The 57671-nt window shown below is 36.0% G+C and carries 48 protein-coding genes and 2 pseudogenes (1 of these 50 running past the window's edge); 10 read left to right on the top strand and 40 right to left on the bottom strand.

Annotated features, from left to right (window positions below):
- Positions 1-917, top strand: the 3' portion of a protein-coding gene (gene trpS, locus ACQV18_RS05565; protein ID WP_428873602.1) for a tryptophan--tRNA ligase. It extends 73 nt beyond the left edge of the window; the window shows 917 of its 990 coding nt (coding positions 74-990); its start codon lies beyond the left edge, outside the window; its stop codon occupies positions 915-917.
- 48 nt (positions 918-965) lie between these two features.
- Here the strand turns inward: trpS and ACQV18_RS05560 are convergent, their stop codons facing one another.
- From ACQV18_RS05560 to ACQV18_RS05520, 9 genes and pseudogenes are all read right to left on the bottom strand, one after another.
- Complete coding sequence (locus tag ACQV18_RS05560) at positions 966-1424, bottom strand: Fur family transcriptional regulator (RefSeq protein ID WP_428873601.1); 459 nt, start codon at positions 1422-1424, stop codon at positions 966-968.
- Between the two features lie 127 nt (positions 1425-1551).
- A pseudogene (gcvPB, locus tag ACQV18_RS05555) lies at positions 1552-3045 on the bottom strand (aminomethyl-transferring glycine dehydrogenase subunit GcvPB).
- Positions 3045-4394, bottom strand: coding sequence for an aminomethyl-transferring glycine dehydrogenase subunit GcvPA (gcvPA, locus tag ACQV18_RS05550; protein WP_428873599.1), 1350 nt, complete (start codon positions 4392-4394; stop codon positions 3045-3047). Before gcvPA ends, gcvPB begins: the two are co-directional and overlap by 1 nt.
- 119 nt (positions 4395-4513) lie before the next feature.
- The gene (gene gcvH, locus ACQV18_RS05545) at positions 4514-4873 is read right to left on the bottom strand and encodes a glycine cleavage system protein GcvH (RefSeq protein ID WP_428873598.1); all 360 of its coding nucleotides are present in this window, start codon (positions 4871-4873) and stop codon (positions 4514-4516) included.
- 83 nt (positions 4874-4956) lie between these two features.
- On the bottom strand, positions 4957-6093 hold the full coding sequence (gene gcvT / locus ACQV18_RS05540) for a glycine cleavage system aminomethyltransferase GcvT (protein ID WP_428873597.1): 1137 nt from the start codon (positions 6091-6093) through the stop codon (positions 4957-4959).
- Between the two features lie 18 nt (positions 6094-6111).
- Positions 6112-6738: a cyclodeaminase/cyclohydrolase family protein gene (locus ACQV18_RS05535; RefSeq protein ID WP_428873596.1), complete on the bottom strand. Its 627-nt coding sequence runs from the start codon at positions 6736-6738 to the stop codon at positions 6112-6114.
- Positions 6739-6747: 9 nt separating this feature from the next.
- A complete protein-coding gene (locus ACQV18_RS05530) occupies positions 6748-7602 on the bottom strand; it encodes a bifunctional 5,10-methylenetetrahydrofolate dehydrogenase/5,10-methenyltetrahydrofolate cyclohydrolase (RefSeq protein WP_428873595.1) in 855 nt (284 codons plus the stop codon).
- 94 nt (positions 7603-7696) lie between these two features.
- Complete coding sequence (locus ACQV18_RS05525; RefSeq protein ID WP_428873594.1) at positions 7697-9367, bottom strand: formate--tetrahydrofolate ligase; 1671 nt, start codon at positions 9365-9367, stop codon at positions 7697-7699.
- A gap of 300 nt (positions 9368-9667) precedes the next feature.
- The gene (locus ACQV18_RS05520) at positions 9668-10783 is read right to left on the bottom strand and encodes an ATP-NAD kinase family protein (protein WP_428873593.1); all 1116 of its coding nucleotides are present in this window, start codon (positions 10781-10783) and stop codon (positions 9668-9670) included.
- A gap of 144 nt (positions 10784-10927) precedes the next feature.
- On the opposite strand from ACQV18_RS05520, the gene ACQV18_RS05515 reads away from it, so the two are divergent.
- The gene (locus tag ACQV18_RS05515; protein WP_428873592.1) at positions 10928-11479 is read left to right on the top strand and encodes a chromate transporter; all 552 of its coding nucleotides are present in this window, start codon (positions 10928-10930) and stop codon (positions 11477-11479) included.
- Between the two features lie 4 nt (positions 11480-11483).
- Positions 11484-12038 (top strand): chromate transporter, encoded by a 555-nt coding sequence (locus ACQV18_RS05510; RefSeq protein ID WP_428873591.1) that lies wholly within the window; start codon positions 11484-11486, stop codon positions 12036-12038.
- A gap of 158 nt (positions 12039-12196) precedes the next feature.
- On the opposite strand, the gene ACQV18_RS05505 is transcribed toward ACQV18_RS05510, so the two are convergent.
- From ACQV18_RS05505 to galE, 9 genes are all read right to left on the bottom strand, one after another.
- Positions 12197-13075: a M15 family metallopeptidase gene (locus tag ACQV18_RS05505; RefSeq protein ID WP_428874865.1), complete on the bottom strand. Its 879-nt coding sequence runs from the start codon at positions 13073-13075 to the stop codon at positions 12197-12199.
- 129 nt (positions 13076-13204) lie between these two features.
- Complete coding sequence (locus ACQV18_RS05500) at positions 13205-14527, bottom strand: nucleotide sugar dehydrogenase (protein ID WP_428873589.1); 1323 nt, start codon at positions 14525-14527, stop codon at positions 13205-13207.
- 48 nt (positions 14528-14575) lie between these two features.
- Complete coding sequence (locus ACQV18_RS05495; RefSeq protein WP_428874867.1) at positions 14576-15337, bottom strand: glycosyltransferase family 2 protein; 762 nt, start codon at positions 15335-15337, stop codon at positions 14576-14578.
- Between the two features lie 13 nt (positions 15338-15350).
- The gene (locus ACQV18_RS05490) at positions 15351-16418 is read right to left on the bottom strand and encodes a hypothetical protein (protein ID WP_428873587.1); all 1068 of its coding nucleotides are present in this window, start codon (positions 16416-16418) and stop codon (positions 15351-15353) included.
- Positions 16415-17716: an O-antigen ligase family protein gene (locus ACQV18_RS05485; protein WP_428892680.1), complete on the bottom strand. Its 1302-nt coding sequence runs from the start codon at positions 17714-17716 to the stop codon at positions 16415-16417. The genes ACQV18_RS05490 and ACQV18_RS05485 overlap by 4 nt, the downstream gene beginning before the upstream one ends.
- Before the next feature lie 35 nt (positions 17717-17751).
- On the bottom strand, positions 17752-19164 hold the full coding sequence (locus tag ACQV18_RS05480; RefSeq protein WP_428873585.1) for a lipopolysaccharide biosynthesis protein: 1413 nt from the start codon (positions 19162-19164) through the stop codon (positions 17752-17754).
- Between the two features lie 3 nt (positions 19165-19167).
- Positions 19168-20343, bottom strand: coding sequence for a glycosyltransferase (locus ACQV18_RS05475; RefSeq protein WP_428892679.1), 1176 nt, complete (start codon positions 20341-20343; stop codon positions 19168-19170).
- Positions 20344-20366: 23 nt separating this feature from the next.
- Positions 20367-21197 carry a hypothetical protein gene (locus ACQV18_RS05470; protein ID WP_428873583.1) on the bottom strand — a complete coding sequence of 277 codons (831 nt, stop codon included), beginning with the start codon at positions 21195-21197 and terminating at the stop codon, positions 20367-20369.
- Positions 21198-21221: 24 nt separating this feature from the next.
- On the bottom strand, positions 21222-22232 hold the full coding sequence (gene galE / locus ACQV18_RS05465; RefSeq protein ID WP_428873582.1) for a UDP-glucose 4-epimerase GalE: 1011 nt from the start codon (positions 22230-22232) through the stop codon (positions 21222-21224).
- A 195-nt stretch (positions 22233-22427) separates the two neighbouring features.
- Between galE and ACQV18_RS05460 the strand changes: the two genes are divergently transcribed.
- Genes ACQV18_RS05460 through ACQV18_RS05445 form a run of 4 tightly spaced genes read left to right on the top strand, consistent with a single transcriptional unit; the run spans position 22428 to position 25549 of the window.
- The gene (locus ACQV18_RS05460) at positions 22428-22877 is read left to right on the top strand and encodes a flavodoxin (RefSeq protein WP_428873581.1); all 450 of its coding nucleotides are present in this window, start codon (positions 22428-22430) and stop codon (positions 22875-22877) included.
- A 15-nt stretch (positions 22878-22892) separates the two neighbouring features.
- The gene (locus tag ACQV18_RS05455; RefSeq protein ID WP_428873580.1) at positions 22893-24134 is read left to right on the top strand and encodes an aminopeptidase; all 1242 of its coding nucleotides are present in this window, start codon (positions 22893-22895) and stop codon (positions 24132-24134) included.
- Positions 24135-24158: 24 nt separating this feature from the next.
- Positions 24159-24431: a hypothetical protein gene (locus ACQV18_RS05450; RefSeq protein WP_428873579.1), complete on the top strand. Its 273-nt coding sequence runs from the start codon at positions 24159-24161 to the stop codon at positions 24429-24431.
- A gap of 5 nt (positions 24432-24436) precedes the next feature.
- Positions 24437-25549, top strand: coding sequence for a glycosyltransferase family 4 protein (locus ACQV18_RS05445; RefSeq protein ID WP_428873578.1), 1113 nt, complete (start codon positions 24437-24439; stop codon positions 25547-25549).
- Positions 25550-26190: 641 nt separating this feature from the next.
- Here the strand turns inward: ACQV18_RS05445 and map are convergent.
- The 7 genes from map to ACQV18_RS05410 all read right to left on the bottom strand — a co-directional run bounded on the left by map (position 26191) and on the right by ACQV18_RS05410 (position 33544).
- The gene (gene map, locus ACQV18_RS05440) at positions 26191-26949 is read right to left on the bottom strand and encodes a type I methionyl aminopeptidase (RefSeq protein ID WP_428873577.1); all 759 of its coding nucleotides are present in this window, start codon (positions 26947-26949) and stop codon (positions 26191-26193) included.
- Between the two features lie 45 nt (positions 26950-26994).
- Positions 26995-27786: an acyl-ACP thioesterase domain-containing protein gene (locus ACQV18_RS05435; protein ID WP_428873576.1), complete on the bottom strand. Its 792-nt coding sequence runs from the start codon at positions 27784-27786 to the stop codon at positions 26995-26997.
- 84 nt (positions 27787-27870) lie between these two features.
- Positions 27871-28116 carry a GlsB/YeaQ/YmgE family stress response membrane protein gene (locus ACQV18_RS05430; protein WP_428873575.1) on the bottom strand — a complete coding sequence of 82 codons (246 nt, stop codon included), beginning with the start codon at positions 28114-28116 and terminating at the stop codon, positions 27871-27873.
- 109 nt (positions 28117-28225) lie between these two features.
- Positions 28226-29377, bottom strand: coding sequence for a glycosyltransferase family 4 protein (locus ACQV18_RS05425; RefSeq protein WP_428873574.1), 1152 nt, complete (start codon positions 29375-29377; stop codon positions 28226-28228).
- 97 nt (positions 29378-29474) lie between these two features.
- Complete coding sequence (locus ACQV18_RS05420) at positions 29475-30743, bottom strand: DEAD/DEAH box helicase (RefSeq protein ID WP_428873573.1); 1269 nt, start codon at positions 30741-30743, stop codon at positions 29475-29477.
- A gap of 61 nt (positions 30744-30804) precedes the next feature.
- Positions 30805-31815 carry a Gfo/Idh/MocA family protein gene (locus ACQV18_RS05415; protein WP_428873572.1) on the bottom strand — a complete coding sequence of 337 codons (1011 nt, stop codon included), beginning with the start codon at positions 31813-31815 and terminating at the stop codon, positions 30805-30807.
- Between the two features lie 25 nt (positions 31816-31840).
- A complete protein-coding gene (locus tag ACQV18_RS05410) occupies positions 31841-33544 on the bottom strand; it encodes a M3 family oligoendopeptidase (RefSeq protein ID WP_428873571.1) in 1704 nt (567 codons plus the stop codon).
- A 129-nt stretch (positions 33545-33673) separates the two neighbouring features.
- Here ACQV18_RS05410 and ACQV18_RS05405 point away from each other — a divergent pair, with 129 nt between their 5' ends.
- The 3 genes and pseudogenes from ACQV18_RS05405 to ACQV18_RS05395 all read left to right on the top strand — a co-directional run.
- Positions 33674-33997, top strand: a complete 324-nt coding sequence (locus tag ACQV18_RS05405) for a hypothetical protein (protein ID WP_428873570.1) — start codon at positions 33674-33676, stop codon at positions 33995-33997.
- A gap of 15 nt (positions 33998-34012) precedes the next feature.
- Complete coding sequence (uvrC, locus tag ACQV18_RS05400) at positions 34013-35824, top strand: excinuclease ABC subunit UvrC (RefSeq protein WP_428873569.1); 1812 nt, start codon at positions 34013-34015, stop codon at positions 35822-35824.
- Positions 35825-36374: 550 nt separating this feature from the next.
- A pseudogene (locus ACQV18_RS05395) lies at positions 36375-36503 on the top strand (IS3 family transposase); the annotation flags it as partial.
- 129 nt (positions 36504-36632) lie between these two features.
- Here the strand turns inward: ACQV18_RS05395 and ACQV18_RS05390 are convergent.
- The 15 genes from ACQV18_RS05390 to ACQV18_RS05320 all read right to left on the bottom strand — a co-directional run bounded on the left by ACQV18_RS05390 (position 36633) and on the right by ACQV18_RS05320 (position 57463).
- Complete coding sequence (locus ACQV18_RS05390; protein ID WP_428873568.1) at positions 36633-37520, bottom strand: YitT family protein; 888 nt, start codon at positions 37518-37520, stop codon at positions 36633-36635.
- A gap of 110 nt (positions 37521-37630) precedes the next feature.
- Positions 37631-39061, bottom strand: a complete 1431-nt coding sequence (gene gatB, locus ACQV18_RS05385; protein WP_428873567.1) for an Asp-tRNA(Asn)/Glu-tRNA(Gln) amidotransferase subunit GatB — start codon at positions 39059-39061, stop codon at positions 37631-37633.
- A 10-nt stretch (positions 39062-39071) separates the two neighbouring features.
- The gene (gatA, locus tag ACQV18_RS05380; RefSeq protein ID WP_428873566.1) at positions 39072-40538 is read right to left on the bottom strand and encodes an Asp-tRNA(Asn)/Glu-tRNA(Gln) amidotransferase subunit GatA; all 1467 of its coding nucleotides are present in this window, start codon (positions 40536-40538) and stop codon (positions 39072-39074) included.
- A 1-nt stretch (position 40539) separates the two neighbouring features.
- The gene (gene gatC, locus ACQV18_RS05375) at positions 40540-40839 is read right to left on the bottom strand and encodes an Asp-tRNA(Asn)/Glu-tRNA(Gln) amidotransferase subunit GatC (RefSeq protein WP_428873565.1); all 300 of its coding nucleotides are present in this window, start codon (positions 40837-40839) and stop codon (positions 40540-40542) included.
- 16 nt (positions 40840-40855) lie between these two features.
- The gene (locus ACQV18_RS05370) at positions 40856-42157 is read right to left on the bottom strand and encodes a CamS family sex pheromone protein (RefSeq protein ID WP_428873564.1); all 1302 of its coding nucleotides are present in this window, start codon (positions 42155-42157) and stop codon (positions 40856-40858) included.
- Positions 42147-44171 (bottom strand): NAD-dependent DNA ligase LigA, encoded by a 2025-nt coding sequence (ligA, locus tag ACQV18_RS05365; protein WP_428873563.1) that lies wholly within the window; start codon positions 44169-44171, stop codon positions 42147-42149. Before ligA ends, ACQV18_RS05370 begins: the two co-directional genes overlap by 11 nt.
- Before the next feature lie 10 nt (positions 44172-44181).
- Positions 44182-46563: a UvrD-helicase domain-containing protein gene (locus ACQV18_RS05360; protein ID WP_428892678.1), complete on the bottom strand. Its 2382-nt coding sequence runs from the start codon at positions 46561-46563 to the stop codon at positions 44182-44184.
- Between the two features lie 140 nt (positions 46564-46703).
- Positions 46704-47840, bottom strand: coding sequence for an ATP-grasp domain-containing protein (locus ACQV18_RS05355; RefSeq protein WP_428873561.1), 1137 nt, complete (start codon positions 47838-47840; stop codon positions 46704-46706).
- A 27-nt stretch (positions 47841-47867) separates the two neighbouring features.
- Entirely contained in the window at positions 47868-48518 is a 651-nt protein-coding gene (locus ACQV18_RS05350; protein WP_428873560.1) for a glycoside hydrolase family 73 protein, read from the bottom strand.
- Between the two features lie 68 nt (positions 48519-48586).
- Positions 48587-49108 (bottom strand): hypothetical protein, encoded by a 522-nt coding sequence (locus ACQV18_RS05345; RefSeq protein ID WP_428873559.1) that lies wholly within the window; start codon positions 49106-49108, stop codon positions 48587-48589.
- 129 nt (positions 49109-49237) lie between these two features.
- Entirely contained in the window at positions 49238-51286 is a 2049-nt protein-coding gene (locus ACQV18_RS05340) for a serine hydrolase (RefSeq protein ID WP_428874875.1), read from the bottom strand.
- Between the two features lie 93 nt (positions 51287-51379).
- On the bottom strand, positions 51380-54292 hold the full coding sequence (locus ACQV18_RS05335; protein WP_428892677.1) for an FtsX-like permease family protein: 2913 nt from the start codon (positions 54290-54292) through the stop codon (positions 51380-51382).
- Positions 54293-54304: 12 nt separating this feature from the next.
- Positions 54305-55006, bottom strand: coding sequence for an ABC transporter ATP-binding protein (locus tag ACQV18_RS05330; RefSeq protein WP_428873556.1), 702 nt, complete (start codon positions 55004-55006; stop codon positions 54305-54307).
- Between the two features lie 18 nt (positions 55007-55024).
- Entirely contained in the window at positions 55025-56218 is a 1194-nt protein-coding gene (locus ACQV18_RS05325; protein WP_428892676.1) for a class I SAM-dependent rRNA methyltransferase, read from the bottom strand.
- 72 nt (positions 56219-56290) lie between these two features.
- Entirely contained in the window at positions 56291-57463 is a 1173-nt protein-coding gene (locus ACQV18_RS05320; protein WP_428876304.1) for a hypothetical protein, read from the bottom strand.
- Positions 57464-57671 lie beyond the last annotated feature (208 nt).

The following is a 57671-nucleotide window of genomic DNA, read 5'->3' as shown; positions in this document are numbered from 1 at the left end:
AATCATTTGTTGATTTACAAGATAAATATCAAGCAACCTATTGTATTGTGAATCAACATGCCATCACAGTCCCACAGGACCCTGAAATATTGGTAAGACAAACTAAGCAACTAGCTGCCCTTTATTTAGCGATTGGTATCGATCCGAACAAATCCACAGTATTCGTACAATCAGAAGTACCTGCTCACTCTCAAATTGCTTGGCTCATTACCTGTCAGATTGGCGTAGGTGAGCTAGAACGAATGACACAATATAAAGACAAGTCTGCTAAACAAGAATCAGTTGGTGCTGGCTTACTTTGTTACCCGGCATTAATGGTTGGTGATATAGTTCTTTATGATGCCAAATATGTTCCAGTAGGTGATGACCAGCGTCAGCATATTGAATTAACAAGAAATTTTGTAGACCGTTTTAACAACCGCTACGGAGAAGACATATTAGTTAAACCAGAACCTATTTATCCAAATGCTGGTAAGCGAGTTATGAGTCTGCAAGACCCAAGTCGAAAAATGTCCAAATCAGATGAAAATGAAAAAAGTAAAATCTCAATGTTGGATGAACCGCGTCAAATCATTAAGAAAATTAAATCAGCTGTTACTGATTCAATTGGAGTCGTTAATTATGACACGGCTAACCAAGCTGGTTTATCCAACTTAATTGAAATTTACGCAAGCTTAAGTGAACAGCCAATTAAAAAGATCGTTAATCAATATCATGACTTAGGTTATGGTCGCTTTAAATCAGACTTAGCTGATTTAGTCGTATCTGTCTTAGAGCCTATTCAAAAGCGTTATAATCATCTAATCGCAGGCGATGAACTTTATGATATTCTTTCTATAGGTGCAACTAAAGCTAATGAAACAGCTTCTCAGACATTGGCTCGTATGGAGAAAGTAATGGGTATACGATATAGATAGTACATAGCAAAAAAACTGCCAACTTATTCAACAAGTTAGCAGTTTTCTTTAATTGTTTTGTGCTTCTTTCTCATAACACTCTTGACAAAACCCATAAAAGGATACTTCCATCGCTCTTACCTTAAATTTATCTAACTCTTTTATTTCGGTGTATATATCATTAAATTGATTTAAAAAAACATCTTCAATTTTTCCACAAGCTTCGCAAATTGTATGTCCGTGGGGGTGCACATTAATGTCATAGTGTTTTGTTTTTTCATCAATGTTTAACTCTTGTAAAATGCCTGCATTCACAAAAGCACGAACATTATTATAAACTGTTGCTAAACTCATTTGTGGATAGTCTTGTTGAACTTGCTGGTAAATCTCTTCAACACTTGGATGCTTGACTTTTGTCAAGATTGTTTTTAAGATGGCTCGTCTTTGAGGAGTTATACGAACTTTACCCTTCTTCATTTTTTCTAAAAGTTGATTAATATCGGATTCAATAGCCTTTTCTGTTTGCATGGACAAACCACCTTCTAATATGTTTATATAGAAATGAATGATAATAAATTGAAGCTGTTACAATTTAACATTTTAAATTATATCCATCAAAAAATCAACTGACCGAGATCAGTTGATTTTGATTTTTTTATTCTACTTCAGCAGATTCTGATTCATGTTTCTCAAAAGTATATTTTAGAACTGGCTTACGAGAAGCTCCTGCTTCATCCAAACGTCTTACGGGTGTATTATGTGGAGCTGTTTGAACAATTTCAGGATTATTAATAGCCTCTTGATTAATCTTAATTAAGATATCTGCTACATAATCTAAGTCTTGCTTAGATTATGTTTCAGTCGGCTCAACCATTAAACATTCATTAACATGCAATGGGAAGTAAGTTGTTGGAGCATGAATACCAAAGTCTAAAAGTCGCTTACCAACATCTTTAGCTGTTACTCCATAATCTTTCTTGTGACGACTTAAGTCCAATACAAAGTCGTTTTTGTTGAAGTTAGGGAATGGTGCATCAAAGTATTCATTAACACGTACTCGTAAATAGTTAGCATTAAGAACAGCATCTTCAGAAGCACGACGTAATCCTTCAGCTCCCATTGAGCGAATGTATGTATAAGCACGAACGTTTACACCAAAGTTTCCAAAGTTTCCTTTGATACGACCATAAGATTTCTCAGGTGTTTCAAGCTCATATTTGTCGCCATTTTTTACCACATTGGGTCCAGGAATAAATGGTGCTAATTTATCCACAACGCCAATTGGTCCTGATCCTGGTCCTCCACCACCATGAGGTCCAGTAAAGGTCTTATGTAAGTTCAAGTGACAAGCGTCAAAGCCCATTGCACCTGGAGAAGTTAATCCCATAATAGCATTTAAGTTTGCACCATCATAATAAGCAAGTCCACCCGCTTCGTGAACAATATCTACAATTTCCTTAGCATCTTTTTCAAACAAACCAGCTGTTGATGGGTTTGTAATCATAATACCGGCAATATTTGGCCCTACAGCAGCACGCACTGCCTCGACATCAATAATCCCTTCTGGAGTGGAAGGAAGCTCAACCGTTTCGAAACCAGCTACCATAGCTGTGGCTGGGTTTGTTCCGTGAGCAGAGTCAGGAATTAGTATTACTCGACGTTGCTCCAATTCTCCAATGGATTCAAAATAAGCTTTAAAAGCTAATATTGCTGCTAACTCACCTTGAGCACCTGCAGCTGGTTGTAAAGTTAATGCTGGAAATTGAGTGATTTCCTTCAAATATTCTTGTAATTCATACATTAATTGTAGTGCACCTTGAATAGTGTCTGGATCTTGTAAAGGATGAATATTCGCAAAGCCATCCATAGCAGCTACATCTTCGTTAATCTTTGGATTATACTTCATTGTACATGATCCTAATGGATAAGGACCTGATTCAACACCAAAGTTACGGTTTGAAAGTGCTGTATAGTGACGTACAATTTGTAGTTCAGAAGCTTCTGGTAAACGCGCAGGTTCTTGACGTGCATATTCTCCTAATTCTGATAATAAGTCATACTCTTCTACTTCAGAAACTGGCAAATCATAAGCTGTGTGCCCTTCTTGCGAAATTTCAAAAATCAATTTATCATAATCTTGTAAGATCATTATTTTGCCACCTCCACTAAAGCAGTTACAAATTTATCCATTTCTTCTTTGGTACGCTTTTCAGTTACACAAAGTAGATAGGCATTATCAACACCAATTGCTTTTGAAGCATCAAAGCCACCAACAAATCCTTTTTCAAATAATTCTTTATTGACTTGACGTACATCTTTATTTAGTTTGATAACAAACTCGTTGAAAAACGGTCTAGTGTTAAGAACTTCAAAACCTGCTGCTTTTAGTTCTTTCGCAAGATAATGTGTATTATTGATATTAGCCTGTGCTAATTCTTGAATACCAACCTTACCGTATGCTGACATAGCAATAGATGATGCTAAAGCGAATAAAGCTTGGTTTGAAGAGTAGTTAGAGGTTGCCTTTTCACGACGGATATGTTGCTCGCGTGTAGAAAGGGTCATAACGAATCCACGTCTACCTTCTTCATCTACTGTTTCCCCGACAATACGCGAAGGAATCTTACGCATTAACTTGTCATTAACGGCAAAGTAACCACAGTGAGGGCCACCTAAAGACATTGGTATACCGAAAGGCTGAACATCTCCAACAGTAATATCTGCTCCAAAAGCACCTGGTTTTTCTAGTTTTCCAAGAGCTAATGGATTAGCAGAAACAATTAACAATGTTTTTGTTCCTTCTAAAGCTGACTTAATTGCTTTTAAATCCTCAACCGATCCAAAGAAGTTTGGATATTGAACAATAACTGCCGCTACTTCAGCATCTAATTTAGCTTTTAAATCTTCAAGACTTGTGACTTCATTTTCAAGTGCTATTTCTTCAACAGCGTAATCTTTACCGAAACCGTAAGTTTTTACAGTTTCAATTGCTTGTGGGTTTAACCCTTTAGAAACTAATACTTTTTTAGACTTCTTAACATGGTTAAACGCAAGGTTTGCTGCTTCGGAAACTGCGTTATATCCATCATACATACCACAGTTTGCCAAATCCATACCTGTCAGTTCAGCAATCATTGTTTGCCATTCAAATAATGCTTGCAATTCTCCTTGAGATACTTCTGGTTGGTAGGGAACATAAGCAGTTAAGAACTCTTGACGCATAATAATATGATTAACAATCGAAGGTACATGGTGGTCATACGTTCCAGCACCTAAGAAAAAAGGCATTTGACTGGACGAAGTGTTTAGAGCCGACATTCTAGTCAGTTCTTTAACAATTTCCAATTCAGAAAGTGGTTCAGGTAAGTTCATTTTGCCTGTACGGCGTACATTTTCTGGCAAGTCAGAGAAGATATCCATAATATCTTTAACGCCAATTGTTTCTAGCATTGCTTGGCGGTCTTGGTCTGTGTTAGGTAAATATCTAAATTTTGCCATGATCTGCTCCTTAGTCTATTTTTTTCTTTAATTCGTACTTTTTAAATTAATAGCAATTTTGACTTAAATATTAGAGTGACATAGAGTCACTCTAATAAACAAACCTTTAAAATTTATGATTATTCAGCTGGCTCTTCAGTTAAGAATTCTGATGTATCGATGTCTTCTTCAGTTTCAATTTCGAAGAACCATCCTTTACCTTGAGCATCTTCGTTAACTGATTCTGGTGCATCTTCTAACTCTTCGTTCACCGCAACTACTTTACCTGCAAAAGGTGCGTATACTTCAGATACAGATTTAACAGATTCTACTGTTGCGATTTCTTCTTCAGCATCAAATTCATCGTCGACTTCTGGTAATTCAACGTGAACGATATCTCCTAATTGCTCTGCAGCAAAAGCAGTGATACCTACACGTGCTTTGTTAGGTGCTAAAATTTCAATAAATTCGTGTTCTTCTGTAAAAAATACTTGTGACATTATAAATGACCCCTTTTCTTAAAATTGTTTATGTGCTCATTTTATCAAACATTTAACAAAAATGAAACCACTTTAGTTTAAATTTACTTACTAGCAGCTAACCAGTCTTTCTTAGTTAATTCTGCTTCAATTTCTTTACCGCGGATATCGATAATTACTTTATCACCAACTTTATAATCAGTGGCAACACGCATGAAACCTAGAGGGTATCCTAATGTAGGTGATTTCGTTCCTGATGTTACTACCCCAATCACTTCACCCTCTTGATTTTTAACTTCCATACCATGACGAGCGATTTGTTTGCCGTCAATCTTAAATCCTCGAGACGCTTCTTTCTTATCGCCGGCGCGATAAGCAGCAATTGCTTCTTTTCCGATGTAATCTGCTTCTTTAGCTTTTGGTGCTGCAAATGCAATACCACCTGCGATTGGGTTGACGCTCTCATCGAAGTCATTGCCATACAGTGGTAAACCAGCTTCAAGGCGTAAAGTATCACGTGCTCCTAGCGCACATTCTTTAACACCTAAATCTTGACCTTCTTCAACTAATTTCTTCCAAATCTCAAGCATATGTTCAGCTGGAATATATAGTTCGAAACCTTCTTCACCGGTATAACCAGTACGTGAGATTTGAACACGATCAAAACCAGCTACTACTTGATCTTGCTTATAAGAATAATATTCAATCTCTTTCAAGTTAGTATCTGTAATGCGAGCCAATAATTCTTCAGCATTTGGTCCTTGAACAGCGATTAATCCCCAGTCATAAGTTTCATCTGTGATCTCAACTTGACCCTCTTGATTATGATCATGCATCCATTGAACAATCTTTTCACGGTTAGAGCCGTTTGGAGTTGCAACAAACTCGTCATCATTGCGGCGGTAATAAATCAAATCATCTAAGATGCCGCCATCTTCTTTACATACAGCGGTATATTGAGCTTTTCCGTTGAAAGTAGCTTTATGCACATCATTAGTGATTAATCCGTTCCACCAGTCATAAGCATTCATCTTAGCCGATTTAACACGAACCTCTCCCATATGTGAAGCGTCAAATAAACCTACTGCATTACGAACTGCCTCGTGCTCCTCAGCAATTTTGGTGATTTGAATTGGTAATCCCCATCCACCAAAATCTGTAATCTTGCATCCTTTTTCGATGTAATAGTCATACATAGGTGTTTTTTTCAATCCATTTTCATCTAATTGAACGTTTGTCATTATACTATCTCCTTCGCCTTACTTGATTAAAATATCTTTGACTTGTGCGTAGTATTCATCTAATTGAGAGGACAATTCAGCGACCTTGTTGTTAGCAAGCTCATAATACTCTTCTTGCTTTTCCTTATCCTTAAGCTGTCCTCCATTAATATATAAGTTTAATGAAGAAGCCTGAACAGCCGAACGTAACATTTGAAGACCTACACCAACATCGGAAACGATGATTTTTTTAATTAAAGGAATAACCTTGTCAAAGCCCTCCACAATTTGGCTGACTTCTGAAATCAAGTCAACTGGAGGTTGAGATGCAATTACTAACCCACTTTGAATTGCTTCATTACGCACTTGTTTTTCTACGTCTGTTGCTCTCGGCATACCATACGCTTTAGAAAGTGGTTCAAACTCAGTTGCATCGCGGTCGATAATGTTCACAAAAATCTCTTTACTTTTTTCAAACTCTTCAATTTTTTTAGCAAGAAAAGTTTGATCCTCTTTAGACAATTTATCACTTTGCGAGAAAATCATAGCCATCAAAATAGCACCAATACCCAATCCAGCTGTAACGCCCGCTGCAGCCCCTCCACCAGGAGTTGGATCATTAGAAGCTAACTTGTCAATAAATTCTGTGACTTTTAATTCTTTCATTACGCGCTCCTATTCTAAGCCATTTAGAAGCTTAGCACCTTTAACAACTTGTGAAGCCAGAACACCTGTTGTTACAGAACCAACACCACCTGGGACAGGAGTGATAGCACTTGCTTTAGGCTCAACTTCATCAAAGCGAACATCTCCAGTTGCCTTACCATCTTTGTAACCAAAGCCAACATCAATTACTGTTGCACCTTCTTTGATGTAGTCAGGGCCAACAAGTCCTAAAGCTCCGGTAGCTGAGACCACAATGTCAGCTAAAGTAGTGTGGATAGTGTTGTCTTTAGTATAGACATGTGTATTTGAAACAGTTGCATTACGGTTTGATAACATAACTGCTAATGGCTTACCAACAACTGGTGATGAACCAATAACACAAACTTCAGCACCCTCTAATTCATAGTCATAGTAATCAAGAATTTCGATACAAGCTTGTGCTGTAGAAGGAGCCATTGCAGTTGGATCATTGTTAATTAGCTTACCTAAGTTAACTGGGTTCAAGGCATCTACGTCTTTATATGGATTTAAGCGCTCAGCAATTTCTGCTCGCTCAATTCCTTCAGGGAATGGTTGCATAATGATAACGCCTGACACAGATTTATCTGCATTTAATTCATCGATAATTTTTAAGACATCTTCGGTGGTCTTAGCATCCAATTCAGTACGAGCTTCTGCTTCGATTCCACATTTTTCCATTACTTTCATAGCATTTTTTTCATAAGCCATGGAAGAAGGGTTTTCATCGACACGTAACACTACTAATTTAGGAACAATCCCTTTTTCTCTTAAAGCTTCTGCTTCTTGTCGAGTACGCTCGCGAATTGCTTTCCCAACTTCTTTACCATCTAAAATCTTACCCATAAGATCCTCCCTTTTCTATTCAATACACTGTAAAAGTCGAACGAGCAAAAATTTACTCGCTCGACTATTAATTTTATCTTAGAATCAATTCTTTTTAGAACAATCCTTCAATGTTACCTTTTTCATCAACATCAATACGGTTAGCAGCTGGTTCTTTTGGTAAGCCAGGCATCTTCATAATGTCACCTGTCATAGCAACTAGGAAGCCTGCACCAGCAGAAACGGTTAAGTCACGGATAGTAACAGTAAATCCTTCTGGAGCTCCTAATAATTTAGGATCATCGGAGAATGAATATTGCGTTTTAGCCATACAAATTGGTAATTTACCATGTCCTTGCTCGGTGAATTGCTTAATTTTCTTCTTAGCTACTGAAGTAAACTCAACTTTTGCACCACCGTAGATTCTAGTTACTAATGTTTCAAGTTTTTCTTCGATAGAAGCTTCTACATCATAAGCAAACTTAAAGTTGCTTTCTTTTTCAGATGCTTCAACTACAGCCTTAGCTAGTTCAGTTGCACCTTCACCTCCATCAGAGAAGTGAGTTGAAAGAACAACTTTAACGCCTTCTTTTTCACATTCTTCACGTAATGCTTCAATTTCGGCATCTGTATCAGTTGGGAACGCATTGATAGCTACTACTGGGTTTAATCCGAACACATTCTTAATATTGTTAATGTGACGCATTAAGTTAGGCATACCTTTACGTAAAGCTTCTACATTTTCAGGTCCTAATTCTTTTTTATCAACTCCACCATGCATCTTCAATGCACGGATTGTTGCAACGATTACAACTGCTGAAGGAGCTATCCCTGCTTGACGACATTTGATGTCTAAGAATTTCTCAGCACCTAAGTCTGCACCGAAACCAGCTTCAGTAATTGTGTAATCTGCATAATTCATTGCTAGTTTCGTTGCAATAATTGAGTTGCATCCATGAGCAATGTTTGCGAATGGTCCACCGTGCACAAAAGCTGGTGTCCCTTCTAAAGTTTGTACAATATTTGGCTTGATTGCATCTTTAAGTAATGCAGTTGCAGCTCCAGCACCATTAATATCTTTAACAGTAACTGGCTTATTATCTTTACGAGTGTAAGCAACGATCATATTACCTAATTTTTCTTTTAATTCTTGTAAATTATTAGATAGACAGAATGCTGCCATTACTTCAGAAGCTACAACGATGTCGTAACCATCTTCACGTGTTACTCCATCAACACGACGGCCTAATCCATTTACAATATTACGTAATTGACGGTCGTTCATATCGACAACACGACGCCATACAATTCGGTTTGTATCAATATCTAATGCGTTACCATGGTGGATGTGGTTATCTAATAAGGCAGCGATTAAGTTAGTTGCTGCTCCAATCGCGTGGAAGTCTCCAGTAAAGTGTAAGTTAATATCTTCCATTGGAACAACTTGTGCGTATCCACCACCAGCTGCTCCACCTTTAATACCAAATACTGGTCCTAATGAAGGCTCACGTAAAGCAACTGCTGTTTTCTTACCAATTTTAGACATTCCGTCTGCCAAGCCGATTGAAGTAGTTGTTTTGCCTTCACCAGCAGGAGTTGGAGTAATCGCTGTAACAAGAATTAATTTTCCTAAGTCCTTGTTATCCATATCTAATTTAGTAAAATCGATTTTAGCTTTTGTTTTACCGTAAGGCTCTAATACATCATTAGAAATACCTAACTTTGCAGCCACATCTTCAATTGGTTGCAATTTAGCTTCCTGTGCGATTTGAATATCTGTCTTCATTAAAATCTTTTCCCCCTTTAGATAAATCACATAGTATCTCTATGCATCTTTCATCATACCATAAAACGTTAGGAAACTCTTACATTTTGCAGACAGTTTTTAAAAAATTGCATTTTTAGCTTGCAATTCGGTTTTTTCACAAACATTTTTATGTAAGCAAGTACTAAATTTGTTTATATTATCAATAAAGAAAGTTAGTTGTGCTTTTCACAACCGCTATTTAATAGATGAAAGTTGTTATTAATATAGTGATAACCACTTGGTCAACTTAATCTTTTTTCACAAAATTTTCGTTATTTCTTAAATTGCACTTACCTTATACATTCTGGAGTTATGGTATCCTAGTAAAATTTTATGATAACCAGCTAATTTTTCATCAATTTCACGATTACCTGTATAAACTAAAAGCGGTTGACCTTTTAAGGTGTTTAATTTTCCTGGTGTTGCAACAATTATAATATCCTCTTTATCTAGCTTGGCAAGAACCTTGTCAGATAATTGATGATTGCCTCGGCCAAAGAGATATCCTTGACCACCCATCGGTGTAACAATCAATTTAGCTGGCTTGTCCCCAATGATATCCAAAATCTCTTGTTCATAGACATCTTTTTTTACAACTTTTTTATTTCGAATGATATCAACACCTAATAATGTTGGTTCCAGACCTAACTCTAACATTACCGGAGCAACTGTTGAACCAGAGCCAATAATGTAGAAGACATCTTCTTCCATTCTATCTATAATATCAAGCGCTATAGAAACTCTTGCTGCCTCATCCGATTGAGGAGTAGGTGATTTCAAATTTTGTAAATGACTTTCATCATAAGGAACACTTAGGTATCCATAGACTTTAGTAATTATTTCATCCCTACGGAATGCATCTTCTTCAATATCAATAACTTCCTCATCTTTTAGAGACAATTCCTTGTCTTTCAAATACCTCAAAGCTAACTTACCGGCATGTTCCGGTGTCACTGCATAAACAGGAGAATGAATCTTAACACCCGCTGGTATCCCAATCGTTGGAATAGCAAGTTGAGTAACTGAAGCAATATCACGTGCCGTTCCGTCGCCTCCTGCAAAAAGTATTAAATCCACCTCTCTCTCTTGAAATTTTTCAACTAAATGAATGGTATCCTTCGCCATACTGTCACCATCGATTTGATGAATCACTTCATAATTCAATTCGGTTTCTTTTACTAAATCTTCTCCCATTTTACCAGAAGCAACATATACAATTAATTCTTCTTTAAGAGGAGCTAATTCTTTGAGCGCTTTCAAGGCTTTTAAAGGGGCCTCAGGATTAGCTCCTCTCTTAATCGCCTCAGTTAATACATCTTTACCATCGGTACCTTTTAAACCAACTCGTCCTCCCATACCAGCAATGGGATTTACTACAATTCCTAATTTTTTCATTAATTCTCTCCTCTCAATAATCTTCTATTCTATTATAGGTCTTATAAATGTTCTTGTCATACCTAAGCTCTAGTTTACAATTTTTACTTTTCTTTCTATAATTTAAATTGTCTGATTTTACAAGTTCCTTGTAGGAGTGATTTTTTGCAAAAAAATTTGAAATTTTATATCAAATTGTTTAGAGTGACTTTTCTATTAAGTGCTTTTACCTTTGGTGGAGGTTATGTAATTGTAAGTCTTATGAAAAAGCAATTTGTTGATGACTATCATTGGTTTGAAGAAAATCAAATGCTCGATTTAATCGCAATCGCTCAATCTTCTCCAGGGGCAATCGCTATTAATGCCGCGGTGATTGTAGGTTATCAATTAGCAGGATGGCTCGGTGTTCTCACCACTGTTTTTGCCACTATCCTTCCTCCTTTTGCAATTATCTCTATCATTGCACATTTTTATCAGGTCTTTATTGAAAATCAATGGGTGGCTTGGATGTTAGAAGGAATGCAAGCGGGAGTAGCAGCGGTAATTGTTTCTGTTGTTTATACCATGATCAAAGATCTTGTTAAACAAAAAGAAAAGTATCTAATTCTCATTTTTATAAGCGCACTCATTTTAGTTAGTTATTTTAACTTCCCGATTTCATGGTTAATTCTTATTTCTTTATGTGGTGGCTTTATTTATTCTTATTTGAAGAGGTGATTACTTGATTTATTGGGAACTATTTCTTACTTTTTTAAATATTGGCTTACTTTCTTTTGGTGGTGGCTATGCTGCTTTGCCTTTGATTGAAGACTTGGTTGTTCACCAAGAGCATTGGCTATCTTTAGAAGAATTTGGTCATCTAATTACAATCTCACAAATGACACCTGGTCCAATTGCTATTAATGCCTCTACTTTTATTGGTACTCAAATCGGTGGTGTCAGTGGTGCAATAGTTGCTACTATCGGCTGTACCTTACCATCGATAATTATCGTGACTTTTTTAGCCTATCTTTATCAGCGTTTTCAAAAACTAAGTTTAATGCAAGATACCCTTTTTATCCTTAGGCCTATAGTGATTGCCTTAATAGCTAGTTCGGGCTTATCAATTTTTGTGAATGCTATTTGGCAAAAAGAGACTGTTGTTTGGATGGACCCTAATTGGTTAATGTTGGTAATTTTTATTATAGCCATGCTATTACTTAATAAGTTTAAAGCTAACCCCATCGTGATTATGATTTCTGCAGGGATTGTTAATTTGATTTATCATGCATTTTAAAAAATTAGTTGTTACTCATTTGTCCTTTTTAGGGTTATATTAAACAGAAGGTAGGCAACTCTTTGTTTATTTAATAAAACTAAAACACCGTCCTTAACGCTGTTTAACAGTGTTAAGGACGGTGTTTTAGCTAACTTCGGTCACAAGCTCTTTGTCATTTAATCAGTTGATGAGTTATAAAACAGTTTATCAATCGTTTTCTTTTGTTCTTCTAACCACCTTTTTGCTTCATCAACCGCTTGATTTTCAGCCGCTTGTTTTACTTTTTCAATTTTTTTACGCCGGTCACGTTCTTCAATAAGGGCTAGGTACTCTTCAAGAGTAAGCCCATGTTCCATCATAAATTGCGCATTTAGTTGACCTACATAGCGATAATGCCAAGGTTCAAAATTAAAAGTAGTCATTTCTGTCTTATTTTGAGGGTATCTTAAAATAAACCCAAAATTGGCTGCATTTTCTACTAACCATTGGGCCGATGCCGTTTCGCTATAATTTTCAGTTAAGCCTCCTCCTATGCTGGTCCAATCTTGACCTAATATATCAATAGCGAGCCCAGTCATATGCTCTGTGGCATTTGCTGGTGCTGTATATAAATTGGTTAAATATCTCGCTTCTGATTCACTATAACCGACCGCCATTAAAGACTGTTTTCTAGAACTTTCTAACCCTGCTTGCTGATTTGTCGAACGGTATCCTGAAATAATTGTAAATAGATAACCATCCTCCAAACCTGCTTGTAACAGCTGACTAAGTTTTTCTTCAATGTTAGCAGCATATGGAATTCCTTCAATTGAAGTAACTAAATCAACTTCAATTTGATTGTTGATTGGGTTGCTTGGATTCACCAAAAGTAAATTGGGATCATTTAAATTTCCCTCAGCAGGAATTGAATCAATTAATTCATCAACACTAGCATTTGATTTTATCGCATCAATCTGACTCAATTCTGGTAAATTGTATTTAGCTAAAGCCACCGCTTTGTCAAAAGGAAAAATAAGTAGAAGTAAAAATATTAAGAAAATTTTCTTAATACTCATTTTTATCACCTCATATTTGTTTTCAAAGGATCAAGTGTTCCAATAATAAACATTCTGATACGCAAACTACTTAAGGAAACTCTCAAACTATTTATCCTGTTCGATAAAGTGCTTGAGAGCCAGCTATTATTATAAGCGCCAAAAAGTATAGCCAGCTTCCTTAAAATAATCAGCATCCAGTATGCTTTTGACATCTATAAGAACTCTTTCTTTAGGTGATAATTTTGCATTAAACAATTTTTCGATGCTTGTATTATTTAGTTCTCGAAATTCCTGATGAGCTACTGCAAAGATAACAGCATCCGCATCCTGAACTTGATCGAACGCTGTTAAATCAACATCATATTCTGCTTTGGCATCACTTGATTCAGCCCAAGGATCTACTACAACAGGCTCAATATCGAAAGTCCTTAAATAATTGATAATATCGGCAACTTTTGAGTTGCGCGTATCTGGTGTATGCTCTTTAAAAGTTAGACCCAAAATAACTACTTTAGAGTCTGTTACTTTTTTACCCGCCTTAACCATGAGCTTAATCAACTTATCACCAATAAAATCTCCCATTTGATCATTTATTTGGCGACCAGAAAGAATAATCTGACTATGATAGCCCAAGTTTTCTGCCTCGTAAACAAAGTAGTAAGGATCTACACCAATACAGTGTCCTCCCACTAGTCCTGGTGTGAAACCTAAAGCATTCCATTTGGTATTCATGGCATCAATAACATCTTGCGAATCAATTTCCATTCGATCAAAAACGAGAGCTAACTCATTCATAAATGCAATGTTAATATCTCTTTGACTATTTTCAACAACTTTAGCGGCTTCAGCAACTTTAATACTTGGTGCACGATGAACACCCGCTTCAATTACTAGTTCATATACTTTAGCCATTGTATCTAAAGCATCAGCAGTTGTAGCAGAAACGATCTTTTTAATTTTTGGTAAAGTATGGACCTTATCTCCTGGATTAATTCTTTCAGGTGAATAACCTACCCAAAAATCAACACCATGCACTAATCCTGAACTTTCTTCAAGTTCTTCAATACACATTTCCTCAGTAACCCCAGGATAAACCGTTGACTCATAAGCAACTAAAGTCCCTTTAGACATGTTTTTACCTACGGTTCTTGTGGCTGAAATAACCGGATCTAAATTAGGTGTCTTATCTTGATTGATAGGCGTTGGAACCGCAACAATAATAAAGTTCGCTTCTTTTAGCCTACTTTGGTCGTAGGTGAAAGCTAAATTTGTATTCTTGACTGCTTCATCTCCAACCTCTAGAGTTGGATCGATACCCTGTAAATATTGCTCCACTTTATGAACATTGTTGTCATAGCCAATTGTTTCAATGTGCTTAGCAAATTCTATGGCAATCGGCATACCCACATACCCTAAACCTACAACTGCTAACTTTGTTTTACCTTCAATTAAATTTTGATATATATTCATTTTTGTCTCCTAACCTTATTTAGCTATCTTATATAATTGCTTGTTAAATTATAACCGCCTTTTAATTGCCTGAAAAACATAATGACTATAATAATATATGCACTGATATAGTGGTAATTTTTCTAAATGGCGATAAGTGTACCATGTTCGCTTAAGAGCTGAAAGCTTGTTGGAGGAAATAGAACCAGAAACTTGACGATAGTGATTAAGCACTTCATTTAAAGCATAAGCTTCAATTTTTCGTTCACGCATTAACATTAGCCAAGTTGCTGTGTCTTGTCCTTTCCGCACTAAAGGCATTCTAAAGTCTCCTATTTTTTCACGATCAATCATTACTGTAGAGCAAGCAATGGCTGTGTTTTTTAGAAGGCCATTATAATCTAAACGTTCTGGTAAATCTACTGTTTCTTTAAGGGTTTCTCCACTTTCATCTATTAAGGAAAAATTTGTATAAGTAAAAGATAGCGCCTTTTCTTGCATAAATGCTAATTGTTTCTCCAACTTACAATATTCCCAAACATCATCACTATCAATAAATGAAATATATCTACCTCTAGCCAATTCAAGCCCCTTGTTTCTTGCCACTGCGGCACCAGAGTTTTTTGATAAATTAACCAATTGAATACGGCTATCTTCTTGTGCAAATTCTTGAATTATTCTCACACTAATATCATTTGAGCAATCATCGACTAACAACCACTCCCAATTCTGATAACTCTGATTAAGCACGCTCTCGATGGTTTTTTTTAAGAATCTTTCTGCGTTATAAACAGGGGTTATTATCGACACCAATCCTGATTTTGAATTCATCTCACAATTCTCCTTAAATAATCTGAATTATCTTGATTCTTGCTTGATAAAGCTCTGCCAATTGGCGTTGGTCATTATACCACTTTTTATCGGTAATATTAGCGTCTAAGACGATAACAATTTCATTTGGTGAAAAGTTTGCATCAAGACTTGCTAAGTTAGTCGCTTGCACTCCGTAGGTGTTTCCTTCAGGAGAGATTAGTTCTTGAACATTCACTTCTTGATGCTTTTGTTGTCTAAGGATTACTCGCTGACTATCACTAGGAGTTCGAATTAATTTTTCTAAGACTTCTCGATTATCTTGACGGTTATAAATAAAATGCAGATCATTAATTCCCCAAGTATAATCAAAAGCATAGCCTATTTTATGTCTTCGATAATGTGCAATCATGCTCCAAGCTATCGATAAAATAGCGCCTAAAAAGAGACCCAATAAGCCATAGATAATACTTCCTTTAGCCTCTTTAGTTTGAAATGGGGTCAAAGTTTCCCTACTAGGAACTTCTTCGATCAAATCAATTGGAATCATTTCTCCAATTTCTGGTGACCGAATGATTGAGACAGTATTTTTCCCGAGGAAAGGTAGCTTTTGTTTTTCTAATAATTCAGCATATGCTTCGGCTATCTTTAAGTTTTCTTCAGCATTATTCCCCACCAAAAATCTTAAAGTAATAACATTTGAAGCGGCATCTCGAATTCCTGCAAGCCCACCTCGAAAAGTGTTGGTCTTATACATTTCAAGTTTTTTTTCTGCTTGAAGCCATTTTCCAAACTCGATACCAGTTTCTGCTTCAATTTGTTTAATAATAGTTGGTGTCGCAAAATAGTCATCAAAGACAGCCGCAGTTGAAAACAGACTGCCATCTTCCATTGTAACAATCACTTGGAATGAAGCTGGGTCTTGTTGATAGGCATGGGCTAGATAATTATATGATTCAATTTTATCACTATTTATTAAGCGGTTGACGACATACCTTCCTCCTACAACTAATAATGAGATAATAACTGATCCAAACATAATTCTTCTAAAATTATTTTTAATAAAGCGGTATAACTCGTGAAAAACTGTAGCTAAGCTCATATTCCTAAACTCCTTTTACTTTTAAAATCCTGCGTTTGTTCTTTTGTATCGATTATTTTTACCCAACTTATAATTAAAGCAAAAAATACCCAGTGCCATTCAATCAACATATTATTTGCACTAGTAATACTTGCTAGAATAAAAATAATTAAAAAACTATAGAATACAAAAGAAATATTGCTTTGTAAAACAGAGGTCTTTCTCCCCACTCTAGCAACAAACTCCAACCGTCTTATCATTCCAATGTATGCCCATAAATAAAGTAACAGTGAAAGAATGCCGTTAGAAACTAAAATTTCAAGCCACCAATTATGCATATTGGTTATTTCATTAGTTGGCCAGATAGGTCTTACTTTAGCCCAATGCTCGATATTCCCCGATCCAACCCCTAAGCCAAAAGTTTGGGTCAAATAAAGTAAACCATTTCGCCAGATATTCATTCGCTTAGTATCACCAGATAAGCCTGCTTGTGGACCACCTAGAAAAATCACTTCAAAAACTTTTTCACGTATAGGTGGAATTAACATCATAAAAATAATAAAGGCGGTCATTATATAAAGTCTTTTCCCTTGGAAAAGATCCAACTTGAAGTTGCGAACTAGTTGTAAGCCGATAAAAAGAATTAAACATATTAAGGACATTCTTGAGCTAGTTTGGTAGATTAAAAATGTTGTTAATGCAAACATTAATAGTAAGAACATCCTTTGCCAATATCTTTGACTGTAATAGTATAGAACCATACAGAGGGTGACATACGCTAAAAGTAAAGTAGCATAGTCATTTTGATTGGCAAAAAAGGTGATTGGAATCCGAGTCCAGGGTTGGGAATCAAAAGTTCCATATTTATCCAATTTGGTCATATCTGCAAATACATAGATATTACCGATAATTTCGATATAGCCCCAAAATACTAAGACAGTCATCATCCCCCACATGGCTTGAGCCAGACGAAACCACTGTCTTTTAGTACCCACCCAAAAATAAATAGCCACAATTGATGCCATGCCAACCGTCATTAAAAATGAAACTTGCAGCCAATCTTTAAAATTTTCAGCCCAAAGACCTGTTGTTAAAGCAATTAACCACCAAGCTAAAAAACAAAAAAGCATACGTGTTGAAGCAGAGGGTAACACCAATAAAAGCTTTCGATCTTTTTGTAAAATTTGCCAAGCAAGAATCAGAACAGAAAAAAGAGCAAGAATTCGGTAAAGGGTAATTTGAGCAATTGGCGTTTCAACGGCTAAAATTTGCGAACCTAAAAAAACACTCGTAACTAAAAGTAAACAATATAGAAACATGGGCCACTCCTTTCTTACTCTTTCTTTTCGAACAATTAATTAAAATCCCATTTCTCAGGATTACGCCAGATTTGATAACCATCTTGGATGGTCGAAAACTGAATAATGAGACAGACCAAAGCTAAGCCAAATGTTACAGACAAACGATAAGCATAATCACTAGTGTTAATGAAGGCAGCAATAAACATTAAACAAATGGACATGAGATGTTTACTTTGTTTGAAATAAAAGCCTGTCCGACTTGAAAAATAAGTTCTAGCTAGATAAAACATGATGTAGGCTCCGGATGACGCGGTGGCTGCTCCTAAAGCTCCCCATCTTGGAGTGAGCCAGAGATTAATAAAAAAACTAGGAATCAAAGCCAATAAAGAAACCAATGTATTAAAATAGGTCTTGCGTGAAAAAACAATTCCCAGTGTCGTTGTTTCAGAAAGTGTATACATAATATGAGGAAAACAGAGCAAGCCAAGAATATACTGAACAGAACGATAGTCCTCGCCTAAAATCATCATAATCAAGGGGCGAAATACAAGAATCCCAAAAAAGATACCCGTTAAAACAAAAAGAACAGCGTCTGAAATAAATTTATAATGCTTCATTGACTTGCCTTCATCATGCCATCGATAGGCAGTAGGAACCCAAAAGGTTGCAAATGCTGTCTTTAAAATACCAATCATATTGACAATCGCGATGCCTGCAGCATAAAACCCTAATTCTTTTTTGGTAGAAAAAGACCGAAGCATTAAGCTATCAATTGTATTGAGCACCGAATTAAGAGACATTGCAATCATAAGCGGAAAACCAAAAGATAATAATTTTTTTATGAGGTCATAGTCAACAACAAAATCATTCCACGATAACAAATCTCTATAACGTAAGAAAAGAAAACTATCCCCTATAAGTTGACCAAAAATCATTCCAAAAACCACTACACGAAAATCGCGAATGCCCAAAGCAATTATAGACAAGGAAACTGCAAAAATTAAACTCTTTAATAAAATGGTAAAGCCAGAATATTCTTTTGCTTTTTCTTGCATACGAATAGAAATGAGTACGAAGCGTTCAATAATCATTGAAATAAGTAAAATTGTACTCCAAATCACAATATAGCCTGCGTTAGGATCACTAAACAACCAATTCGCAATGGTCTGATTAAAAACAAGCATAACAAATGATAGAAGGATTCCCATCCCGATCGGGATAATAATTGCTTGTTGAAAAAGGTGTTTTTTAGATGCAGCTTGATGAAATTCACGAGAAAAAGCCTGATCGAGACCAATATAAAGAAAATTAGGAATGTTTAAGATTAAGTTTCGATACAATCCTGAAACCCCATATTGGTCTGCTACTAACAACTGAGTCAAAATGCGGATTTGAATCAGTGAAATTAATGCACCAATAATCGGTCCTAAGGAAAACCCTGTTAATCTTTTCATAAAATGTTTCATATATTACCTCGAATCTATCCGAAAATGGCTCACTTGATGATCTAACACCTGGCGATACAGCTTGGCTGCAGCTTCATTAGTAAGGGACTTAGCTTGTATACTTCTAAATCGTTCTTCATCAGTGGGAATTTTAGTTGAACTTTGATGATAAAATTCAATCAGCCTCTGATACCATTCTTTAGGTTCACAATTTAAAGATAAAAATTGAATCAACCCCAAGCCCAAGTCTACTTCTTGACTTATTTGATCGCTGGCAAGCACGGGAATGCCTACCGCTTGAGCTTCAATGGCTACCGTGCCAAAACCTTCAGAAAAAGAGGGCATAATTAATAAATCGATACCGGCTAATAAATTAGCAACCGGACTAATTCTGCCAGCAAAGAAAACTTGGGCATCAATTTCTTTTTTTTCTACCTCTTTTTCTAAAAAATCCCGATCTTCCCCCTCACCAGCAATCACTAAACGCAAGGGATGATGCTGCTTTTTACTATAAGCTATGACTTCTAAGGTCAAAGGATGATTTTTAATTGCCGTTAAACGCCCCACTTGTCCAATTATTAGACTTTGTTTGCTTTTCTTAGTGAATTTGCTTAGCCAATATTTACGACTTGTTCGCTTCTTTTCAAAATCGATAAAGAAATCATTGGGCTCTATGCTATTTGGAATAACCACAGAGGATTCTCCAACTTTCAAAGCAAACAATTCTTCTATTGAAAGTTGAGAACATCCAATCGGTAAACGAGACAATCTTCTATTGACTTGCGCATCAAAAACTTGCATCAATTTATTTTTTAAAGCTGGATTTTTGTCATAACGGTAATGCCCATGAATATAGAAATCAAAGGGCGTATCCTTTTGGAATTGATGGGCTAAATAATAATAAATGACTGAACGGTAACCTGCAATATGACTATAAACTACTTGGTAGGCATTCTCTTGAAAAGCTTTAGCAAAACTATTCTTAAAGGATTGCCAAGAAGTTTTTTTGGGGTTATTCAGAAAATAAATCTGACCACCCGTCTCTTCAATCGTCTGTTTAAAATAGTCAGGAACTTGACTGTAGGTAGCTACATCAAAAACCATCTCTTGATTGCTAGCTTCTTTAGCTAAATTGTGAATAAATGTAGAAATGCCTCCTCCAAAAGATGACATTAGATGTAGGATTCTAATTTTTTGCAAAAGCTTCCTCCTTATACGACTTTCTACTGATTAAAATTTAGGGATTCTAGTAATCTTTCTCTTTCACTTCTTGTTTGTGTGCTAGATAGGTCAAATGTTTCAGTTTTTTGACCCTTTTGAAGATTATAGTAGAGAGTAAATTTTAAAAAATGGTTAAAACCAATGTTACTTTTTACCAGGTAATCCGTTTGATTTAATTCTTTGGCTAGTTTTAAAAAGTGATGATAATCCATTAAATTGTCAGCCATAATTTGACTTGTCTTTTGTTCTTGCCGATCATCATTGTTAATATTTTTGAATAATACTCCATTAGAGTTCTTTTTAGCAACTTCTTCTAACCTATCAAGATCTAAGACAATTAAAAAATCAATGGGCAAATTATATGATTGCGTCAATTGTTCAACTAAAGCTAACTCTCCTTGCTTTAAACCATATTCTCTGATTGTTTTTGACATTTTAGTATCTGATATAAATAAATCTAATTGTGGATCGATGTTGACTTGGACTATCTTTTCTTGATTAAAATCCCATAAATAATAAGTTATTTCTTTAATTCTTTTCTCCCCAATTCGGCCTGCTTGACTGTAATCATAGCTCAAAACTAAGAGCTCGATGCCATCTTTTGCTAAGTCTTCAAAAGACCTATCTTTTTTTTCTAGTAATTCTTGTCCAATAGTATAGTATTGCCATTCAGAAGGATTATGGACAAAGGTGCCTTGGAAAGAATTTTTCAAATCATCCAGATAGCCAAAAAAGAGAAAAGTAGAAAAAACTAAAAGAATCATTACAAGAAAAAAGACCAAAAGTCTTTTTGAAAAAAAAGGACGTTTGTCTGATTTCTGTTCTGGAAACATATGCTTCCTCCGTTCAATTTATCATTAAAATCCTTCAGGATTTTTTTTCTGCCAATTCCATGAATCTAAACACATGGCATATAAGTTTTTTTGAGCCTTCCAATTCAACTCTTGATTAGCCCTTTCAGGATTGGCATAGGCAATCGCGATATCCCCTGGACGACGATCCACGATTTGATAAGGTATTTGGACTTGATTGGCTTTTTCAAATGCCCTAATTAAATCTAGGACAGAATAACCTTGACCGGTCCCCAGATTAAATATTGCGACACCTTTATTTTTTAGATTGTGGCTAATCGCTTTTTGATGACCTTGTGCAAGATCTACTACATGAATATAATCACGCACACCTGTTCCATCGTGTGTTGGATAATCATTACCAAACACTTGCAATTCACGGCGCTTACCGATTGCTACTTGAGTAATATATGGCATTAAATTATTAGGAATTCCCTGAGGATCTTCACCAATCAAGCCAGAATGATGTGCTCCAATAGGATTAAAATAACGTAATAAAGTCACCGACCACTCAGAATCAGAATACGATAAGTCTTGCAATATTTTTTCTAAGACTAATTTTGTATAACCATAAGGATTACTAGCCTCACCCGTCGGCATTGATTCATCAAATGGCGCTTTATGTGCCTCACCATAAACAGTTGCTGAAGATGAGAAAATAATATTTTTGACTTGGTTTTCCTGCATGACTTCGAGCAAGGTAATTGTACCACTAAGATTATTATGATAATACTTTAAAGGTTTTTCAACAGATTCACCAACAGCCTTATAGCCAGCAAAATGAATGACTAAATCAACAGGATGATTTTTAAAAATTTGAGCCATTGCCTGTTTATCTTCAATGTTAGTTTGATAAAAAGTAACGTTTTTACCAGTAATTGTATGAATACGATTTAAAACCTCTGGTTTTGAATTTGAAAAATTATCGACAACGATTACTTCTTGATCATTGTTTAATAGTTCAATAACTGTATGACTGCCGATATATCCAGTTCCACCTGTAACTAAGATTGACATATATAGCCTCCATCCTTAGCTTATTTATATTCTGATTAATTATAGCATAACAAATCTAGCTAGATTCATTCTTCATAATTTCTTCCTAAATTTACTCCTACTTCTTAACCTAATAGGAATTGAGGTCCACAATTGCTATGAAGTTTGATATAATAACACAAGGTTTAAAACAACTTAACCTTAAGGGGGAATATAATGGCAGAGGCATTAATCATTTTTGCAAGTCTTACTGGAAATACCGAAGAAATGGCTGATATTATTGCTGAGCGTCTTGAAGCTCACGGTATCACTACTGATGTGGTTGAAGTCATGCAAGCAGATGCAGAAGACTTTTTAGAATATGATGCTGTATTAATCGGTTCTTATACTTACGGAGTCGATGGAGTACTACCAGACGAAATGCTAGATTTTTACGATGATTTGGGTGAATTAGATCTATCAGATAAAGTCTTTGGTGTTTTTGGTTCAGGCGATACTTACTATGAAGTCTTTTGTGGTGCTGTCGATCACTTTGAAAAACAATTTTTAAAAGTAGGCGCTCAAGCTGGTGGCCCATCATGTAAAATTAACTTAAATGCCGAAGGTGAGGATATTGAACGTCTTCAAGCTTTAGCTGATGGTATTGCTGAAAAATTAAATCAATAAGGAAAGAGGTATACTATGACTTTAAAAAATTTTGATCAACTTCTTGAAAAATATGCAAACTTAATCGTCAATAAAGGAATTGCAGTTAGTAAAGAAGATTATATTTTAATTTTCGCTGATCTTGATCAAGCCCCATTAGTTCGCTTAGTGACTGAAGCTGCTTACAAAGCAGGTGCTAAGTTTGTTAAAGTAAATTGGGCAGACGATACATTAACTCGTCTTCATTTTACCCATCAATCTGAAGAAACACTGACCGATATTCCGCAATTTATAATTGATGAAGGCAATTACTTTGTAGAAAAAAGAGCTAAACGTATCTCACTACGTTCAAGTGATCCAAATGTTCTTAAAGGAATTGATCCTGCAAAAATAAACGCAGCAAACCGTGCTTCTTCTCAAGCTATGAAAGATGTACGTATTGCGACACAATCAAATCTTGTTTCATGGTTAGTTGTTGCAGGTGCAGGTAAAGAGTGGGCTGCTCTTGTTTTCCCTGAACTAAAAACTTCTGAAGAACAAGTAGACGCTTTATGGGATCAAATTTTTAAAACAACACGTATTTATGAAGAAGACCCAATTAAAGCCTGGGATGAACATGAAGAACGTCTTAGCGAAAAAGCACGCTTCCTTAATGAACAACAATTCGATCAGTTGCATTATACAGGACCTGGAACTGATTTCACTGTCGGCTTACCTAAAAACCATGTCTGGGAAAGTGCCGGATCACTTAATGAAAAAGGCGAAGTCTTTATTGCTAACATGCCTACAGAAGAAGTCTTTACAGCTCCAGATTCAAGACGTGCAGAGGGCTATATTTCTTCTTCTAAACCATTAGCTTATGGTGGAACTATAATTGATGAAATGAAATTCACTTTCAAAGACGGTAAAGTTACCGAAGTATCAGCCAAAGAAGGTGAAGAAACCTTACGTCAACTGGTAGAAGAAAATGAGGGTTCTGATTCCTTAGGTGAAGTAGCGCTTGTTCCGCATCAATCACCAATTTCTCAATCAGGCATTATCTTCTTCAATACTCTATTTGACGAAAATGCTTCTAACCACATCGCATTAGGACAAGCCTACGCTACTTCTGTAAAAAATGGTGCTAAAATGAGCCAAAAAGAGCTAGAGGAAGTGGGACTTAATCGCTCGAATGTTCACGTGGACTTTATGGTAGGAAATGCGGAAATGAATGTTGATGGAATCTCAGTAGATGGTACTGTTACCCCGATCTTCCGTAAAGGTGAATGGGCATTTTAATCACTTTAGAAGGAGGTGTTAAGGATGGTAACCCCTTCAAACTTTAACACAAATTTTGAAGAAGAAATAACCAAACACATTGAAGAAATAGATCGACGGGTAGACCGAACCGGTTGGCCGCTTCTAATCATCGGCATCATTATTTTCTTCTTACTTGTTTATCTGTCTGTAAAAGCTTTCTCTATTCCAACAACGAAAGAATATGAAGGCAGTCAAGCTGCCATGAATCAAAAAGTTGAAGATTTAGAAAATCGACTTTCTTCATTAGAAGCCCTAATCGAAGAAGGGCAAGAGTAGATAATATGGATATTTTACATATTAATTCCTATTTCTCAACTTCTGGTTTATTTAAACAAGTCTATGATCGTCAAGTAAAGCAGGGACATAAATTAAAAGTTTATGTCCCCATTTCGCATCAATTCCCTCAAGAAAGAGTAGCAGCTAGTGGAGATTACTTAAATCTATCTAGAAATCACGATCAATGGATGCGCTGGTTTTTTCCACTTAAACACCATAAGATTTGGCAAGATTTAAAAGAATCATACAGTTTAGATAGCTTTGATCTTACTCATGCACACTCACTCTTTTCAAATGGTTGGTTAGCTAGACAAGTTTATCTTAAATATCATGTCCCCTATATTGTTGCTGTACGCAATGCGGACCTACATACTTTTTTTGAAAAAATGCCATGGATGCGAAATGTGGGCTTAGATATTCTGCGCGATGCCAAGCAGATTATCTTTATTTCACAAAATACTTACCAACAGGTTTTTAATCGCTTTATACCCACTAAAGAATTGGATAATCTTAAAGGTAAAAGCCAGGTCATTGCTAACGGCATTGATGATTATTGGCATAACAATCGCTTCAATGAAAAGAAATTTATTTGTCATCAGCCACTGCGTATTGTAACCGCTGGTAAAGTATCTTCTGGTAAACGTTTTGTTGAATTAGCTAAAATGATCGAACACTTTTCAAAAAAATACCAAGCAGCGGAGTTACATATTGCTGGTCCCAATTGGGATGCTAAAATTCTCAAGCAATTGCAAGCAATGGATCATATTACCTACCACGGCGCTTTAAACAAAGCTGAAATGGTCAGTTTATATCGTTCAATGGATCTTTTCGCCCTACTATCTTTCCCTGAAACCTTTGGATTAGTCTATCCAGAAGCAATGAGTCAAGGTTTGCCAGTAATCTATACTCAAAACGAAGGATTCGATTCATTTTTTAAAAATTACCATGTAGGCGTTTCTGTAGATCGATTTGATCAAACAGCTTTCGATCAAGCAATTCTTTATATTTTAAACCATTATGAACGTTTGTCTCAAGATGCTTTAGAAGCAATCAACCCCTTCAAATGGGATGAAATAATTAGCCGCTATGAAAAACTCTATCAATCAATTATTTCCTAAAGGCTTCAATCATAAAAACAAGGGGCTGGAACAAAAGGGCTGCTCAGCCTTGCCTCAAAATTTACAGCGAGCCCAGATTGGAAAGTTACTTTCCAATCTGGGCTCGCTACTTTGCGTATTGACGTAGATTATTGGCCATAAATATTCGCTCGACATCGGTCTTAGAAAAGCTATTGCGACCGTTGATGTCGCTTGACAAGTGGTGTGTTTTTCTTTACGAGGAATAAAATCCTAGGCAGTTTTTCGGTGATACTTTTTGAGACGACGGCCTGAAAAATTGCCTTTAGAACAAGCAAATAACAATACTTTAAGTAAGACACGAGGATGATAAACAGGTCGCCCATCGGCAAGTTCAAGTGGGCGAATATTTGCTTCTGGAATCTGTTCGAATTGCTCCTCGTAGAGCTCGCTTAGTATTGGATCTTCTCAAAGGAAAGCAAGTTTAATTCATAATACACTGTTGCTACATAGAAAGCCCCTCCTAAATAGTTTTGTGTTTCCTACTATTATATTAGGAAACGCTTTCTATGTTTATATTGTTAAAGAAAAAGTCCGATTAACGATTGTACCGTTTACCGAACTTTCTTTAATTATTCAGGGCTTTTGTTCCAACCCCTTGTTTTTATTTTTAAACAATTAAATTATATTTCATTTTCCTGTTGAGTCAATAAAATAGGTCCGTCTGGTCCAATAGCTAATGAATGCTCGTACTGGGCACAGTATCCTCCGTCTCGGGTTCTGGCCGTCCAACCGTTGGCATCCATCTTCATTTTCCAATCTCCTGTGGTTACCATTGGTTCAATGGTAATTGTCATACCTTCTTTTAATCGAAGTCCCTTGCCTTTTATACCATAGTGAGGAACAGCTGGTTCTTCATGGATAGTAGGACCAATACCGTGACCAATAAAGTCGCGAACTACACCAAAGCCCTCTTTTTCCACATATGTTTGAATAGCATGTCCAATATCCCCTATACGATTCCCAGGTCTAGCTTGTTCAATCCCGCGATATAATGCTTCCTTGGTAACCTCCATTAATCGCTTATGCTCTGGACTAATTTTACCTACCGCATAACACCAACAAGAATCAGAGATAGCTCCATTAAAATCTACACAGAAGTCTACCTTTATTATATCACCAGCTTTTAAGCTACGATTAGATGGGAAACCGTGACATATCTCGTCATTAACACTGGTGCAAGTAGCAAATTTATAACCTTCGTAGCCGATTTGGGCAGCGACAGCTCCAGCTGCTTCAATTTTATTTTGAACAAATTGATCGATTTGTTTAGTAGTTAGCCCCGCTTTTATAAAATCCCGTAATGCTACATGAATATCAGAAAGGATTTTTCCTGATTCTTTCATGGCTTGAATTTCTCTTTCAGATTTAAGTGTGATCATTAATAGCCTTCTTTCTAATTTCATTATCGAATCTATTATAACGAATTACAGCTCTTTTTCCAGCCATTCGATTTCAATCCGAGCCGCTTCTTGCTGATTAGTAGCATTATAAATAGTTTGATAAGTTATTATTTTTTTAGCATCAGTTTGAGTCTCTAATTTGACATTAGCCTCTGTAAGAATTTTAACTTGATGCTCTCTAAGCAACTCTCGACCATACTTAATCGCTAAGTTTTTTATGTCATAATTATTTTGTAACCAAGAAGGAAGACTACCAATGGACCAATTTATATAAACAAGATTATTGACATGATGATTAAAATCAATATCTTGATTTGTTATAGCTTGGTCTTTTTCTTTCCAAAGAGTTATATCGTCAGGAAAATTAAGCTTTATTTTCTTAACCTCTTGTTGGTGGTCAATAAGTTGTAATTCTTCTAACTTTTTATGAGCAATACGGCCCATTTTCCTAGTTTTTAAATTAATCACCGCGAATTGCATCTGACATTCTAACAAAAGATGATCTTTAGACCTTATCTCGAACCACCGCTCTAATAAAAATCGGTTGGCCTGAATAATCTTAGTCTGAACTTCAATCGTATCACCATATTGAGGCAGTTGATTGATCATGCAGATGTTTTGCGTAATTACCCAACTTTCATCCTGCCCCAAAATAGAGTCAGTTTGATCAAATTGATTAACTTGATCATGCCTTGTGGAAGTTTCCAGAACAGCTTCTAATAGTTTAGTAAAATTATTACTTTTATTTTCTGGATCGATAAACCAATCAGTATTTATTTTAAATGTTTGAGTATAAGACGTCAGTTTTTCCACCATGTCATTTCCTCCCAAATAAGAATATCAGTAAATAAAGAAAAAAGGCAGGTTCAATGAACCCGCCTAAGTGTTAAGCTAATCAACTTATCTTGTTTTCTTTAAGACAAAGGATACTACTGCAATCAGAATAATCGCTCCAATTAATGATGGGAAAATAGCAATGCCAGATACTACAGGGCCAAAATTAGAGAAGAATTGACCACCTATCCATGAACCGATGATACCAGCAATGATATTTCCAATAACTCCCCCAGGAATATCTTTACCTAGAACCATACCTGCTAACCATCCAATGATTCCTCCAACAATTAAAGTCATAATAAGTCCCATAATTATACCTTCTTTCTTTCATTTCTATATAAATTATATAACAAATTACTACATTTTGCGAATCCTTTGTTTTGTCCTTACCCTATTAAGCGTTTGATGAGCTGCTCTTTTATTGATTTACTAATTTACTAAGATGTGAGAGCTTTTGAGAACTAAGATGAATTGTTTCTTCATAATAATTTAACAGCATGCTGGTGGCGTTTTTCCATGAATATTTTTCAGCTTCTCGACGGGCTCTTAACCCCATTTTCTTAAGCTTTAAAGGATTATCTAAAATCTTTAAAGCTTCCATTAATGACTTTATATTCCCTGATTGATAAATCATTCCTGTTTGGTTGGGAGTAATTTGTTCTAGGGTAGGACCATTTTCAGCAGCGATTACCGGAACTCCTGAAGCCATCGATTCTGAAATAACTAAGCCAAAAGTTTCTGAAACAGATGGGAATATAAAGGCGTCTCCTGTTGCATATGCCTTAGACAAGTCTTCTCCAGTTAAAAAGCCAGTGAAGGTCGTTTTTGTGCCTGTAAATAATTCTTCTAAATGTTGGCGCTCTGGACCATCCCCAACAATTGCTAAACAGATATCCTCTCGGTAAGAAAAGATTGGTAATAAATGATCTAAATCTTTTTCAGCAGCAAGTCGTCCAACATAGACTAGTAGTTTTTGATTATCTAATCCAAAAGTCCATTTGTTATATAAATTCTGATCAAAAAACTTAGGATGCCTCTTTTTAAGGTCAATACCACGCGGCATAACTCCTTCAGCAGCTATCCCCTGTTGGATTAATTCTACTTTTAAACTTTCTGAAACAGTAACATTTAAATCAGCGTCATTATGCCAAAAGCGAATATAATCCCATAGAATTGGTTTCAAGAGCGGTAAATTATAGGAATCAAGATAATCAGGCAAGTGTGTATGGTAGGAAGCTAATAAAGGAATTCCCAATTGCTTAGCATATTTAACAGCAGAAGTTACCATGAAAAATGGATTGACTGCATGAATAATATCAGGTTTAAAATTTTGAATAATTGTTTTCATTTTGCGAGAAGGTAAACCCCAAGGACGTGATTTGTATAAAGGAAAGTTAAAAGAATCCATCGGTATCACTTCTACACCCTTATACTCAGTAATTCCTAAATCAGGTGATACGACAATTATTTCATGACCCAAGTCCTTCATAGCAACTGTCATATGAGCAAGGCGTGTACAGATACCATCTGTAGCAGGTACAAATGTTTCTGTTGCTATTAAAATTCTCATTTCACTTCTCCTTTACCTTAATGTCCTATCTTAATAATTATTATAACTCAATGATAAAAAGATACTGTAAATTTATTGTAAAATTTAGGTAAAGCTTTTATTTTTCCCTTTTGCGCGGTTTCCCAATGTTTTTAGTATTACGCTTACGATTTTTCTTTTTAGCTTTGACTGCTGTTTTTGGTTTTTTTGGATGTGATTTACTCTTGGTTATTCGTTTACTAGACCGTTTTATTTCTTCCTCCTCAGGCCATTCATTTAATAATTTACGATCATAAAGTACTCTTTCTTCTAAGTGAATACTACTGTCATCAAGCATATTTTTTAGGTCTATAGCTTCTTGTTGATTGACCAGTGAAATGGCACATCCCTCATTCCCCATGCGTCCAGTTCTTCCTGAACGATGATAATAAGTCCGCACATCTCGTGCTGGATGATAATGAATAACATAAGGTATTCCTTCTATATCAAGTCCTCTAGAAGCTAAATCCGTCGTTAATAAATAGATTGTTTTTTGCTGTCTAAACTGTTCTAAGGCCATTTGTCTTTCTCGATTGGTTAATTGACTATGAAGTACAGATATGGATAAATTTTCAAAAATCATTTTTGCAGCAGCTCTTTCTAACTCACTAATTTGATCAAAAAAGACAATCGCTTGCATGCTTTCAATTTGAGCCAAACGTTTTAACATATTTGTTTTTTGTCGATTGTTAACTTCTAGGTACAAATGTTCAGTTTGCATATTGGCTGAATGCATTGAAATTTCTAAACGATCATATTCATAATTTTTTGCTTGTAAATAATCAAGAAAATCTTTACTTTTAGTAGCTGAAAAATAATAGCGTTTAATATCTCTCATGAGGCGTTTCTCAATCATTTCAATGTCTGCTATTTGCTGCTCACCTTTTGAAAAAAGATAGTCTGCTTCATCATAGACAATCCATTTAACCGTGTGAACCTTCAGTTTAGATGTTTGCTTTAGTAACTCATTAAAACGTCCAGGAGTTGCCACAATAAGCTCCGGTTTATTTTTTAATTTTTCAATTTGTCTTTTGACATTAGCACCGCCAACAATACTCATAGAAGTCATTCCAAGTAATCGGCTCCATTCATCCACCACTAAAAAAATCTGCTGAGCTAATTCTTGAGTAGGGGCAAATATGATGGCTTGTAGATGTTGGTTTACTTCAATCTTTTCTAGGATAGGAAGCAAATAGGCCAGTGTTTTTCCCGTACCAGTTGGCGAAATAGCTACAACCGGCTCTTCATTTTTAAGGTAGGGATAGACTTGTTTTTGAATAGGTGTTGCCTCGGAAAAATGTTTTTCTTGCCAGTGTTTTTTTAATTGTGTATTTGATAATTCCTTCATACAATCTCCTTCTTCATGAAAGAACGGCTAAAAGTCATTGACTTCTAACCGTTCAAGGGTCTTATAATAGTTTAGCTGACTGACGTAATAACTCAAGAACTTGAACCACTTGCAAGGATAATTGTCTCCAGTTCTCATACAATATTTCTTGATGAATTGTTTTTTCTTCAAGGATCATATCTGAAAAGCTTAATAACTCATCAAACATTGGATTAGCTGGTAAATAATCTATGATTTGGGCCTTCTTACCCTCTGTGTTAACTAAACTCACCTTGGTTAAGCGTGAGATATCATTAATGATAAAAGTTTCTTGGCCAATATAAATTTCACTCGGCATCAAAGAATGAACAGTCTTGGACAAAAAGATTGAAACTTGTGTTTGAGCATACTTTAAAATGACTGTACCAAACAAATCAACTTGTCGTCCATCATCTATCGCATGATAGTAAACAGATTCAGGAAGACCAAATAAGTCGAGCGCTATGTATAAAGGATAGACACCTAAATCCATCAAGGAACCACCATGAAAATCAGCATTAAAAACATTCGGAACTTGCCAACCCTTTTCTTTGGATTCTAAGTAAGTTTCATAGCGAGAAGAGTATTGTCCCATATTAAAGTTAGCACCATATAAAGGACTGTCCAACTCTTTCATTTTATGTTTAATTAAAGGCTTCAAACGACTATAATTTCGACTATGATAGTGCATTGCCGCTTCAAATACATAAACTCCGACTTCGTCAGCGAGTGAATAGAGCTCATGCCATTGAGCCGAGGAGGTTACCATAGGTTTTTCAATAATTACATGCTTTTTTGCTTTTACAGCTTGGATAGCCTGCTGAAAATGAAAGGAGTTAGGACTAGCGATATAAATCACTTCGATTTTAGGATCATAGAGAATATTATTTAATTCATTGGTAAAATAATCGGCATCATGTTTTTGTGCAAGCTGTTTAGCCGAGTCAAGATAACGTGAATAAACCGCTGTGAGATGGTAACGCTGTGTTAACCGAGCCGCATTCATCATTTGCTCAGTAATCCATGAGCTACCGATCGTCGCATAGTTCAACATGACAAACGCTCCTTTAGGATCACCATTATTTTCTTAAAGTTTCTTCATCGACTTGGTCGAGGTAAGCCTCTATACTTGCTAAAGTATCCGCAAGATTGCCAGGTTCAAATGGTGACTTCAAGTTCCCTGTTGCAATAATTTCTGTGAAAGTCTGAGTTCCCCCAACCTTACAAATATTCAAATAATCTTCCCAAGCTTTTGGATCATGATCTACTTGGCTACGTTTCCAGAATTGGAAAGCACATACTTGAGCCAAAGTATAATCAATATAATAGAAAGGCATAGTGAAGATGTGCAATTGTTTGAACCACCAGCCTCCATTTTCATAGAACTCATTGCCTTGGTAATCAATCCAAGGGTTGTAAATTTTTTCTAATTTTCTCCAAGTTTGACGACGTTCTTCTGGTGTCATGTTTGGATTTTCATATACTTCATGTTGGAAGTGGTCCACACAAACACCATAAGGAATAAATTGAACAGCTCCAGCTAAATGTTGATACTTAAACTTCTCAATGCTATCACCAAAGAAGTTTTTCATCCATGGCCAAGTTAAAAATTCCATTGACATTGAATGAATCTCACAAGACTCTAAAGTTGGCCATACAGCTTCAGGGGTTTGAATCCATCTTGAATTATAAACTTGGAAGGCATGGCCTGCCTCGTGAGTCAATACTTCAACGTCGTGTGATGTACCATTAAAGTTGGCAAAAATATAAGGCGTCTTGTAATTTGGTAGATACGTACAATAACCACCTGTATCTTTACCTGGTTTAGACTCTAAATCTAAAACATCGTATTCAATTAATAAGTCAATGAACTCACCTGTTTCTGGTGATAATTCATGGTACATTTCAACACCTTTAGCAACAATCTCTTCTGGACTTCCTTCAGGTTTGGCATTGCCTGTAGGGAAAGTTAGACCTAAGTCATAAAAGGCTAGCTTATCCAAACCTAGACGTTCACGCTGACGTTCAAATAGTTTCTCAGCTAAAGGTACGACATGTTTTTGCACTTCTTTGCGATAGACTTCAACGTCCTTACGGTCATAGTCTAAACGTGCCATACGCGCATAACCCACTTCAACAAAATCTTTAAAACCTAGCTTTGTTGCAATTTCGTGACGCGTTTTAACTAATTGATCATAAATACGATCAAACTCATCTTGGCGTTCTAAATACCAATCAGTAATTAACTCAGAAGTTTCTTTACGTACTTTTCGATCAGCATCTTGAGTAAAGGCGCCAATACTTGATAAGTTATAAATTTCACCTTTATACTCAATTTCAGCAGAAGCTTTTAACTTACCATACTCTGATACCAAGCGATTTTCCTTTTGTAATAGCGGTATAATTTCTGGAGAAAAGATTTTCAAATGATTTTCTGCTAACTTAAAGAAAGTGTGAGGTAGTTCTTCTTCTAATTCTTTACGATAAGGTGAGCCAAGTGTGGCTCGATAATAGTCACTTTCCCACTCACTAATAAGGGGTGAGTTTTCATCCCAGAAATCCGTTTCATCTGAATAGAATTGATCACGGGTATCCACTGAATGACGAATTGAAGTTAATGTTGAATTCGTTTCAATATCTCTTTGAATGTCTTGAATGGCCTTAACCGCTGCAAGTGCATCCTCAGCCGATTCAGCTTTTTTGATTCCCTCAATTTGCTGTTGGAATGACTGTTTTAAAAGAGACATATCTGGTCTTTTATATTCGAATTCATTGAATTTCATGCTTCCACATCCTTTTTTATTTATTATTTTTATTATAACACAGCGTGAATATGCTGAAAACGATTTAAAAATAAACTTTTTTGACTGCTTTTGCTATACTATATCTAAGTGAATTTAAGGAGCATCCAAATGACTAAGAAATTTCAATATAAAGGGATCGTCATTTATCAAAAATTAATTAAAGCCAGTGATCCGACATTGGTCTTATTTAAATTGAAACTAATCAAGCATCCATTAAATCCTATTGACTTAATAAACCAAGAATTTACTGCTTTGATTGCCCGTAAAGCTTTAACTTTTATGTATGAGGTTATGGTGGGAGATCAGATTCTTATATACGGACACTTTAACAATAAAAAGCAATTTATTACTGAAAAATATCTTATTGAAAAAAGAGTCCCCCGCTCATATGAAAAAGTAATCCAACAACTCCCTAATCAAAAAAAACTCTAGAAAGGAGACCCATCCTTGCCTAAAGAAAGCCCTGAAGAAATACGACATAATATTGAACAAAGACTCCCTTTATTACCTGAATTGCCCGGATGCTACTTAATGAAAGATGCTAATGATAAAATTATTTATGTGGGTAAAGCTAAAAACTTAAAAAACCGCGTGCGATCTTATTTCAGAGGAGCCCATGATAGTAAAACAGCAAAACTGGTTTCTGAGATTCATCATTTTGAAACAATTGTTACCAATTCTAACAAAGAAGCTTTGATCCTTGAAATTAATTTGATTCAACAATACAAGCCGCAATACAATATAAAACTTAAAGATGGCAGTATGTATCCTTATTTAAAAATAACTAATGAAAAGGACCCTCAATTAATTATTACCAATCGAGTTCTTAAGGATGGCGGACATTATTTTGGACCTTTTCCAAACGTACAAGCCGCTACAGCCACTCAACAATTATTACATAAAATTTATCCTCTAAGACGTTGTGGTAAAAATGAAAAGCGCGCTTGCTTTTACTACCATTTGGGACAGTGTATTGGTTGTTGTGATCATCCCGTTTCAAAAGAAACCTACCAAAAGCAAATTAATCGGATTAAACGTTTCTTTAATGGTGAAGTCGGTCCAATTAAAAACGACTTGAAGCGCAAGATGTCTGAAGCAGCTGATAAGCTAGAATTTGAACAAGCTGCTGATTTACGCGATCAGATTGAATATATTGAGACAACCGTTGAAAGACAAGCTATTATGAGTCAAGATTATGATAATATGGATGTCTTTAATTTCTATTATGATAGGGGATGGATATCTATACAAACCTTTATGTTAAGACAGGGTTCTATTCTTAAACGTAAAGCTGCTCTTTTTCCTAGTTATGGTGAAAAAGAACCAGATCATGAACTAACAACTTATATTGCTCGCTTCTATAAAGAGCAATATAATGTTATTCCAAAAGCTATCTTAGTCCCTGCTTCTGTTGATCAAGAGGTTTTAGAAGAAGTCTTTGAAATTCCTGTTCAAACACCTCTTAGAGGAAAGAAAAAGGCAATGCTCGATTTGTGTGAAAAAAATGCTAAATTAGCTTTAGATGAGAAATTCCGCTTAATTGAAGCTAGCACACGTAAAACGCTGGGCGCCATCGAAGAGTTAGCAGAGGCCCTTCAAATTGAACAGGCTAATCATATTGAAGCATTTGACCACTCACATATCCAAGGTGTTCATACGGTCTCGGGGATGGTTGTTTATCAAGAGGGTAAACCAGATCGCAAAAATTACCGTAAATTTAAGATTAAGAGTGGAGATGGAGCCAATGAATTTGCTCATTCTCAAGAAGTAATCAGGCGTCGTTACACTCGCTTGCTCAAAGAAAAAAAACCATTACCTGATTTAATTTTGATGGATGGAGGGATTATACAAGTAAGAGCCGCTAGAGATGTCTTGGAAAATGAGTTAGGATTAGCTATCCCCGTAGTCGGTATGGTTAAAAATGATAAACACAAGACGGCCTCCTTACTGGAAGGTTACACTGAAAAGATAGTCGACCTTGATCCGCGTTCCCAAGCCTTCCACTTTATTCAAAGAGTGCAAGAAGAAGTTCATCGGTATGCAATATCTTATCACCGAAAAGTACGTGCTAAGAGTCAGGTGGCTTCTATTTTAGATACTATACCAGGAGTTGGCCCGGCTACACGCTCTAAACTTTTAAAACACTTTAAATCATTACAAAAAATTAAAGAATCTGATGTAGACACTCTGCGTAGATTGGGCATTTCCCGTCCGACCTCAAAACGAATTCTCGAATTTCTTAATGATTCTAATAACTGATAAGAAAAACCTTGCATAATTGGCACTGACCCCGAATAGTGAGACAAACATAAAAACACCTCCGTTGAATTCGTGTGAAATGAATTTAATGGAGGTGTTTGATTAGGGTTAATCACCTAGCTTATTCTGCAGAAACAAAATGGAAATGTATTGAATTGAAAAATGAAAGCCGGACTAATAAACAAATAATGGATGAATTAAACATTAAGAACACATCTCAAGTAAAAACTTGCTGGCGTTGGGATCGTTAAGGTCAAACCTAGCGCTTCAATCAAGCTGGAGGTAAAGAATAGACTTATGGCAAAGGATTAGAAGAACTTAGCGAGATAGATCCACTCAAAATCAAATTAAAACGTCATCAAGCAGCGATGGATGTCCTAAAAAAACACAAAGTGTTGAAGAGGAGTGGGTACCAAAAGTAGTCGTCGAAACGGTTGAAAGTTTAAAAGCACATGTTTCGGTGAGTTTAATCCTCTCCTGCTAAGGGATCGCTCGATCTACTTATTATCGTTAGAAAGTTCGTGTAAATGCTAACCTAGAAAATGAAGGGAAAATTAAAATTGGACAATTATGTAAGAAACAGCCTTTCACCTATGGTTACCGTAAAATCACCCATTTAATCAACTTAGAAACAGAAAAAACTGTTAATCATAAGCGAGTTCAACAAAAATTAGGCTAGGTGTCACCGGTTCAATACCGACAACAAACAGCCTAACAAAGGTGTTCTTTATTCTGTCCCATTTATGGGGTGCAGTGCCAAATCATGCAAGGTTTTTATAATTATTCTTAAGAAATAGAAAGCATTATATTAGCCATTTGTATTTAAAATACTTTCGTCAGTCTCTAAAGTCATTTCTTCAGGTTCACGTAAGAAGGTAAAGCCTTCACCATCCACTTGTTGAACATCGTTAACCGCAATAAATGCTTTAGGGTCAATATTATGAACAATCTTTTTAACCGCCATTAGCTGACGATTGGAAACCACCACATATAATATTTGTCGTTGAGCCTTTGAGTAGAAGCCATAACCAGAGAAGATAGTAACCCCGCGCTTAACTTTATCCATAATTTCATTACCAATTTCTTCATGTTTTTCTGAAATAACAAACAGTGCATTTTTAGGATTGTAACCTGTAACCCAGAAGTTTAAGATTCGGCTATACAGGAGAATCCCAACAATGGAAATAGCGCCTTTTTCTAGACCAATCGCAAAAAATAATAAGGAAATAATCACTCCATCAAATATTAGTAAAGCATTTGAAACGCTAATTCCAACATACTTATTCAAAATTAAAGCAAGAATATCTGTACCTCCGGTTGATCCACCGCCACGAATGACAATTCCCAATCCTGTTCCCATAATTACCCCTGATACTAAAGGAGCAACTAATTGGTTATCTGGAATGAAAGGGGTAGGCTGAACGACTTTTAAAAAAAACGAAAGTGCAGCAATTGATAAGAGCGTATAAACAATCGTCATTTTACTCAATAATTTCCAACCAATAATCAGAATAATCACGTTTAAAACGAAGGCGGTCTTAGGAATATCAAAGTTTAGAGTATAGTGAAGAAAGAGGGTAAAACCAGTAACTCCGCCATCTCCCAACTCGTTCGGTAAAGATACTAAGTTGATAGCTAATGCGACTAAGAATGTTCCGACGATTGTCATTAATAATGACGATATGATATTTTTCATTTTTACACTTCCTATCTTCTTTTATAAATGGCTTTTCTTATAATTGTTTGAATCCAGTAAAAACGACACAAATGTCGGTTTTCACTTGTCTCGTTTTTGATTCCTTATAGCTACATTGTTTGCAATTTTTCAAGGATTAACTCATTAACGACTTGGGGGTTTGCTTGACCTTTAGTTTTTTTCATAACTTGTCCTACAAAAAATCCAACAGCTCGATCTTTTCCATTCTTATAGTCTTCAACGGATTGTGGATTATTTTCAATAATATCTTCAATCAAAGGTTTCAATTGGGCTGGATCTGAAAGTTGAGCCATTCCTTGAGCTTCAACAATTTCTTTAGCGTTGCCCCCTTCTTGAGCTAATATTTTGAAGAGTTTTTTGGCAATTTTGGAAGAAATTGTTCCTTTATCAATTAGTTGGATCATTTCTGCTAAATTCTTAGGAGTTAAAGCTGTTTGAGAAAGCTCAAGCTGTTGTGCATTTAGATAAGCAGATACTTCTCCCATTAACCAGTTGGAAGCTTGCTTTGCATCTGCTCCTTCTTGAATAGTTTCTTCAAAGAAATCTGACATTTCCTTTTGAAGGGTTAAGACCATGGCATCGTATTCCGGAAGCTGATAATTCTCAACATACTTTTTACGACGCACTTCTGGCATTTCTGGCATCGTTTGCTGGACTTGATCAATCCATTCTTGTGAAATAGTTACCGGTGGTAGATCTGGTTCAGGGAAGTAGCGGTAATCTGCCGCCCCCTCTTTAGTACGCATTAGAATCGTTTGTCCTGTTTTCTCGTCATAACGACGTGTTTCTTGATAAATGATACCACCAGATCTTAAAATATTTTCCTGACGTTTTTCTTCAAACTCTAAACCTTTGCGAACATAATTAAAGGAATTTAAGTTCTTGATTTCAGTTTTTGTCCCGAAAGCTTCTTGGCCAAAAGGTCGAATTGAAATATTACCATCGCAGCGTAAAGAGCCCTCTTCCATTTTCACATCCGAAACGCCTGTATACATTATTCTCTCCCGTAAGGCTTCTAGAAAGGCGTGGGCCTCTTTAGGGGAACGAATATCTGCTTCGGTAACAATTTCAATTAATGGCGTACCTTGGCGATTTAAATCAACATATGAATAGCCGTCCACTCCGTGTGTGTTTTTTCCTGCATCTTCTTCCAAATGAACACGTTCAATACGTATCCGACGTTTTTTTCCTTCTACTTCAATATCCAGGTATCCATTAGACCCGACCGGTTGATCAAATTGAGAAATTTGGTAGGCAGATGGATTATCCGGGTAAAAATAATTTTTACGATCAAACTTCATCTGCTTAGCTACCTGGCAATTTAAAGCTAGAGAAGCTTTCATTCCGTATTCTATCGCTTGGCGATTCATAGTCGGTAACGCTCCCGGATAGCCCCAATCTTTCTCATTGGTATTGGCGTTGGGATCCACACCGAAGCCAACAGGTGAGGAAGAAAAGATTTTAGATTGGGTTTTTAATTCCACATGGACTTCAAGTCCGATTACTGTTTCAAAATTCATCTAGATCCTCCTATAGTTTAGGTGCTTGCTTAACAAAGTCGTGACCTTGCTCAAAATCATAAGCCATTTGGTAAAGTAAGGCTTCGCTATCCACTGGGCCTGTGAGTGCCATTCCAATAGGCAAGCCCTTGCTATCAAAGCCGGCAGGTACAGATAGACTGGGTATTCCAGCCAAATTAACCGGGATTGTCAACAAATCTGCCACATACATTTTGAGCGGATCTGAAATGCGTTCACCAATTTTGTAAGCTGTCGAATTAGTGACCGGTCCCATAATAAGATCGAATTGATCAAATACTTCTTTAAAGTCTTGAATAATTAATGAGCGCACTTGCGCTGCCTTCTTGAAGAATTTATCATAGGCGCCTGAGCTTAAAGAATAAGTCCCTACCATTAATCGTCGCTTGACTTCAGGACCAAAGCCTTCAGAGCGAGATTTTAAGTAGATTTCTTCTAAATTTTCAGCTGCTTTTGAACGATAACCGTAGCGAATACCGTCATAACGCTGTAAATTAGATGAAGCTTCCGCAGAAGCTAGTATGTAATAAACATTAATCCCGTACTCAGAGTGAGGAAGAGAAACTTCTTCAACGATTGCTCCTTTACTTGTAAAATAATCAGCTGCTTTTTCCATTGCTTGACGAACATCCGCATCAATGACCTCTGATTGATATTCTTTAGGAAAAGCAATTCGCTTGCCTTCAATGGATTGACCAATCAAACTGCTAAAATCTAATTTTTCGTCGGCTAAACTGGTCGCATCATTTGGATCATGCCCCGCAATCACTTGTAAAAGTAAAGCGTTATCTTCAACTGTTAAAGTCATCGGTCCGACTTGATCAAGACTAGAAGCAAAAGCGATCACTCCATGACGAGAAACACGACCATAAGTTGGCTTCATTCCAACAATACCTGTATAAGAGGCAGGTTGACGAATCGAACCACCGGTATCGGTTCCTAAAGCTGCTGGCACCTGTCTAGCACTTACGGCTGCTGACGACCCCCCCGAAGAGCCTCCTGGTACTCTTTCAAGATCCCAAGGATTTTTACTTGTTTTAAAATAGGAATTTTCAGTAGATCCTCCCATAGCGAACTCATCTAGGTTAACCTTACCCACTATAATGGCTCCTGCCTTTTTTAATTGTTTTATAACAAAGGCATCATAAGTTGGCACAAAATCTTCAAGCATTTTACTGGCTGCAGTTGTTTTAAAATCAGCTGTTAAAATATTATCTTTGATTGCTATAGGAATGCCTTTTAATAATTTTGAATCATTATTCGAATAGCCTTCTTCATCTGCAGCTTTAGCCACTTCAAAAGCCGGCTCTTTAAAATCTTCATAATTTAAAAAGGATTGAACAGCACTCTCCAAAGTCTCAATTTGCCGGTAGGTATGTTCAAGCAATTCGACAGCTGTAAATGTTCCTGATTCTAGCCCTTTTTTCATCTCAGTAATGGTTGTTGGGAATTTTTTCATCTTAATCTCCTTTTTCATCTTCGATAATCACTGGTACTTGAATATAGCCTTCATTTACTGTTGGGGCATTATCCAATAAGGCTCGATAAGACGGATTAGGGACTGCGATATCTTCACGATAAACATTCTTCAACTGGTTACCATGATAAGTCGGCTCGACACCTTCCGTGTTCACCTCTTGTAAATGCTCAACCATTTCAACAATCTCTTGGATATTTGGAGCAAATTGGTCCAGTTCTTCCTCACTAAAACTTAATTTGGCTAATTTTGCAACATGCTTAATTTCCTCGCGTGTAATCATTCTTTTCCCCCTCTTCTTATTGTCTAAATATATGTGATTGATACTCCGTTTCTCCTGCATTTCTACCTATATAAGCTTCTGTATCCGCATTAGAAACAATTTTAATCTCAATTGCTATGTTCTCAGGTAATGTTTTCTGCGCAGTGTCCAGCACATGCTGACTTAAAGCAGTAATTTCTGTTGTTTGATAAAACTGTGTGACTATTTCAATATCTAATGTTTTCAACTGATCGTCTGCATATAATACTTGACCGGAAATACCATTCAGATTGGGGAAAAACTCACGAATGCCTTTAGAAAAACTATCAAAATAAGCGTATTTTTCTGCTTCGACACCTGAATCAGTCATAGGTAGAGCAACTCGGTATTCATTAAGCTCTTTCCAATCAGAAACCGCATTTCCCTCACGTGAAATACCATCCAAGACAAAACTACCCCCTACAATTTCATCAGAAGGTGCCTGTCGGTATATACCCACTAGAATAGGAATAGATCTCAATTCTTCGGTTGCTCTTAAACGACCCACAATTATATTAGCATAAGCTCTTCCGCGCTCACGCATTTCTCCCATAGAGATTTCTTCTTCGTAAACAACCCCCTCTGGGTCGGTGTACTCATAACGTGAATTCATGGATAAGCCAAGAACAATACCTGCTAGCTTGTACCCTGTTTCAGTTTCAACCATAATATTTTTTTCTAAAATTTGCGATAAGTAAATAGGCGTAGATTGAACCTGAGTGACAACCTGATCTGGCCTACCGGCGTTCTCATCAATGATATTACCCTCTACATCAACCATAACCTCTTGACCATCTTCTAAAACCGAAGTTACTGTCGCTTCTTCAATAGTAGGGGATTGATTCTCAACAGTAGTATCAGTGTCAGAAGATGTTGTTTCACGATTAGCACCACCACTATCGACAGGGATAGCAGGGTTTAAGCCTGCTGGATTATTGTCTGCTTCTCTGCCTACCCAAGAAGTCAGTGTATCACCATCAATCAATTGGCCTTCTTGTAAAAAGTATTGATCGGTAGGAAACACCTCTCGTGACAAACGTAACAGACCATCTTCGAAAGCAAAGGCATTGCCCGTTGAAGATAATGTGTAGTCTGCACTAGCTGAGGGGCCGAGTTGATACTTACCATCTGTTATTACAGCTCGATAATTTTCATTAGCTAATTGGTTAGAAGTTGACCTGGCCATCACCTTCTCAGGTGTCAGTTCTGCTTCTTCTTTTTTTACCTCTAAATTATTTAAGCAACCTGACAATAAAGTAAGACAGGTTAGCAATGTGATACATTTCAATTTATTTTGCATCGTTAATTCCACTTTCTACTAATTTTTCTATAAATGTAGATTCATCTATGATTGTAACACCTAAATCCCGAGCTTTTATTAATTTACTGCCGGCTTCTGCCCCCGCAATCAATATATCTGTTTTCTTTGAGACTGAGCCGGTTACATTTGCTCCTAAATTTTGTAAAATTTGCTTTGCTTCATTACGAGTATAAGCATTCATACTACCAGTTAGAACAATAGTCTTTCCTTTAAATTCATTGGTCTGTTGAGTGCCAATCACGGTTGTTTGAAAATCGGTTTTGACACCTATTTTTTTTAAACGATCAATCAATTTTAATGAAGACTCTTGTTGGAAATAATGAACCAGTGATTGAGAGATGATTTCACCTATGCCCTCAATTTGACCGACTTGTTCTGCCTCGGCAATCATCACTGTTTCTATTGTACCAAATTCTTCGGCAATTAGGCGAGCAGCTTTTGCACCGACATGACGAATTCCCAAAGCAAATAGTAATCGATCTAATCCCCTATCCTTAGACTCATTAATCGCTTGGATCAAGTTGTTAGCTGACTTTTCTTTAATCTTATCAAGTTTTAAAAGGTCTTCTTGCTTGAGATAATAAAGATCAGCCGGATTTTCAATCAAATGATGGTCCAATAATTGCTCAACAATTTTTTCACCCAGACCATCAATATTCATGGCTAATCGGGAAACAAAATGAGTAATCTGAGCCAACCTTTGGGCGGGACAGTTAGGATTAACACATCTTAAAGCCACTTCATCTTTAATTTTCACTAGCTCTTCATGACATTGTGGACATTCGGTAGGAATAGCTACCGGTCGATCATCTCGCTTTCTTTTAGTTAGATCAACCTCTAATATTTCGGGAATAATATCTCCTGCCTTATGGATAACGACTTGATCACCTATATGTAAATCAAGTTTTTCAATAAGATCTACATTATGAAGACTTGCTCTTTGAACAGTGGTTCCTGCCAATTGAACAGCCTCCATAATAGCGGTAGGGGTAACTACTCCAGTTCTACCCACTGTCCAATCTACATTAAGTAAAGTTGTTTGAGCAACTTCTGCTGGAAACTTGTAGGCAATTGCCCAACGGGGCGCTTTAATAGTATGCCCCAATTTTTCTTGATATTCAAAAGCATTGACTTTAATAACCACTCCATCAATCTCATAGGGTAATTGGTGCCTTTTTTGGCCAACCGTTTGGATAAACTCCCATACTTCATTAAAATTATGACATTCTTTTCTAAAAGAGTTCGTTCTTAAGCCAACAGCTTCCATCTCTTCTAGGAGTTCTCCTTGAGAAGTTGCCTCTATATCCGATTGACTAGAGCAATTATACATAAATATGTTTAGTTGCCTCTTTGCTGCCTTTGCGGGATCTTTCTGTCGCAATGCACCAGCTGCCGCATTGCGAGGATTAGCCAAGGGACTTTCCCCTGCCTCATCTCTTTGTTCATTTAATTTTAAAAAGACCTCTTTAGGCATATAAGCTTCTCCTCGAAATTCACCTGAAATGGGCTTTCTCAGTCGTAATGGTAAGGAATGGATTGTTCGTAGGTTTTGAGTAATATCTTCTCCCGTTTGACCATTACCTCGTGTAGCTCCTCGAACAAACAAACCATCTTCATAAGTTAAGGCAATGGCAAGACCATCGATTTTACACTCACAGATAAAAGAATGCTGAGACCCAACCACTTCTTCTACCTTTTTAATAAAAGCGTGTATGTCTGCTTCATTAAAAGCATTACTTAAAGAGTACATGGTTTGAGCATGTTTAACCTTTTGAAAACCTTCTAACAGCTGGTCACCCACTCTCTGACTAGGTGAGTCCAAAGTGACCCACTCCGGATACTTAGCTTCAATCATGAGCAATTCTTGATACAGCTCATCATACTCTGCATCCGTAATTAATGACTGATCCAATACATAGTAAGAGTAAGCATAATTATTTAATTTTTCTTTTAAAGCATCTAAACGTTGTCTTTCTTTCTGCTGATTAGACATCAGGAGCCTCCTAATCTGATAACTTAGTAATTGGAGCAAATGCTGCCATTAACTGTTTAATTCCTTGCTCTGGAAAAGCTACTTTTAAAATTTGGTCGCTAGCTGACTTGTCAACTTTTACAATTGTCCCTTGACCCCAAGCTTTGTGGTCCACTTTGTCTCCCACTTGCCAGTTAATCATTTCTAGACCTTTGACATTTGAAGTTGCTTGGAAAGCTCGCTTCTTCTTAACGGGAGCCGAAGGGGGACTTAACTTAACTCTATTGGCTTGGTTTTTTCCTCGATTATTTGCAGTAAATCTTTTGACTCTTCCTGGAAGTCCAATATGGTCAAGTAAATCTTGTTCAATCTCATCTATAAATCGACTAACTAAATTTTGCTGATAACGTCCGTATAGTAGACGATTGGATGCTGCTGTTAAATATAATATTTCCTCAGCGCGTGTCATTCCTACATAGGCTAATCTTCTTTCTTCCTCTAAATCTTCTTCATTATCAAAAGAACGATAGGATGGGAAAATCCCTTCTTCCATTCCAACAATAAAGACAACCGGAAATTCTAAGCCCTTGGCTGCATGTAGAGTCATCAAAGTGATACCCATTTGTTCATCCTCTTCTTGGTTATCACTAACCAAAGACAATTCTGTAAGGAATTGAGTCAATAAAGCTGTTGATTGATTAGTATCGTCCTCACTTTCCACTGCTGACTCAAATAGATCCAAAGCAACATTTGAACCTGATATTTCTAAAATTGCTTGCGATTCGATAGTGCTTTGATCTTGATTTTGAAAATCAGGATCTTTTTCTAACAGTAAACTATGATCCTCTTGGTCAAAAAGTTTAGTTACTGAAGCAAATTCTTCTAAGTTTTCTAAGCGAGCTCGACTTTCAAGAGTGCCTTCTTCAATTAAAGCCTGAGTATAGTTTGAAAGCTGCCACACTTGCTCTACTAGTTCACTCATAGAGAGATATTTTGCTTGTTCTTGAAGATTTTTAACCATTTGAGCAAACGTTTGTAATTTCTTTTGTACTGCTTTAGATAGTTGAGACTGATCTAAATAATCGATCGCCATGAACCAGGGTAACTGAATCTGAGCAGCAAAATTTGATAACCGCTCGATAGTGGTATTTCCAATTCCACGTTTAGGAACATTCACAATTCGATTAAAGCTAAGGTTGTCAGCGGGGTTATTAATTAACCTTAAATAAGCCAAGGTGTCTTGGATTTCTTTACGAGCATAAAACTTCAAGCCCCCAATAATTTTATAAGGTAAATTGGCTTTTAACAGCTGGTCCTCTAAAGAGCGTGACTGAGCTTGAGTTCGATAAAGAATAGCAAAATCATCATTTTTTAAATTAAAACGATCTTTAAGCTCAATAATTTCTTGAATAACAAAAAGCGCCTCCTCTGAGTCGTTGTCTGAATGATAAAACTTAATCTTGCTTCCTTTGTCCTTATTAGACCATAATTTCTTAACTTTACGATTTCGATTATTTTTAATCACACTATTAGCTGCAGCTAAAATATTTTGACTGGAACGGTAGTTTTGTTCTAATAGAATCGTTTTAGCTTGAGGAAAGTCAGATTCAAAGTTTAAAATGTTTTCCATATTTGCGCCGCGCCAGCCATAAATAGATTGATCAGCATCTCCTACTACACAAATGTTATTAAGAATTCCTGTTAATAATCGAATGAGTTGATACTGAGTATTATTGGTATCTTGGTACTCATCAACATGAATATATTGAAACTTATGCTGATAAAAGTGACGGACATCATCATATTCTTCTAATAATTTAACAGTATTAAGAATCAAATCATTAAAATCCATGGCGTTGGCTTGTTTTAATTTTGTCTGATAAAGTTGATAGACTTTTGCATAAATTTCTTCAACAAAATTACCGGCAGTTTGTAAATAATGTGCTGGGCTTTTACCTTCATTTTTTGCTTGTTCAATTTGCCATAGAAGATTCTTATCTTTAAATTGTTTGCTATCTAAATTTAATTCTTTTAACACTTGACGCATCAAAGTTAGTTGTTCAGATGGGTCTACGATTGAGAAATTTCGTTGATAACCGATTTTTTCGCCCTCTCTTCTAAGTATCCTCACACACATTGCATGAAATGTTGAGACCCATATAGAGTCTGCATCTGGGCCAACTAAGTTTTTAATCCGCTCTTTCATTTCATTTGCGGCTTTATTTGTAAAAGTAATAGCCAATATATTCCAAGGATTTACTCTTTCTTCTTCAACAAGATAAGCGATTCGGTGAGTAAGAACCCGTGTTTTTCCTGAACCTGCCCCAGCGGCTATTAACAGCGGTCCCTGGGTAGTCAATACAGCCTCCTTTTGCTTATTATTTAATCGACCTATACTTTCTAATAAATTCATATTATCACTCCATTTCACCAACGCTTCCAATATTTGATATTATATCAAAAATAAGAACAATCTCCTATGTCCTTTATAGCCTTCTCCCAACTCCTCATAAAATAAAAAGAAGCCAAGGCTATCCCTTCAGCTTCTTAATTCTATTGAATTTTATATAATCCGGTCATTTCAATTTGCCGATCACACGATATTAAACTATCTCCCGTTATGATTACCTGTCCTTCCAAATGATTGTGTAATTGTCCAGGAAAATTTACTAAAGCAAAACCCCAATCTGTGCGAGACATATATTGTGTCATGACATTTTCTATATTTAAATATTCTAAAGGAATCGCTATAGCTGCTGCTGATTTTACTTTTAAGGTAGGCAAAGGCAAGCCTGACAGCGCTCGCATACACGCTTCGAATTGCGATATGGACATCGAGCCGATTGTAAAAGTTGCCGCTTGCGATAAGCCAATCGAAGCTTGATTGATGTAAATAACACCAGAAGATGTAATAAAGAACTCTAATGTCAAAGCCCCAATCAATGTAAGTGACTCAGCAATTAATCGGCCTAATCGGTTGATTTCATTAGAAACCTCATCAACAATACGCGCAGGATACCTTACTTGTGTACCAATAATTAACCCTTTATCTACTAATTCAAAGGGAGGATAAATCAATAATTCTCCTCGCTCATTTCTGACAACAGTCAAAGAAACTCTCTTCTCAACTGGAATCCAAGCCTCAAGTATACATGTTGCTTGCTCAACTTTCTTCTCTGCTAAAGGTAAATCATCCTCATTGAATAGAAGAATGTGGTCCTTGGCTTGATTCAAATGTCGTTGTCCTGACTTAAGAACACAAGGATAACCTATATATTCTATCGCTTCTTTAATATCTTCAATGGAAGTCACCATTGAAAAAGGTGCTACTAAACTTTTAGTAGAGTCTAAATAAACTTTTTCAATTAAACGGTCTGTTGTAATTGCAACTAAATCTTCTGATAAAGCCAAGTCAGTATATTCTTCCAATAATTTATAATGTCGGTTTGATAAAATACCTGGTTCAATATATATCATATCCACTAAGCTTGCAAATTCGATTAAACTCTCGTCTTGATAGTTAGCATCGACTATTTGCCAATAAGAAAATTGTTTGACCGGGTTTTCATCATGACTCACCATGCTTGCTACACGATACCCCAATCTTCCGGCCTCTTGGGCCAGTAAAGCGGTTGTAAGTGAGTCTCCAATAATACCAATCATACTTCCTGGTTGATGTCTTCGAACCATTTTATCCCTCCCATCATATTATTCTTTTTATGGTTGATCATATTGATCCAATTGCCACTCTTCAATCATATTTATTAATTTTTCTCCGTAATTTGGATCGGTTGCATAACCCGAATCTTGTAATGCCTGAGCTTGTGATTGGAAATCCTTGGCTTGTAATACAGCTTGATATTGATTAGGATCCCAAGAAGTTCCATTAATCATTAAAAGAGCGTGCTCACGCATTGATGCTTGTCTAGAAGGATACACCTTAAAATAATCCTTAATCTCAACCCACTCGCCATCAAAAAACTCCATTGTTGGATAGAGTGCAGAATTAGGATCGTCAGCACTTGTTTTTACACCATATAGATTATTATGCTGGCTAGCTAATTGACTTCTACCAAAGTCCGATTCTAAAACAGCTTGAGCTAAAGACACAGAAGCATAGACACCAAACTCTCTTTGTAAAGCTTGGGCAGTTGGGACCAAATCTGCAATAAATTGTTCTTTGAGCAAGTGATCTGATTGATAAAGCTCATTTTGATAAAAATTAGGAGCCGGTTGTGACATCCAACGAAATAACAACACAAAAAGTAAACTAATAAAGATAATCATAAAGAAGCTTAAACATCCTAATCGTTTAAAGAAAGCTTCCTGCCATTTTTTGAATTGTTTAAGTTTCTTATTATTTTTCAAAGTTTTTTTTCTGGGTCTATGAGCTTTTTTGCGTTTTCTTTGCACCAAATAGCTTCACCACTCTATTTTTATTCTTCGACAGTGTCTCTTACTTTATCACTTTGGTCATCAAACCATTGTAAGAGTTTTACCTCATCAGTTTCTAATTGTTGTCTCAAAACTCCAGGTAGACGAATTTCTATTATATCGTTGTATCCCCAAAATTGATAATCTGCAATTAATTGCAAGATCATTGTGTTCTGTTGGTTTTCTGAGCTTTCACTCTGATGCCATTCTAAGCGTACCATACCATGGTTAACCCAAGTCTTGGCGATTTGATATTTAAGATAGAGGTATTCTCCAACAGGATTAGCTGAAACCTCTGGAATTATTTCAGCATTTCGCACAACTTTTTGAACAAGCATCCATTCATAGTCAGTAAATAAAGTCGATATTATTTGGATATTTTCAAATTTTAAACCTTGTTCTCCTTTTTTCCATCGGTCCCAAGATTGAGGACTAATGCCTAACTTTTCCGCATAAAAAGCTTTTTCAGTTTGAAATTTCTCTTTAATAGCATGAATAACGATTTGTATCAGTGTAGGACTCATTGAAATTCCTCCCTTTTTCTCTATTATACACCTAAAAAGTGATGTGAGAAGTGGAAAAGCTCTTAAAAATAGAAAGACTTCTTAAATTGAAGTCTTTCTATCTCAAAACTAATCATTTGAATAAACCTTTTAATAATAATACCAAGCACCATTTTCATCTTGATACCAGGTGCCTCTACGGTATTCATCGCCAAACCAGTAATAATTTTCTGTTTGCTTGCCATTATATAAATTATCTGTCGGCTCTACACCTGTTTCAACCGATGTAACAGGTGGGGTTACTACTGCTTGAGTAGTCTGAACTGGTTCTTGCGTCACCTCAAGAGTAGTTTCATTTTCTAAGATCTCAGCACCTTCTTGGTTCGCTAAATATTGTATGAGTATATCATTAATTGTTTGGCTTATCTTACCATTCATTTCATAAGGTTCAGTGAATTTTTTTGTAAGAACTACATAAATATAGTCTTCTCCTGCTGCTTGAGCAATCCCGGCAATATGTTGAAGTTGTGGGTTTTCTTCGGTAGTTAATAATTCGTAACGTTGAGTCACATTAGCATTATAATTGGGAAATTTATCTGTGAATGGTGAGAGATTGACTGATTCTTTCAGCAAGTCGTCATATTCTCCATCAATCAATTCGTTTTTAGCTAATTTGACAAGTAAATTAGCTAAGTCCGTTACATCAGTGACTGCACCCGTTATGTAACTATCTTCTTCAATAGCTAATGGAGCGTTCATACGAGTAGCAAAATATCCAGACTCTTTTAACCAGTAGTTAAAGCGGTTGACACCCTCAGCAAGCTGAACGAGATGATTCATGGCAGAGGCATCTCCTGATTGAATAGTTAAATCAATCAACTCTTGGACTGTATAGGAATCTCTAGCTTGACTTGCCACTTGTCCTGTATCCCCAGAAGCAATTAATTGTGTTTTAACAGGGATTTCTTGGTCAAGAGTAATTGTTTCTTCTGCTAGCAATTCATAGGTACGTTGTAAAATAAACCAAGCGATTAGACGATCAGCCTCCATTGTTTGGTTTTCATAAACAAAGGGTGCTTTATCTCCTAGCTGTTGAATTTGTAAAGCTACTGTTTCCTGATTAGAAAAGTAATTGGTAACTATTTGATTAAACTGATCAATTCTTTCTGCTTGATCTTGCTTATTTGGTACTTCATAAGCGATGCGTTCTGAAAAATTCTCTGCACTTATTAAAAGCTCTTGTTGACTTGTATCTTCACCAATCACTGATAAAGCGGGATCATTAAAGGATAATCTAAGTTTCTTGCCTTCTTTAAAAAGAGAAAACTCATCCTTCAATTCTGCTTCAGTCTCATTATATTTCACTTTAAAGTTAAATGTTTCTTGATCTACATCAGAAAGAGAGTTGGCAAAATCGAGATTAACTGTAATCATCGGATAAGCATCCACATCTACCTTTGATTTTTCTATTTCAAAAACAGTATCTTCTACAGTGGTTGTTTGATTTTCTTCTTCTGATTTTACTTCAGAAGAAGAATTATCTGAAGTAACATTCATTGTTTTTTCAGTATCCTTTGGAAGTTGAGAAGTCTCAGTTTCTTGGACAGGTTGTTCACTATTTTGATTTATTATTGGGTCCAAATAACTCTTAACCATGCCTACCAATTGAGGTCCGTAAACAAACATTAAAAAAAAGGCTGCCAATAAAATTAACCATTTGACAATAGTCCAAAGCGTTTTACCAAAACTAGTCTTTTTAGTTCTAGGGACAATATAATCTTCAGCATTATCGGTGGATTCATCAGAAAATAATGAGCCAGTGTACGGATAAGATAAAATTTCGTCTGCCCTTTTCTTAAAAGCTTCTTCTGAATCCTCTTCCGATTCATTGCCTTTTGAATTTGATTGAAGTGAACGTTCATAAGCTAATTTAGCTTCTTTTTCTGCTTCTGCTAATTCTTTTTCAAGAGATCGCCTAACAGGAACGTGCTGTCTATTGTCTTTGATAGCTTGAGAATGTTTTTCATTATCAGCTACTTCATTTAGACCACGGATATCTTTTTCAACTGATATTTCATCATTAGGTTTTCTCTTTTTCAATAAACTCTGTTCTTTTTTATCTGCTTGATTAAATCTATAACCGCAGTACGCACATTGGGTCTTACTACGGACATTCCGTCCACAATTTGGACACTTCATTTGATTGCCTCCTCTTAGATAGTCGCTCTATAATTGGTTCTTAACTTAAACCATTGTAGCATATTCTTAAAGGGCTTAACAATACGGGACTGATTAATCAAGTCCCTTGAGAGCTTCTACCATATTAATACGTTTTATTTTTTGGTGCATGATCAGCATAACAGAACTTGAGAAAATAAATGTAAGAATAAAGGATATTAAAAAGGATGCTAGGGTTGCCCTAGGATAAAAGAGCATTGAATTCATTTGCATCTGTTTCATAATAATATGTGTAAGCACGCGTCCAGCTATCAAGCCAAAAAAAGAACCTAATACTGTGATTATAAAGATTTCCTCATAGACATACAAACTCACTTCTCTTGCATAAAAACCTAAAACTTTGATAGTGGCCAGTTCACGATTTCTCTCTTCTATATTAATATTGGTCAAGTTATACAAGACCACAAAAGCTAAGGCTGCCGCTGAAACGATTAAAACAATTGTAATGACGTATAAACTATCCATCGTCTTGCTAACTACTTCTTCTATATTAGTTATATTAACGATAGCTTGAACATCCTCATTATCTTGTAACTGGTCTTCTATACGAGTCACTTTGGCATTAGCTTCATATTTCAGTAAAAAAGCATTAATTTGAGCGGGCTTTTCAAACACCTGATTGTAGTCACTTTCTCCCATATAGAGATAATGATTGACATAGTTTTCTGCTGCTCCCTTTAAAGGAATCGTATAATTTTCATCGTCCATTTTAAAGATAGCTTTAGAGTTGGGTTTTAAGTTGAATAACTCAGCTAATCGTTCTGTATAAAGAGGTCCTGCTTCATCTAAATCAACTGGTTCAGCCACTTTATCATCTCCACCTTGTCTTACAAATACAAAGTCTTTAAATGATTGAACATCACCTAGCGGAACTATTAAATTGACATTTTCTTTTTCAACATCATTTTCTAATTCTAAGGATTCTGAACGGATTGGATAATACGCTTCAATGCCTTCGTAATCTGCTAATTCATCTTGCAGTTTTTGAGTTTGGTATTGGCCTAAATCTTCATTCAAGACCAGGGTAGCATCATAGCGTTGTAATTGCTCAAATTGATTAGAAAGCAAACCTGAAATAGTATCACTAATTCCAAAACCAGTGAGAATTAACATTGAACAGCCTGCTACACCAATGAAAGTCATGAGATTTCTTCCTTTATATCTGAAAAGGTTTCTCAAAGTCATTTTACGATTAAAAGATAAGCGTTTCCAAAACTCAGTCCAATTTTCAAGTAAAATTTGTTTACCTTGTTTAGGGGGTTCAGGTCTTAAAAGTTGTGCAGGAGCTTGCTTTAACAATACATAAGGTGTATATATTGCTGGTATCAGTGTACAAGCTAAAGCAATGGCACCGACAATCATATTCCAATATAAAGAGCGAGGAATCAATGGGTTAGCCAAATAAAACATGGAATTATATGCTTGTAGAATAATTGGTGGAAAGATACGATAGCCCAAAGATATTCCTAAGACTATTCCAATCACTCCTGCTAACCCAGCATACACCACAAATTTTAAGATTACTTGCCAGCGATGGTATCCCATTTGTTGCATGGTTCCCATATAGTTTCTTTGTTCACTTGACATGCGCTTAACAGTTGTGAAAACAACTAAAACGGCAATAGCAAAAAAGAAAACTGGAAACAAATTAGAAATAACATTCAATTTTTCCGCATTTTCTTTCAGCGATTTATAAGCTGCATCGTCTTGACGTGTCAACACATGATAAGTCGGTTCTTTTAAATCTGCTTCTAATTCTTTAAGTTCCTCAAGTGCTAATTGTCCTTCTCTTAATTCTAGATTATTCTCAGCAATACTATCTGCTACAGCTTTTTTTGAGCGACTCAGTTGATTTTCTCCGAAAAACAACTCATTACTAGCCATTAAGCTTTGTTCTTGACCTTCCAACAACTCTGCTTGTTCTTCAGGCTTTCCTAAAGCTTGAGGATTATTAGAGTCTATATTGCCTTCTAGAGACTGCTGCAATAAGTTTTCTTCAATTTGACTAAATTCTATCTTAGCTTCTTGAAGGTCTTGTTCAGAATCTATCAGTGTCTTTTCGACTTCGGAGATTTTTTTATTTGCCGCCTCAAAGTCATTATTAGCTTCTTCTAAATCTGAACTAACCTCATCATATTTAGCTTGAATATCCTTTTTACTGGCTTCCAAACGCTGTTTTGGACGATTAGCTAACAAATCTTCTAATTTAATTTTTAGTTGATCGAGCCTTGATTGATAAGCTGGTTCATAAGCTCTCTTTCTATTATTACGTATCCAATAGAAAACTTCACTATAGTAACTGGCTTGTATTTGATCTTCTTGAATTAACCCAAAAACAGAATGGTCGAGGCCTCGATTAATGCGTTCATAATAAAGTGGTGTTTGAACAAATCCAACAACTTCAAACTCATTTGTTATCAATTCACTATCTTTTATTGAAAAGATTGAATCTGAATTATCACTATCTATAGCGTCTTCACTTGCTCGTTGGTTCAGAGTGATTTTTACCTTATCTCCAACTTTGACAGACTCGTTTGGATCAGTATTAATTAAATCAAGATACTTACTATCCAATGTGATTTCAGAAGCTTTCTGTGGAAATCTCCCTTCAACCAATTGATAATATTTTTTATCTTGTTCATTGATACCAAAAACTTTGATGGGTTGAGTACTTGGCTCAACCATACCAATAACTGATTTAATGGGACGTAACCGAAGTTCTGCGCCATCTTTTAAATTTTTAATTTCTTTAATGTCATTATCATTAATACCTTGAGTAGATAATATACGACCGTCGGGCAAATCATAAGTTTCATAATAGTCACGCGCGGTTTCTACCATAGCTGGTCCTGTTGCTTTGATTCCAATAAAAAAAGCAACTCCTAGACTAATAATAGCTAATATCGATAAGAATCGTGGGAAACTTTTTAATATCTCACGAAAGATATCCTTTATGAGCGATTTCATGTTACCTCCTTTCTACCAATGTAAATCTAATACATTAGTAGGATGCGGATTTTTGACGATTTCTTCTACTTGTCCATTACGAATTTTAATCACACGGTCTGCCATTTTCGAAATCACCGTATTATGAGTGATTACCACAACAGTTGTACGTGTTTCTCGACATGTATCTTGTAATAATCTCAAAATTTGTTTGCCGGTTTCATAATCTAAAGCACCTGTAGGCTCATCACAAAGAAGAATTTTGGGTCTACCTGCTAAGGCCCGCGCAATAGAAACTCTCTGTTGCTCTCCACCAGATAGCTGAGCAGGAAAACTATCTAATCGATGTCCTAACCCTGCTTCTTTAAGTACGGTTTCTGCTTGCATATTACTTTTAGCAATGTGGATCATTAATTCCACATTTTCTTTAGCTGTTAGGTTAGGAACTAAATTATAATTTTGAAAGACAAAACCAACGTTATTTCGCCTAAAACGCGTTAACTGCTTAGCCTTGTATTTAGCAATGTCTTCTCCATCTATAACTACCTGTCCGGAGGTCGCTTGATCCATTCCACCTAAGATATTTAGTGTAGTTGATTTACCAGCTCCGGAAGGACCTAAAATAACCACAAACTCTCCCTCATCAATTGTAAAACTGACTCCATCATTTGCTCGTGTAACGACTTCGCCAGTTTTATATTCTTTAACAACTTCTTTTAATGCAATATAAGACATTCTTACTCCCTGCCTTTCTTATTCAGAACAATAATATACCAGAACTGTAAGATACTGACTCGTAGGATCAACGGAAGAAGGGTAGTCTTCGGGAAGTCTAAAACTTTGAATCAATTGAACCTTCTTGCCACTTAAACGCCCAGCTTCATTCATATCCTCAATAAATTTATCTTTTGAGTAAGCTGAATGGTTTGTGGATAAGACACACAAACCTCCTGCTTTCGTTATTTTAAACAAATCTTTAGCCATTTTTATATAATCAGTTAAGGCTGAAAAAACATAACGTTTGGTTCGGGCAAAACTAGGAGGATCACATACCACCATATCAAAATCTTTTGAAGAGCGTTTGACATAGTCAATATAATCAAACACATCCATAATTCTAATCTCGTTAGATAAATTGTCAGCGTCCAATTGATTAATTAAGAAATTTTCTTTAGTTAACTCTAATGAACGGTTAGCTACATCTACACTGATAGTATTACTGGCACCACCTAGGCTAGCTGCAACTGAAAATGCACCCGTGTATGAAAAAAGATTTAACACAGACAAGCCTTTTGCTTGCTCTTGAATATACTGTCGTACCTCTCTTTGATCAAAAAAAAGGCCTGTCATCCAATCCTGACCTAAATAAATAGCATACTTTCGATTCTGTTCTTTAATAATTAGAGGCTGTTGGGCTTCTTTTCCGGTAACATGTCCCATTGCTTTTTCACTATCACCTATTGGAAAACGCTTGGTTTCGTATATACCTGCAACTTCAAGTGGAGATTCTAAAAGAATTTCAAGCCACCAATCGCGATACTCATAAGCACCTTTAGAATACCAGTTGATTTGAATGAAATGGTCATACCAGTCGATTGATATTCCTCCTAATCCATCTCCTTCACCATTGAATAAACGAAAACCCGTTGTTGTAGGGTCGTCCAATAGAGATTGTCTACGTTCAACAGCTTCTTGAAAGTAAATTGAAAAGAGTTCTTTGGACCACAAATCTTCCAAATTTAAGCTAAAAACCCAAGCAAAGCCTTTGTTTTGCCGACCAACGAAAGCTTGCCCTTTAAAGTTATGACTGCGATCAGTAATAGAGATAATCATCCCCTCAGGTGCATCTTTAATATCATCAGGAGCTTCAAAGTCTTCTAACCTTATTAATTTTTCTCCTGCTTGAATTCTTTGACTCGCAAAATCTTTTAAATAAAAACACTTCATTCTATTACCTCTTTCATTCTTAAGATCATTTATAGTAGAAGCCTCTAGAAAACAAGCCCATTTCTTAAAGCATTACTTTTTCTCTTTTGATAGTAATTCTTCCATTAAATAGTCAGCAGCTGCCGGACTGATTGTTTTAAGACTTGTTCTTTGGGGAATAACTACTTTTTTAGGTTTAAAAGAATATTCTAATCGAACTCTTTTAGTAGTAAGTTCAGCTGTATCTTTGCTAAAAAAGTTAAAAGCTACATTTTCTACAATACCCTCCAAGGTAACATCTAAAATTTGTTTATCTGGATCAAAGTCCATGGTGAAACTCGTTAATTTATCAGTTAAACCTTGGCTCATCAAATTTAGTGTTTTATTGAACTGTGGTGTTCGGTGTTCCGTTTCCTTAACTTGTAAATGGTTAGAAAATTCGGATTCAATTTTTGTTCCGAATAAAAAATCATTCGCTTGCTCATTAATTTTAATTTGATGGTTGAATTGATTTTCCCAATCTTGATACTCGCTCATGATAGATGAAGTAGAAGGTTGAATTAAATGATCTAAACGATAAGAGATGGATAAGAAGGGGTGCTTATCAAAGAAAAGACTTGGAATATCGATTCTTTCAATATTTAAATGATATTGATCCTTCTTGAAACTTAATTGTCCCTTATCTACTCTCATTAACTTATCCCGATTAGGAATGAGCAGCAAAGAAGTCGCAGGCTTTTCATTAAGATTAACCGTCCCGATTGTTTCATTTGAAAATTCTGTATAAAGATTAGTGTACTTAGCCATTTGTTTATCAAACTGGTAATTAAAAAAAGCTTGTTTAAAATAAGCTAGGCTATCTAAAAAAGCAAATTCTTTTACATAGAACAAACGGTGTCTTCCATATGATATAAAGCCAAAATCTGCTGTCTCGGGATAATCATCTTCCATTTGAAACTTTAAATCGCCCTTCAGGTCTCCTTTTGTAACATCTACTTGGTAGGTCGCTTGCCCCATCGCTTGATTTTTATCCAGGTTGGTCCACTTCATCTTGACCTCAAATTCTTCAACCTCTTTCAAATCAATTAATGATTCTGAAAGTTTCTTAAGTAATTCTTGATCCACTTTGTTTTCTATTGATGTTTTAGTTTCTGTTAATGACTCTGTGGTTATTTGATTCGCTTTAGCAGAAATAGGAGTATATAATAAAGCTAATAATATAGTGAAAATAAAAAGCTTATTGACTAGTTTAAATCCTCTATCCATAAATCCTTCTCCTTTTTAAAAAGTCTTACTATTATTATAAATGAAGTTCAGCTTTAATACACCAACAATCTACTCTATAAAATTAGCTTCAAAAAACCTCTAAATTTGAAGTGACCCCCAAAAGTTCGAGTTAAAAACTAACTTTTGGGGGTCCTTTTATGTCTAAAAATAGGCTTCTGAATTGAAAATGAAAGTGATTGAAGGGTAT

It is taken from the genome of Facklamia sp. P9177 (assembly GCF_050409585.1).
GTDB lineage: Bacteria > Bacillota > Bacilli > Lactobacillales > Aerococcaceae > Facklamia.
The sequence above is the reverse complement of the archived record's forward strand: the minus strand, read 5'-3'. Positions and strand labels throughout refer to the sequence as shown.

What these genes read in the sequence shown, in the direction of transcription:
- ACQV18_RS05560 (WP_428873601.1), bottom strand. Translation starts at nt 1,424, where the DNA reads ATGCAAACAGAAAAGGCTATTGAATCCGATATTAATCAACTTTTAGAA.
- gcvPA (WP_428873599.1), bottom strand. Translation starts at nt 4,394, where the DNA reads ATGGCAAAATTTAGATATTTACCTAACACAGACCAAGACCGCCAAGCA.
- gcvH (WP_428873598.1), bottom strand. Translation starts at nt 4,873, where the DNA reads ATGTCACAAGTATTTTTTACAGAAGAACACGAATTTATTGAAATTTTA.
- gcvT (WP_428873597.1), bottom strand. Translation starts at nt 6,093, where the DNA reads ATGACAAACGTTCAATTAGATGAAAATGGATTGAAAAAAACACCTATG.
- ACQV18_RS05535 (WP_428873596.1), bottom strand. Translation starts at nt 6,738, where the DNA reads ATGAAAGAATTAAAAGTCACAGAATTTATTGACAAGTTAGCTTCTAAT.
- ACQV18_RS05530 (WP_428873595.1), bottom strand. Translation starts at nt 7,602, where the DNA reads ATGGGTAAGATTTTAGATGGTAAAGAAGTTGGGAAAGCAATTCGCGAG.
- ACQV18_RS05525 (WP_428873594.1), bottom strand. Translation starts at nt 9,367, where the DNA reads ATGAAGACAGATATTCAAATCGCACAGGAAGCTAAATTGCAACCAATT.
- ACQV18_RS05520 (WP_428873593.1), bottom strand. Translation starts at nt 10,783, where the DNA reads ATGAAAAAATTAGGAATTGTAGTAAATCCCATTGCTGGTATGGGAGGA.
- ACQV18_RS05505 (WP_428874865.1), bottom strand. Translation starts at nt 13,075, where the DNA reads ATGAGTATTAAGAAAATTTTCTTAATATTTTTACTTCTACTTATTTTT.
- ACQV18_RS05500 (WP_428873589.1), bottom strand. Translation starts at nt 14,527, where the DNA reads ATGAATATATATCAAAATTTAATTGAAGGTAAAACAAAGTTAGCAGTT.
- ACQV18_RS05495 (WP_428874867.1), bottom strand. Translation starts at nt 15,337, where the DNA reads ATGAATTCAAAATCAGGATTGGTGTCGATAATAACCCCTGTTTATAAC.
- ACQV18_RS05490 (WP_428873587.1), bottom strand. Translation starts at nt 16,418, where the DNA reads ATGAGCTTAGCTACAGTTTTTCACGAGTTATACCGCTTTATTAAAAAT.
- ACQV18_RS05485 (WP_428892680.1), bottom strand. Translation starts at nt 17,716, where the DNA reads ATGTTTCTATATTGTTTACTTTTAGTTACGAGTGTTTTTTTAGGTTCG.
- ACQV18_RS05480 (WP_428873585.1), bottom strand. Translation starts at nt 19,164, where the DNA reads ATGAAACATTTTATGAAAAGATTAACAGGGTTTTCCTTAGGACCGATT.
- ACQV18_RS05470 (WP_428873583.1), bottom strand. Translation starts at nt 21,197, where the DNA reads ATGTTTCCAGAACAGAAATCAGACAAACGTCCTTTTTTTTCAAAAAGA.
- galE (WP_428873582.1), bottom strand. Translation starts at nt 22,232, where the DNA reads ATGTCAATCTTAGTTACAGGTGGAACTGGATATATCGGCAGTCATACA.
- ACQV18_RS05460 (WP_428873581.1), top strand. Translation starts at nt 22,428, where the DNA reads ATGGCAGAGGCATTAATCATTTTTGCAAGTCTTACTGGAAATACCGAA.
- ACQV18_RS05455 (WP_428873580.1), top strand. Translation starts at nt 22,893, where the DNA reads ATGACTTTAAAAAATTTTGATCAACTTCTTGAAAAATATGCAAACTTA.
- ACQV18_RS05450 (WP_428873579.1), top strand. Translation starts at nt 24,159, where the DNA reads ATGGTAACCCCTTCAAACTTTAACACAAATTTTGAAGAAGAAATAACC.
- ACQV18_RS05445 (WP_428873578.1), top strand. Translation starts at nt 24,437, where the DNA reads ATGGATATTTTACATATTAATTCCTATTTCTCAACTTCTGGTTTATTT.
- map (WP_428873577.1), bottom strand. Translation starts at nt 26,949, where the DNA reads ATGATCACACTTAAATCTGAAAGAGAAATTCAAGCCATGAAAGAATCA.
- ACQV18_RS05435 (WP_428873576.1), bottom strand. Translation starts at nt 27,786, where the DNA reads ATGGTGGAAAAACTGACGTCTTATACTCAAACATTTAAAATAAATACT.
- ACQV18_RS05430 (WP_428873575.1), bottom strand. Translation starts at nt 28,116, where the DNA reads ATGGGACTTATTATGACTTTAATTGTTGGAGGAATCATTGGATGGTTA.
- ACQV18_RS05425 (WP_428873574.1), bottom strand. Translation starts at nt 29,377, where the DNA reads ATGAGAATTTTAATAGCAACAGAAACATTTGTACCTGCTACAGATGGT.
- ACQV18_RS05420 (WP_428873573.1), bottom strand. Translation starts at nt 30,743, where the DNA reads ATGAAGGAATTATCAAATACACAATTAAAAAAACACTGGCAAGAAAAA.
- ACQV18_RS05415 (WP_428873572.1), bottom strand. Translation starts at nt 31,815, where the DNA reads ATGTTGAACTATGCGACGATCGGTAGCTCATGGATTACTGAGCAAATG.
- ACQV18_RS05410 (WP_428873571.1), bottom strand. Translation starts at nt 33,544, where the DNA reads ATGAAATTCAATGAATTCGAATATAAAAGACCAGATATGTCTCTTTTA.
- ACQV18_RS05405 (WP_428873570.1), top strand. Translation starts at nt 33,674, where the DNA reads ATGACTAAGAAATTTCAATATAAAGGGATCGTCATTTATCAAAAATTA.
- ACQV18_RS05390 (WP_428873568.1), bottom strand. Translation starts at nt 37,520, where the DNA reads ATGAAAAATATCATATCGTCATTATTAATGACAATCGTCGGAACATTC.
- gatB (WP_428873567.1), bottom strand. Translation starts at nt 39,061, where the DNA reads ATGAATTTTGAAACAGTAATCGGACTTGAAGTCCATGTGGAATTAAAA.
- gatA (WP_428873566.1), bottom strand. Translation starts at nt 40,538, where the DNA reads ATGAAAAAATTCCCAACAACCATTACTGAGATGAAAAAAGGGCTAGAA.
- gatC (WP_428873565.1), bottom strand. Translation starts at nt 40,839, where the DNA reads ATGATTACACGCGAGGAAATTAAGCATGTTGCAAAATTAGCCAAATTA.
- ACQV18_RS05370 (WP_428873564.1), bottom strand. Translation starts at nt 42,157, where the DNA reads ATGCAAAATAAATTGAAATGTATCACATTGCTAACCTGTCTTACTTTA.
- ligA (WP_428873563.1), bottom strand. Translation starts at nt 44,171, where the DNA reads ATGTCTAATCAGCAGAAAGAAAGACAACGTTTAGATGCTTTAAAAGAA.
- ACQV18_RS05360 (WP_428892678.1), bottom strand. Translation starts at nt 46,563, where the DNA reads ATGAATTTATTAGAAAGTATAGGTCGATTAAATAATAAGCAAAAGGAG.
- ACQV18_RS05355 (WP_428873561.1), bottom strand. Translation starts at nt 47,840, where the DNA reads ATGGTTCGAAGACATCAACCAGGAAGTATGATTGGTATTATTGGAGAC.
- ACQV18_RS05345 (WP_428873559.1), bottom strand. Translation starts at nt 49,108, where the DNA reads ATGAGTCCTACACTGATACAAATCGTTATTCATGCTATTAAAGAGAAA.
- ACQV18_RS05340 (WP_428874875.1), bottom strand. Translation starts at nt 51,286, where the DNA reads ATGAAGTGTCCAAATTGTGGACGGAATGTCCGTAGTAAGACCCAATGT.
- ACQV18_RS05335 (WP_428892677.1), bottom strand. Translation starts at nt 54,292, where the DNA reads ATGAAATCGCTCATAAAGGATATCTTTCGTGAGATATTAAAAAGTTTC.
- ACQV18_RS05330 (WP_428873556.1), bottom strand. Translation starts at nt 55,006, where the DNA reads ATGTCTTATATTGCATTAAAAGAAGTTGTTAAAGAATATAAAACTGGC.
- ACQV18_RS05325 (WP_428892676.1), bottom strand. Translation starts at nt 56,218, where the DNA reads ATGAAGTGTTTTTATTTAAAAGATTTTGCGAGTCAAAGAATTCAAGCA.
- ACQV18_RS05320 (WP_428876304.1), bottom strand. Translation starts at nt 57,463, where the DNA reads ATGGATAGAGGATTTAAACTAGTCAATAAGCTTTTTATTTTCACTATA.